This is a genomic window from Prosthecodimorpha hirschii (genome assembly GCF_001305515.1).
Taxonomy (GTDB): domain Bacteria; phylum Pseudomonadota; class Alphaproteobacteria; order Rhizobiales; family Ancalomicrobiaceae; genus Prosthecodimorpha; species Prosthecodimorpha hirschii.
In genome coordinates this window covers 5,861,496-5,910,175 of record NZ_LJYW01000001.1, presented here as the reverse complement: position 1 = coordinate 5,910,175, position 48,680 = coordinate 5,861,496, and the positions used below count along the sequence as shown (strand labels likewise).

At 70.7% G+C, this 48,680-nt stretch carries 45 protein-coding genes and 1 tRNA gene; 20 read left to right on the top strand and 26 right to left on the bottom strand.

All coding sequences use genetic code 11. The features are described 5' to 3' along the window. The first annotated feature begins 182 nt into the window (after positions 1 to 182). From ABB55_RS25950 to trpC, 7 genes are all read left to right on the top strand, one after another. Positions 183 to 1,730 carry an ABC transporter ATP-binding protein gene (locus tag ABB55_RS25950; protein ID WP_054361419.1) on the top strand — a complete coding sequence of 516 codons (1,548 nt, stop codon included), beginning with the start codon at positions 183 to 185 and terminating at the stop codon, positions 1,728 to 1,730. Next, positions 1,727 to 2,791 (top strand): ABC transporter permease, encoded by a 1,065-nt coding sequence (locus ABB55_RS25945; RefSeq protein ID WP_054361418.1) that lies wholly within the window; start codon positions 1,727 to 1,729, stop codon positions 2,789 to 2,791. The genes ABB55_RS25950 and ABB55_RS25945 overlap by 4 nt, the downstream gene beginning before the upstream one ends. A gap of 6 nt (positions 2,792 to 2,797) precedes the next feature. Further along, on the top strand, positions 2,798 to 3,739 hold the full coding sequence (locus ABB55_RS25940; RefSeq protein ID WP_054361417.1) for an ABC transporter permease: 942 nt from the start codon (positions 2,798 to 2,800) through the stop codon (positions 3,737 to 3,739). 115 nt (positions 3,740 to 3,854) lie between these two features. Next, positions 3,855 to 5,147, top strand: a complete 1,293-nt coding sequence (locus tag ABB55_RS25935; protein ID WP_054361416.1) for an amidohydrolase family protein — start codon at positions 3,855 to 3,857, stop codon at positions 5,145 to 5,147. A 79-nt stretch (positions 5,148 to 5,226) separates the two neighbouring features. Further along, positions 5,227 to 5,835, top strand: coding sequence for an anthranilate synthase component II (locus tag ABB55_RS25930; protein ID WP_054361415.1), 609 nt, complete (start codon positions 5,227 to 5,229; stop codon positions 5,833 to 5,835). A gap of 90 nt (positions 5,836 to 5,925) precedes the next feature. Then, positions 5,926 to 6,939 (top strand): anthranilate phosphoribosyltransferase, encoded by a 1,014-nt coding sequence (gene trpD / locus ABB55_RS25925; RefSeq protein ID WP_054361414.1) that lies wholly within the window; start codon positions 5,926 to 5,928, stop codon positions 6,937 to 6,939. Between the two features lie 7 nt (positions 6,940 to 6,946). Then, positions 6,947 to 7,738: an indole-3-glycerol phosphate synthase TrpC gene (gene trpC / locus ABB55_RS25920; protein WP_054361413.1), complete on the top strand. Its 792-nt coding sequence runs from the start codon at positions 6,947 to 6,949 to the stop codon at positions 7,736 to 7,738. Positions 7,739 to 7,915: 177 nt separating this feature from the next. Here the strand turns inward: trpC and ABB55_RS25915 are convergent, their stop codons facing one another. From ABB55_RS25915 to mdoH, 6 genes are all read right to left on the bottom strand, one after another. Further along, a complete protein-coding gene (locus ABB55_RS25915) occupies positions 7,916 to 8,248 on the bottom strand; it encodes a hypothetical protein (protein WP_054361412.1) in 333 nt (110 codons plus the stop codon). A 219-nt stretch (positions 8,249 to 8,467) separates the two neighbouring features. Further along, positions 8,468 to 8,713, bottom strand: a complete 246-nt coding sequence (locus ABB55_RS25910; RefSeq protein WP_054361411.1) for a hypothetical protein — start codon at positions 8,711 to 8,713, stop codon at positions 8,468 to 8,470. A 73-nt stretch (positions 8,714 to 8,786) separates the two neighbouring features. Beyond that, entirely contained in the window at positions 8,787 to 9,077 is a 291-nt protein-coding gene (gene nadS / locus ABB55_RS25905; protein WP_054361410.1) for a NadS family protein, read from the bottom strand. A gap of 86 nt (positions 9,078 to 9,163) precedes the next feature. Continuing rightward, positions 9,164 to 10,165: a hypothetical protein gene (locus ABB55_RS25900; RefSeq protein WP_152982193.1), complete on the bottom strand. Its 1,002-nt coding sequence runs from the start codon at positions 10,163 to 10,165 to the stop codon at positions 9,164 to 9,166. A gap of 8 nt (positions 10,166 to 10,173) precedes the next feature. Continuing rightward, complete coding sequence (locus tag ABB55_RS25895) at positions 10,174 to 10,977, bottom strand: FkbM family methyltransferase (protein ID WP_054361408.1); 804 nt, start codon at positions 10,975 to 10,977, stop codon at positions 10,174 to 10,176. Beyond that, the gene (gene mdoH / locus ABB55_RS25890; protein ID WP_083463958.1) at positions 10,977 to 12,776 is read right to left on the bottom strand and encodes a glucans biosynthesis glucosyltransferase MdoH; all 1,800 of its coding nucleotides are present in this window, start codon (positions 12,774 to 12,776) and stop codon (positions 10,977 to 10,979) included. Before mdoH ends, ABB55_RS25895 begins: the two co-directional genes overlap by 1 nt. Positions 12,777 to 12,977: 201 nt before the next feature. Between mdoH and ABB55_RS25885 the strand changes: the two genes are divergently transcribed. The 5 genes from ABB55_RS25885 (at position 12,978) to ABB55_RS25865 (ending at position 17,202) form a co-directional block, all read left to right on the top strand. Continuing rightward, positions 12,978 to 14,000 (top strand): zinc-dependent alcohol dehydrogenase, encoded by a 1,023-nt coding sequence (locus ABB55_RS25885; RefSeq protein WP_054361407.1) that lies wholly within the window; start codon positions 12,978 to 12,980, stop codon positions 13,998 to 14,000. Between the two features lie 45 nt (positions 14,001 to 14,045). Next, positions 14,046 to 14,450: a 6-pyruvoyl trahydropterin synthase family protein gene (locus tag ABB55_RS25880; RefSeq protein WP_054361406.1), complete on the top strand. Its 405-nt coding sequence runs from the start codon at positions 14,046 to 14,048 to the stop codon at positions 14,448 to 14,450. Further along, complete coding sequence (locus ABB55_RS25875; RefSeq protein ID WP_054361405.1) at positions 14,443 to 15,492, top strand: glycosyltransferase family 4 protein; 1,050 nt, start codon at positions 14,443 to 14,445, stop codon at positions 15,490 to 15,492. Before ABB55_RS25880 ends, ABB55_RS25875 begins: the two co-directional genes overlap by 8 nt. Next, entirely contained in the window at positions 15,489 to 16,307 is an 819-nt protein-coding gene (locus ABB55_RS25870; RefSeq protein ID WP_054361404.1) for a hypothetical protein, read from the top strand. Before ABB55_RS25875 ends, ABB55_RS25870 begins: the two co-directional genes overlap by 4 nt. 268 nt (positions 16,308 to 16,575) lie before the next feature. After that, on the top strand, positions 16,576 to 17,202 hold the full coding sequence (locus ABB55_RS25865) for a MarC family protein (RefSeq protein ID WP_054362302.1): 627 nt from the start codon (positions 16,576 to 16,578) through the stop codon (positions 17,200 to 17,202). Between the two features lie 22 nt (positions 17,203 to 17,224). On the opposite strand, the gene ABB55_RS25860 is transcribed toward ABB55_RS25865, so the two are convergent. The 4 genes from ABB55_RS25860 to ABB55_RS25845 form a co-directional block, all read right to left on the bottom strand. Next, the gene (locus tag ABB55_RS25860) at positions 17,225 to 17,755 is read right to left on the bottom strand and encodes a GNAT family N-acetyltransferase (RefSeq protein ID WP_054361403.1); all 531 of its coding nucleotides are present in this window, start codon (positions 17,753 to 17,755) and stop codon (positions 17,225 to 17,227) included. Next, positions 17,743 to 18,084 carry a type II toxin-antitoxin system TacA family antitoxin gene (locus ABB55_RS25855; protein ID WP_054361402.1) on the bottom strand — a complete coding sequence of 114 codons (342 nt, stop codon included), beginning with the start codon at positions 18,082 to 18,084 and terminating at the stop codon, positions 17,743 to 17,745. Before ABB55_RS25855 ends, ABB55_RS25860 begins: the two co-directional genes overlap by 13 nt. Before the next feature lie 125 nt (positions 18,085 to 18,209). Continuing rightward, positions 18,210 to 18,294 (bottom strand) — tRNA-Leu (locus ABB55_RS25850). Between the two features lie 124 nt (positions 18,295 to 18,418). Beyond that, the gene (locus ABB55_RS25845; protein ID WP_054361401.1) at positions 18,419 to 19,201 is read right to left on the bottom strand and encodes a 2-keto-4-pentenoate hydratase; all 783 of its coding nucleotides are present in this window, start codon (positions 19,199 to 19,201) and stop codon (positions 18,419 to 18,421) included. Positions 19,202 to 19,445: 244 nt separating this feature from the next. Here ABB55_RS25845 and moaC point away from each other — a divergent pair, with 244 nt between their 5' ends. From moaC to lexA, 3 genes are all read left to right on the top strand, one after another. After that, on the top strand, positions 19,446 to 19,925 hold the full coding sequence (gene moaC / locus ABB55_RS25840; protein WP_083463955.1) for a cyclic pyranopterin monophosphate synthase MoaC: 480 nt from the start codon (positions 19,446 to 19,448) through the stop codon (positions 19,923 to 19,925). Positions 19,926 to 19,965: 40 nt separating this feature from the next. Then, on the top strand, positions 19,966 to 21,177 hold the full coding sequence (locus tag ABB55_RS25835) for a molybdopterin molybdotransferase MoeA (protein WP_054361400.1): 1,212 nt from the start codon (positions 19,966 to 19,968) through the stop codon (positions 21,175 to 21,177). 364 nt (positions 21,178 to 21,541) lie between these two features. Beyond that, complete coding sequence (lexA, locus tag ABB55_RS25830) at positions 21,542 to 22,249, top strand: transcriptional repressor LexA (protein WP_054361399.1); 708 nt, start codon at positions 21,542 to 21,544, stop codon at positions 22,247 to 22,249. A 266-nt stretch (positions 22,250 to 22,515) separates the two neighbouring features. Here the strand turns inward: lexA and ABB55_RS25825 are convergent, their stop codons facing one another. After that, positions 22,516 to 24,798 (bottom strand): ComEC/Rec2 family competence protein, encoded by a 2,283-nt coding sequence (locus ABB55_RS25825; protein WP_054361398.1) that lies wholly within the window; start codon positions 24,796 to 24,798, stop codon positions 22,516 to 22,518. A gap of 640 nt (positions 24,799 to 25,438) precedes the next feature. On the opposite strand from ABB55_RS25825, the gene gltX reads away from it, so the two are divergent. Continuing rightward, positions 25,439 to 26,863: a glutamate--tRNA ligase gene (gene gltX / locus ABB55_RS25820; protein ID WP_054361397.1), complete on the top strand. Its 1,425-nt coding sequence runs from the start codon at positions 25,439 to 25,441 to the stop codon at positions 26,861 to 26,863. Positions 26,864 to 27,072: 209 nt separating this feature from the next. Here the strand turns inward: gltX and ABB55_RS25815 are convergent, their stop codons facing one another. Both ABB55_RS25815 and ABB55_RS25810 read right to left on the bottom strand, forming a co-directional pair. Then, positions 27,073 to 28,437, bottom strand: a complete 1,365-nt coding sequence (locus ABB55_RS25815; protein ID WP_083463954.1) for an FAD-dependent oxidoreductase — start codon at positions 28,435 to 28,437, stop codon at positions 27,073 to 27,075. Positions 28,438 to 28,448: 11 nt separating this feature from the next. Further along, positions 28,449 to 28,754, bottom strand: a complete 306-nt coding sequence (locus ABB55_RS25810; RefSeq protein WP_152982192.1) for a c-type cytochrome — start codon at positions 28,752 to 28,754, stop codon at positions 28,449 to 28,451. A 565-nt stretch (positions 28,755 to 29,319) separates the two neighbouring features. On the opposite strand from ABB55_RS25810, the gene gltA reads away from it, so the two are divergent. Then, positions 29,320 to 30,612 (top strand): citrate synthase, encoded by a 1,293-nt coding sequence (gene gltA / locus ABB55_RS25805; RefSeq protein WP_054361394.1) that lies wholly within the window; start codon positions 29,320 to 29,322, stop codon positions 30,610 to 30,612. A 320-nt stretch (positions 30,613 to 30,932) separates the two neighbouring features. Here the strand turns inward: gltA and lpxB are convergent, their stop codons facing one another. The 5 genes from lpxB to lpxD are packed head-to-tail and all read right to left on the bottom strand — an operon-like array spanning position 30,933 to position 35,486. After that, positions 30,933 to 32,129 carry a lipid-A-disaccharide synthase gene (lpxB, locus tag ABB55_RS25800; protein WP_054361393.1) on the bottom strand — a complete coding sequence of 399 codons (1,197 nt, stop codon included), beginning with the start codon at positions 32,127 to 32,129 and terminating at the stop codon, positions 30,933 to 30,935. Beyond that, positions 32,126 to 33,115 (bottom strand): LpxI family protein, encoded by a 990-nt coding sequence (locus ABB55_RS25795; RefSeq protein ID WP_054361392.1) that lies wholly within the window; start codon positions 33,113 to 33,115, stop codon positions 32,126 to 32,128. Before ABB55_RS25795 ends, lpxB begins: the two co-directional genes overlap by 4 nt. A gap of 6 nt (positions 33,116 to 33,121) precedes the next feature. Next, complete coding sequence (lpxA, locus tag ABB55_RS25790; protein WP_054361391.1) at positions 33,122 to 33,925, bottom strand: acyl-ACP--UDP-N-acetylglucosamine O-acyltransferase; 804 nt, start codon at positions 33,923 to 33,925, stop codon at positions 33,122 to 33,124. Between the two features lie 2 nt (positions 33,926 to 33,927). Continuing rightward, positions 33,928 to 34,392, bottom strand: a complete 465-nt coding sequence (fabZ, locus tag ABB55_RS25785; protein ID WP_054361390.1) for a 3-hydroxyacyl-ACP dehydratase FabZ — start codon at positions 34,390 to 34,392, stop codon at positions 33,928 to 33,930. A 5-nt stretch (positions 34,393 to 34,397) separates the two neighbouring features. Continuing rightward, on the bottom strand, positions 34,398 to 35,486 hold the full coding sequence (lpxD, locus tag ABB55_RS25780) for a UDP-3-O-(3-hydroxymyristoyl)glucosamine N-acyltransferase (protein ID WP_054361389.1): 1,089 nt from the start codon (positions 35,484 to 35,486) through the stop codon (positions 34,398 to 34,400). Between the two features lie 361 nt (positions 35,487 to 35,847). Between lpxD and ABB55_RS30025 the strand changes: the two genes are divergently transcribed. The 3 genes from ABB55_RS30025 to rimO all read left to right on the top strand — a co-directional run bounded on the left by ABB55_RS30025 (position 35,848) and on the right by rimO (position 38,416). Then, positions 35,848 to 36,060: a hypothetical protein gene (locus ABB55_RS30025; RefSeq protein WP_152982191.1), complete on the top strand. Its 213-nt coding sequence runs from the start codon at positions 35,848 to 35,850 to the stop codon at positions 36,058 to 36,060. Positions 36,061 to 36,174: 114 nt separating this feature from the next. Next, positions 36,175 to 36,912 carry a sirohydrochlorin chelatase gene (locus ABB55_RS25775; RefSeq protein ID WP_054361388.1) on the top strand — a complete coding sequence of 246 codons (738 nt, stop codon included), beginning with the start codon at positions 36,175 to 36,177 and terminating at the stop codon, positions 36,910 to 36,912. Between the two features lie 148 nt (positions 36,913 to 37,060). Next, positions 37,061 to 38,416 carry a 30S ribosomal protein S12 methylthiotransferase RimO gene (gene rimO / locus ABB55_RS25770; RefSeq protein WP_054361387.1) on the top strand — a complete coding sequence of 452 codons (1,356 nt, stop codon included), beginning with the start codon at positions 37,061 to 37,063 and terminating at the stop codon, positions 38,414 to 38,416. 663 nt (positions 38,417 to 39,079) lie between these two features. Here rimO and bamA read toward each other — a convergent pair. From bamA to tsf, 8 genes are all read right to left on the bottom strand, one after another. Further along, complete coding sequence (gene bamA, locus ABB55_RS25765; protein WP_054362300.1) at positions 39,080 to 41,581, bottom strand: outer membrane protein assembly factor BamA; 2,502 nt, start codon at positions 41,579 to 41,581, stop codon at positions 39,080 to 39,082. A 250-nt stretch (positions 41,582 to 41,831) separates the two neighbouring features. Continuing rightward, positions 41,832 to 42,983, bottom strand: coding sequence for an RIP metalloprotease RseP (gene rseP, locus ABB55_RS25760; RefSeq protein ID WP_054361386.1), 1,152 nt, complete (start codon positions 42,981 to 42,983; stop codon positions 41,832 to 41,834). Between the two features lie 66 nt (positions 42,984 to 43,049). Beyond that, positions 43,050 to 44,291: a 1-deoxy-D-xylulose-5-phosphate reductoisomerase gene (gene dxr / locus ABB55_RS25755; RefSeq protein WP_083463952.1), complete on the bottom strand. Its 1,242-nt coding sequence runs from the start codon at positions 44,289 to 44,291 to the stop codon at positions 43,050 to 43,052. Next, entirely contained in the window at positions 44,285 to 45,166 is an 882-nt protein-coding gene (locus tag ABB55_RS25750) for a phosphatidate cytidylyltransferase (protein WP_152982189.1), read from the bottom strand. Before ABB55_RS25750 ends, dxr begins: the two co-directional genes overlap by 7 nt. Then, a complete protein-coding gene (locus ABB55_RS25745) occupies positions 45,163 to 45,930 on the bottom strand; it encodes an isoprenyl transferase (RefSeq protein WP_054361385.1) in 768 nt (255 codons plus the stop codon). Before ABB55_RS25745 ends, ABB55_RS25750 begins: the two co-directional genes overlap by 4 nt. A 5-nt stretch (positions 45,931 to 45,935) precedes the next feature. Further along, entirely contained in the window at positions 45,936 to 46,496 is a 561-nt protein-coding gene (frr, locus tag ABB55_RS25740) for a ribosome recycling factor (protein WP_054361384.1), read from the bottom strand. Positions 46,497 to 46,631: 135 nt separating this feature from the next. Then, positions 46,632 to 47,348 carry a UMP kinase gene (gene pyrH / locus ABB55_RS25735; RefSeq protein ID WP_054361383.1) on the bottom strand — a complete coding sequence of 239 codons (717 nt, stop codon included), beginning with the start codon at positions 47,346 to 47,348 and terminating at the stop codon, positions 46,632 to 46,634. Between the two features lie 114 nt (positions 47,349 to 47,462). Then, complete coding sequence (gene tsf, locus ABB55_RS25730) at positions 47,463 to 48,398, bottom strand: translation elongation factor Ts (protein WP_054361382.1); 936 nt, start codon at positions 48,396 to 48,398, stop codon at positions 47,463 to 47,465. Positions 48,399 to 48,680 lie beyond the last annotated feature (282 nt).

Here is a 48,680-nt window from a genome sequence, read left to right as displayed (position 1 = left end):
CAAGGAAAAGGACATCCGCGCCGGCACCTACACGGTCAAGATCAACGACGCCGAGCCGAAGTCGAGCTGACGTCCGCCCGACGCCGAAGCGCCGGCCTTCCCGTGCCGGCCTCCCCGTCCCGAATCCCGGCGGTGCACCCGCGTGCGCCGCCGGTCATCGTGTTCCGGCGCGACGAGCCCCCATGACCGAAACCCGCCCGATCGTTCTGGAATTACGCACCATCACCAAGCGGTTCGGGCCGCTGGTCGCCAACGACGCGGTCGATCTCGTCATGCGCAAGGGCGAGATTCTCGCGCTCCTCGGCGAGAACGGGGCCGGCAAGACCACGCTGATGAACATCCTGTTCGGCCACTACCTGGCCGATGCCGGCGAGGTCCTGGTCGCCGACGCCCATGGCGGGCTGCAGCCGCTGCCGCCCGGCAGCCCGCATGCCGCGCTCGCCGCCGGCATCGGCATGGTGCACCAGCATTTCACGCTGGCCGAGAACCTGACCGTCCTCGACAACATCACGCTCGGCACCGAGCCCCTGTTCGCGCTGCATCGCTCGACAAGGGCGGCGCGCGCCAAGCTCGAAGACCTGATGGCCCGCTCGGGCCTGACCGTCGACCTGGACGCGACCGTGGCGCGGCTGGCGGTCGGCGAGCGACAGCGCATCGAGATCCTGAAGGCGCTCTACCGCGACGCGCGCATCCTGGTGCTCGACGAGCCGACCGCGGTGCTGACCCCGCAGGAAAGCGACGGCCTGTTCGCGACGCTGCGCGCGCTGGCGGCGCAGGGCCTGTCGGTGGTCTTCATCTCCCACAAGCTGAACGAGGTGGTCTCGGCCAGCGACCGCGTCGCGGTGCTGCGCGGCGGCCGCAAGGTCGCCGAGCGCGAGACCGCCGGCGCCGACCGCGCGACGCTGGCCGAACTGATGGTCGGCCGCCCGATCGCCGCCTCCCGGCGCGAGCCGCGCGAGCCCGGCCGCACCGTGCTGAAGCTCGACGCCGTCTCGGTCGCCGGCCACGACGTGCGGACCCGGCTGGCGTCGGTCTCGCTCGACCTGCGCGAGGGCGAGGTGGTCGGCGTCGCCGGCGTCTCCGGCAACGGCCAGACCGCGCTGGCAAGCCTCGTCTGCGGCCTGGTGGCGCCGAGCGCCGGCACGATGACGCTGCTCGACCAGGCATTGACCGAATTCGATCCCGGCGCCTTCGTGGCCGCCGGCATCGGCCGCATCCCGGAAGACCGGCACAGCGAGGGCGTGGTCGGCTCCATGTCGATCGCCGAGAATGTCGCCCTGGAGACGATCGGCACCGAGCGCTTCCAGACCGGCGGCTTCCTCAAGTTCGGCGCCATGCGGCAAGCCGCCGAGGAGGCGATCCGCGGCTACGAGATCAAGTGCCCCGGACCCGACGCGCCGATCAGGCTCCTGTCCGGCGGCAACATGCAGAAGGCGATCCTGGCGCGCGCGCTCGACGGGGCGCCGAAGCTGATCATCGCCAACCAGCCGACGCGCGGGCTCGATGTCGGCGCGGTGGCGGAAGTCCACCGCCGCCTGCTCGCCGCCCGCATGCGTGGCGCCGCGGTGCTGCTGATCTCCGAGGATCTCGACGAACTGTTCGAGCTGTCCGACCGGATCGCCGTGATGTTCCGCTCGCGCCTGACCGCCGCCCTGCCCTCGGCCGGGCTCGACCTGAAGACCCTCGGCCTGATGATGGCCGGACACGATCCGGCAGAGGTGGCGGCATGATCCGGCTCGAACCGCGCGGCGAAACGCCGCGCCTGCTCGCCCTGACGGCCCCCGTGGTCGCCGCCCTGGTCGCGCTGGCGCTCGCCGCCATCCCGATCATGGCCGCCGGAGCACCGCTCCTGAAGGCCTATCAGGTCATGTTCGAGGGCGCGCTCGGCTCGCGCTTCGCCCTGACCGAGGTCGTCTCGCGCGCCACGCCGCTGATCCTGACCGGGCTCGCCGCCGCGATCGCCTTCCGGGCGCGGCTCTACAATATCGGCGCGGAGGGCCAGCTCTATCTCGGCGCGGTCGCGGCGGTGGCGGTCGGCTCCGGCCGCTTCGACGGCCCGCCGGCGCTGATGATCGCCGCCGTGCTGATCGCCGGCGCGATCGCGGGCGCGCTTCTGATGCTCGGGCCGACACTGATGAAGGTGAAGCTCGGCGCCGACGAAGTGGTCACGACGCTGCTGCTCAACTTCATCGTGATCCTATTCGTGCAGATCATGATCGAGGGGCCGATGAAGGACCCGATGAGCCTCGGCTGGCCGCAATCCGAGCCGATCATCGATTCCGCCGCCCTGCCGAAGCTGATCGAGAAGACGCGCGTCCATGCCGGGCTGATCGTGGCGCTCGTCGCCGCGCTCGGCGTGCATGTCTTCCTGGCCCATACGGTGCCGGGCTTCCGCATCCGCGCGGTCGGCGCCAACCCGGCGGCCGCGCGCTTCGCCGGCATGAGCGTGACCGGCACCATGCTGCTGGTCGGCGCCCTGTCGGGCGCGCTGGCCGGCCTCGCCGGGGTCGGCGAGGTCGCGGGCCTGAAGGGCTACCTGACCAACAACCTGTCGCCCGGCTACGGCTATGCCGGCATCGTCGTCGCCATGCTGGCCGGGCTGTCGCCGCTCGGCGTGGTGCTGGCGGCCTTCTTCGTGGCGGCGGTCTTCGTCGGCGCCGATTCGATGAGCCGCGGCATCAACGTGTCGAGCTACATCGCCAACCTGATCGTGGCGCTCGCCCTGATCTCGGTGCTCGTGTCCGGCGTGGTGACGCGCTGGCGCATCCGTTTCGGCCGGCCGGGGGGCTGAGGCGCCATGGAAATCTTCGACATCCTCGTCACGGTCTCGTTCTGGGTCGCGGCCCTGCGCATCGCCACGCCGCTGATCTTCGGCGTCACCGGCGCGCTCCTGTGCGAGCGGGCCGGCGTGCTCAATCTCGGCATCGAAGGCATCATGACGGTCGGCGCGATGACCGGCTGGATCACGGTCCATCTCGGCGGCTCGCTCTGGGGCGGGGTCGTCGCCGCCATGGCGATGGGGGCCTTGTGCGGGCTCGTCCTCGCCGTACTGACCGTCAAGCTCGGCCTCAGCCAGCATGTCAGCGGGCTCGGCGTGACCATGCTGGCGACCAGCGCCAGCTACTTCACCTACCGGGTCGTGCTGCCCAACGCCAACACGCCGCCGCGCATCCAGCCCTTCGAGCCCTTGAACATTCCGGGCCTGTCGGACCTGCCCGTGATCGGCCCGATCCTGTTCCAGCAGACGGCGCTGACGCTGCTCGCCATTGCGCTGGTCGCGCTGACCGCGTGGTTCCTGAACCGGACGCCGCTCGGCCTGGCGCTGCGCGCCGTCGGCGAGAATCCGGCGGCCGTCGAGGCGCAGGGGCTCGACGTGCATCGGCTCAGGATGGGCGCGGTCGTCGCCGGTTCGGCCGTGATGGCGCTCGGCGGCGCCTTCCTGACCATGTCGGCCTTCAACGCCTTCTTCTTCGAGATGGTCGCCGGCCGCGGCTGGATCTGCATCGCCTTGACCGTGTTCGCCTCCTGGCGTCCCGGCAAGGCGCTGATCGGCGCCATCCTGTTCGGCGCCTTCGACGCCTTCCAGGTCCGCCTGCAGCAGGTGGTCGGCGGCGCCGTGCCCGGCCAGGTCTTCCTGATGATCCCCTATCTCCTGTCCATCGTCGCCCTGGTGGTCTGGTCGCGCAAGGCGAGCTACCCCAAGGCCCTGATGGTGCCCTACATCAAGGGCCAGCGGTGACCGCGCGCCGGCTGCCGCGCGCGCCCGCCGGCTTCGGCCGGGATCGCCCCGACGCCGGACCGTCCTGCCCCGCCCCCGCCCGCCGCCTCACGCCGACCCGCACCGGATCCGCCCCATGAGCCTCGATCTCCTCGTCCGCAACGCCACCCTGCCCGACGGCCGCACCGGCCAGGACATCGCCATCGCGGACGGCCGGATCGCCGCGATCGAGCCCGGCATCGCCGCCGAGGCCGGCCGGGTGATCGATGCCGGCGGCCATCTGGTCGCCCCGCCCTTCGTCGACTGCCACTTCCACATGGACGCGACCCTGTCGCTCGGCCTGCCGCGCATGAACGTCTCCGGCACGCTGCTCGAAGGCATCGCGCTGTGGGGCGAGCTGAAGCCGCTCCTGACCTTCGAGGCGGTGGTCGAGCGGGCGCTCCGCTATTGCGATCTCGCCGTCGCCCATGGGCTCTTGGCGGTGCGCACCCATGTCGACATCTGCGACGACCGGCTCCTCGCCGTCGAGGCGCTGCTGCACGTCAAGAAGACCGTCGCGCCCTATCTCGACCTGCAGCTCGTCGCCTTCCCGCAGGACGGCTATTTCCGCTCGCCGACCGCCGCCGCCAATCTGGACCGTGCGCTCGACCTCGGCGTCGACGTGGTCGGCGGCATCCCGCATTTCGAACGCACCATGGCGGACGGCGCCGCCTCGCTGAAGGCCTTGTGCGAGATCGCCGAGCGGCGCGGCCTGCTCGTCGACATCCACTGCGACGAGACCGACGACCCGCTCTCCCGCCATATCGAGGCGCTCGCCTACGAGACCCAGCGGCTCGGCCTCAACGGCCGCGTCGCCGGCTCGCATCTGACCTCGATGCATTCGATGGACAACTACTACGTCTCAAAACTCCTGCCGCTGATCGCCGAGGCCGGCGTCGCCGCGATCCCGAACCCGCTCATCAACATCACCCTGCAGGGCCGCCACGACACCTATCCGAAGCGCCGCGGCATGACCCGGGTGCCGGAGATGCGCGCGTTCGGCATCGAGATCGGCTTCGGCCAGGACTGCACCATGGACCCCTGGTACAGCCTCGGCGGCGCCGACATGCTCGATGTCGCCCATATGGGCCTGCATGTGGCGCAGATGACCGCACGCGAGGCGATGCGCTGGTGCTTCGACGCGGTGACCGTCCATCCGGCCAGGATCATGCATCTCGACGGCTACGGCCTCGCGCCGGGCTGCCACGGCGACCTGGTGGTCCTGCAGGCGAAGGACCCGATCGAGGCGATCCGGCTGCGCGCCAACCGGCTGTTCGTCGTCCGCCGCGGCCGGGTGATCGCCGAGACCCCGGCCCGCATCGCCAGCCTCGCCCTGCCCGGCCGCCCCGCCGCCGTCGACCCGGCCGCCTACGCGCCGAAGGCCGGGTGACGGGCGCCGAAGCGCTCAGGATGACAAACCGGACGGATGCCTCTAAACCTGTGCCTCCGCGAAACGGGGTCGCCGGCACATGTTCCTGGTCATCGACAATTACGACAGCTTCACCTGGAACCTGGTCCACTATCTCGGCGAACTCGGCGCGACGCTGAAGGTCGTGCGCAACGACAAGATCTCGGTCGACGAGGTGGCGGCGATGGACCCGGAGGGGGTGATCCTCTCGCCCGGCCCGTGCACGCCCAACGAGGCCGGCATCTGCCTCGACCTGATCACGGGCTTCGACGGGCGGATGCCGATCATGGGCGTCTGCCTCGGCCATCAGGCGATCGGCCAGGCCTATGGCGGCACGGTGATCCGCGCGCCGCACCTGATGCACGGCAAGACCTCGACCATCCGCCATGACGGCCGCGGCGTGTTCCGGGGCCTCAACGCCGATTTCACCGGCACCCGCTACCATTCCCTCGTGGTCGAGCGTTCCACCATGCCGGACGCGCTGGTGCCGGTCGCCCATTCCGACGACGGCCTGGTGATGGGCCTGATGCATCGCGAGCATCCGGTCCACGGCGTCCAGTTCCACCCGGAATCGATCGCCTCGGAGAACGGCCACCGCATCCTGAAGAATTTCCTCGACCTGGCGCGCGACTTCAACGACACCCACCGCGCCCGGCCGGCCGCCGCCTGAGACGGGCCCTATCCACCGTCGATCCGGTGCGCCGCCGATCCGTTCCAACGCCGATCCGGTCCAACGACCTTCCAACCAACCGAGCACCCCATGACCGACCTGAAAGCGCTGATCGGCAAGGCCGCCACGGGCGCCACGCTGAGCCGCGAGGAGGCCCGCACCGCCTTCGACGTGATGATGTCCGGCGAGGCAACCCCGGCCCAGATCGGCGGCTTCCTGATGGCGCTCCGGGTGCGCGGCGAGACCGTCGACGAGATCACCGGCGCGGTCGAGACCATGCGCGACAAGATGCTGCGCGTCGCCGCTCCGGCGGACGCGATCGACATCGTCGGCACCGGCGGCGACGGCTCGGGCAGCTACAATGTCTCGACCTGCTCGGCCTTCGTGGCCGCCGCCTGCGGGGTGCCGGTCGCCAAGCACGGCAACCGCGCGCTGTCGTCGAAATCGGGGGCGGCCGACGTGCTGACCGCGCTCGGCGTGAAGATCGACATCGGCCCCGACCGGATCGCCGAGTGCATCCGCGTCGCCGGCCTCGGCTTCATGTTCGCGCCCGCCCATCACTCGGCGATGAAGCATGTCGGCCCGGCGCGCGTCGAACTCGGCACGCGCACCATGTTCAACCTGCTCGGCCCGCTCTCCAACCCGGCCGGCGTGAAGCGGCAGATGACCGGCGTCTTCGCCCGCTCCTGGGTCGAGCCGATCGCCCGCGTGCTCGGCAATCTCGGCGCCGCGCGCGCCTGGGTGGTCAACGGCTCCGACGGGCTCGACGAGATCACCGTGACCGGACCGACCACCGTCGCCGAATGGCGCGACGGCCGGGTCGCGACCTTCGAGGTCTCGCCCGAGGATGTCGGGCTCGACCGCGCCGACCCGGCGGACCTGCGCGGCGGCGACGGCCCCGAGAATGCCGAGGCGCTGCGCGCCGTGCTCGACGGCCGCAAGGGCGCCTATCGCGACATCGTGCTGATGAATGCCGGCGCGGCCCTGGTGGTCGCCGGCAAGGCGGACGGGCTGAAGGACGGCGTCGCGCAGGCCGCCCGTGCCATCGACGAGGGCGGCGCCCGGGCTCGGCTCGACGCGCTGATCCATGTCTCGAACGGCTGATCCGACCATGACCGACATTCTGAAGCGCATCGAGACCTACAAGCGCGAGGAGATCGCCGCCGCCAAGGCCGCGGTGCCGGAGGCCGAGCTCAAGGCGCGCATCGCCGACCAGGAGCCGCCGCGCGGCTTCCTCGCCGCGCTCCGCGCCGAGCGGGCCGCGGGACGCTACGCGCTCATCGCCGAGATCAAGAAGGCGAGCCCGTCCAAGGGCCTGATCCGGCCGGACTTCGATCCGCCGGCGCTCGCCCGCGCCTATCGCGACGGCGGCGCCGCCTGCCTCAGCGTGCTGACCGACACCCCCTCGTTCCAGGGCCGGCCCGACTATCTCGCCGCCGCCCGCGACGCTTCCGGCCTGCCGGCGCTGCGCAAGGACTTCCTGTTCGAGCCCTACCAGGTCACCGAGGCGCGCGCCTGGGGCGCCGACTGCATCCTGATCATCATGGCCTCGCTCGACGACGATGCGGCGGCCGCGCTCGAGGACGCAGCCTTCGCGCTCGGCATGGACGTGCTGATCGAGGTCCATGACGAGGCCGAGCTCGAACGGGCGCTCAAGCTGAAGAGCCCGATGGTCGGCATCAACAACCGCAACCTGAAGACCTTCGAGACGTCGCTGACGACCTCCGAGCGGCTGGCGCCGCTGGTCCCGTCCGACCGGCTGGTGGTCGGCGAAAGCGGCCTCTTCACGCCCGCCGATCTGGCCCGCCTCGACCGGGTCGGCATCGGCACCTTCCTGATCGGCGAAAGCCTGATGCGCCAGGACGATGTCGCCGCGGCGACGCGGAGCCTGCTGGCGCGCTGACGCGAGCGGCCGGTCGCGCGCTGATCGAGCCGCCGGGGCAGTCCGACGGAGACCGTCCATCGCAGTCGAATGGCGGCAGTGCGCGGGTATCGGGCTGTCGAGGGGCGATCACCCGCGGGCTTTTGGTGGCCGGCGGACCGCCCTCCTCTGCCTGAGACAAAGCCCGGCGGCCGCCGGTCAGCTGACCGGCGTGCAGCGTTCCCAGATTTCCGGATCGGCGCCGGGCTGGTCGGCCGGATAGGCATAGACCCAGTTCTCGCCGCGCAGGCGCAGGAACCGGCGCGTGCCGCCATGTTCCTCCTTCTCCGGTACCAGATACTGGAAGGCGTGGCGGCTATAGTCGCCGGTCATGTCGGCGCCGCCGGGCGTGATGATCCGGGTGCCGTCGATCTCCATGCGCCGGCCATCCTTGCGGCACCATTTGCCGTCGATGGCATCGGCCTGCGCCAGACCGGCGCCAAGCACCAGCGCCGCTGCCGCGCCCGAGAGAATGAGCCCGATCCGCCGCATCCCGCATCCCCCATGACCTTGGGGTAAGACGCTATCGCGGCCCGGGCCGGCCCGGAAGACACGAAGCCGCGATCAGCCGGTCGGCGTCATGGGCAACGGGCCTCATGGGCAAAGGACCTCGCGGGCAAAGGGCCCGCGCGCAAAGGGCCGCGAGGCCGCCCGCATCGGGCCGCCGACGCCGCGCGAAGGCCCGTGTCGCCGATCCGAGTGCCGTCCGCGTCAGGTCTTCTTCAGATTGCAGGTCTTCGCGCCGCCATAGAGCTTGCCCTCCTGCCAGCAGCCGGTCGCCCGGCATTCCTGCAGCTTGGGCGTACAGTGGTCCTGGACGCAGTTGAGGTCGGTCGGCGCGCGCTGCTTGCAGCGGGCCGCGCACATGGACTGGAAGCCGGAACAGGACTGCGCCGAGGCGGCCGGCGCCGCCGGCAAGACCGCGAGGGCGAGAAGCGCAGCAAGGACGAGACGCATGGGTTCGGCTCCTTCGGGTGACGCAACGGAGCCTAGCCCGGCCACCCGGGGTTGGCAATCGCCGGGGCCACGCTCACGAGGCGCGGGCGGCCCGGCGCACGGCGTCGGGCTCGCTGGCGATCACGCGCAACAGGGTCCGCGCCGGCCCGTCCGGCTTGCGCCGACCCTGCTCCCAATCGCGCACCGTGGCGGAGGACAGCCCGAATTCGGCCGCGAAGGCCGCCTGGGACATCCGCAGGCGCAATCGGATGGCCTTCACGTCGATGTCCTCGACGGTGACGATCCTGGCCGGCTCGGCACGTCCTTCCGCTACCGCCAGCGCCTCGCGGGCCGCCTCGATCAGGGTCTCGCCGAATGTGCTCATTGCGACCTCCTCGATGGCAGTCCCGCACCCTCTTGATCCGATCCCGCCGGCGGGACCAGCGCCTCACCCCAAGACGCCGAAACCCGTCACCGCCCGGCCGTGAACCCCGTGAAGCCGACATCGGGGGCGGAGGTGTTGTGGGTCGAGGGCGTCGAGCGGCCGAAGACGATCTCGGCGGCCTTGCCGGACTTGAACTCGATCACCGATTGGACCTGCACCGGAGCCCCCGGGGCGGCGCGCCACTGGGCCTCGGCGGTGTCGGCATTGCCCGGGCGCACATACATCGAGCGCAAAGCCGTGAAGGGCAGCGTGCCGTCGGAGGGCGGGTCGAGCTTGACCGCGACCGCGGCGTGGCCGATGTCGAGATCGGCCAGCCGCACGGTGCCCTTGCCGCCCTTGGCGAAATCGAGCGTGAAGGTCAGCGTCTTCGGGTCGAACTCGATCGCCTTGTAGGCGACGAAGGGCCGGGTCGATTCCTCGACCGGGCCGACCAGGAAGGACGAGCCGTAGGCGACCTCGTGCATGCGGAACGGCGGCAGCGGCCGCAGGCGCCAGTAGCCGTCCTGCGGATACATGACCAGGACCTCGTAGGGCCCCGCGACGGTCTTCTTCCAGACCTGGACCAGGTGCAGGAAGTTCTGCGTCAGCTTGCCGACCTTGACCGGCACCACGGTCGGCCGCCAGAAGTCCGGATAGACGACGCCCTTCACCATGTACTGGTCGTCCTCGTAGAGGATCGCCGTCGGCGGAATATAGGGCTTCACCGGCGCCGGATCGGGACCCGGTCCGAAGGAGCAGTCGGTGAAGTCCGGCGCGGTCGAATCGCGCATCACCGTGTCGAGATAGACCGGGCTGCGCGCGATCACCGTGAAGCCGTCGACCTTCGCGCCGCCGAGCGTGTAGTAGATGTTGTCCTCCTCCGCGCACTTGGTCGCGTAGGACTTGTTCGCCACATCGACCGTGACCGTCTCGGCCTGCGCCGCGACCGGCCCGAGGACCGCCGGCAGGAGCCCGGCGGGCGCCAGAAGCGCGGCGGCGAGCACGGCACCGAAACCTCTACGGAAGCGCGTGGCGACAAAGCTTTGCATCAACATCCTCATCTCAGGTGCGAACCGGGCAGGATCGCATAGATATCGCCGGAATTGGCCTCGACCGGCAGGGCATCGAGCCAGGCGCGCAACGCCTCGAGCGGGATCCAGGCGTCGTGCACGAACCGCTGGCTCTCGCCGAGGCAGGCCTCGAAACCGTCGTAGCCGAGCGCGGCGAGCCGGTCGAGTGCCCGATGGGCGACCGGCCGCTGGATCGTGGTGAACTCGAACGAGACGGCCGGCACCGGCCGGGTCAGGCCGGCCAGCACCTCGGCCTCGAAACCCTCCACGTCGATCTTGACGAAGGCCGGCGCGCCATGGCGGGCGATCAGCCGATCGAGCGTGGTCAGCGGCACGGCGATCCGCTCCGACCAGACCTGCCCCTCCCAGCCGGGCGCCGTCGCGGCGGCGGCGATGAAATCGGAGGAGGCCGTCGAGATGGTCGGATTGGCGAGATTGACGTGCAGGTCGACGCTGCCTTCGGCCGCGCCGAGCGCGACCGGCTCGATCGCGACCTCCGCGTCGGCGCCGTAGAGCCGCGTCAGCGTGGCGACCAGGGCCGGCTGCGGCTCGGCCGCGACGACCCGGCAGCCGAGGCGGCGCAGCGAGGCGATGCGGTCGCCGACATGGGCGCCGATGTCGAAGGCGAGGTCGCCGGCGCGGACGAAGCGCGCATGCAGCCGGTCCATCGCCGCATCGCGCGCCGAATCGCCATAGTAGATGCCGAGCGACCGGCGCACGCCGGCCTCGGCGACACCGGCGCCGAGGCCCTCAGCTTCGAGGCCGGCCGCGCCCCTGCCGTCGCCCGCCATCACGGTTTCGCCTTCACGATCGCGAGCGCCGGCAGATGCAGGCCGTCGAGTTCGGCCGGGGTGACGACTTCCTCGGGAATGCGGCACCAGCCGGTCCGCACCATGAAGCGGCCGACGGCCGGGCTGGAGGTCAGAACCGTCAGCGGGATGGCCAGCAGCAACCCGAGGAACAGCGGGGTCGCGAACAGGAAGGCCCAGGGCGACAGCGACCACAGGCCCAACCCGGCGACTGCACCGAGCAGCGTGTGCGGCCAGAAGCGCGCCGCGGCCTCGCGCCACGGCACCGCATGGGCGTCGCGGACCTGCGCCGTCCAGCCGACCGTCCGGCCGCAGGCGACGGCCGCGAGCATCATCGTGTGGCTGAGCGCGGAGATCGGCGTCAGCAGGAGCGCGAACACCGTCTCGGTCAGGAGCCCGCCGAGAAAGGCCGCGGTGCCGCCGAAGCCGGCGCGGGCGGCCGGACGGGCGAGCACGTCGAGCGCGGTCATGATCTTGGGCGCGAACATGGTCGCGAACAGGAGCGCGACCAGGCCGAGCGCGGGGCCGGCCGCGAGCCAGGCCTCGCCCGGGGCCGCGCGATGGGCGGCGACGAGGGCGAGGAGCCACATCGCGATGAAGGCCGGCGAGGCCGCGAACATGACCACGGCGACGATCAGCTGGAACCGGCTGGTCGGCCGGATGCCCGGCAGGCCGACGAGCTTCAGATATTGCGTATTGCCGAGGCACCAGCGCATGTCGCGGCGGATGAACTCGATCAGCGTCGGCGGATTCTCCTCGTAGGAGCCGCCCTCCTCCGGCACCACGCGCACGTCGTAGCCGGCGCGGCGCATCAGCACCGCCTCGACCTGATCGTGGCTCATGATGTCGCCGCCGAGCGGGCCTTGGCCGGGCAGCGGCGGCAGGTGGCAGTGGCGGGTGAAGGGCGCCAGCCGGATCAGGGCGTTGTGACCCCAATAAGGACCGCAATCGGCATGCCACCAAGCGCTGCCGAGCGTGTAGGAGCGCATGCCGAGCCGCATGCCGAACTGGAACAGGCGCGCCAGCGGGCTCGCCGAGGGCAGCCCCACGGTCAGGCTCTGCAGGATGCCGAGCTTCGGGTCGGACTGGGCGATCCGCACCATGCGCAGGATGCGGTCGGCGGCCATGAAGCTGTCGGCATCGAGCACCAGCGCGAATTCGGTCTCGTGACCCCGGCGCTCGCAGAATTCGCGGATGTTGCCGGCCTTGAAGCCCGGATTGGTGGCACGGCGGCGATAGTCGAGCGCCTTGACGCGGCCGTCGAAGCGGGCGCGCAGGGCCGCGAAGGCGGCCTCTTCGGCGCCGGCGACATCGGCGCGGTTGGTGTCGGACAGGACATGCAGCGCGAAATGCGCGCCGGTGCCGGACCGGACCAGATCCTCCAGGATCAGGGCGATGTTGCGGAACACCCGCTCGGTATCCTCGTTGCGGATGCACATCAGGATCGCGGTGTCGGCGGTGATCGGCTGGTCGTCGGAGACGGTCGCGGCCGGCGGGCAGGTCAGCGCCAGGGGATCGCGCGCGAGACGCATGATCACGAAGCCGATCAGGGCGTTCCAGAAGTTCAGCAGCGACCAGGGCAGGTAGACGGCGACCAGCGCCAGGATCGCGATGTCGAGGGCGCCGTAGCCGCCGGGCGCGAAAGCCGCGACGGCAAGCGCCATCATGGCGAGCCAGGAGCCGAAGACGAGGAGCCCGAAGAGGATCCGGCGCGCTCCGGCCGGATTGGTGCTGCGGCTGGCGTCGGCATCGAACTGGCCGGCGTCGGTACTGAGGCTCATCGGTCGGATCGCCTGGATGGGGGCAGGTGACTGGTCCGGCCTGCCGCGGGCCCCTCGCCCCGCATCCGGCCGGTCTCCGGCGGGCCGGCGATCCGTTCCCACCGCCCTCGCGTAGACGGATCGGGAATGGACGAACCTTAGCGGAGACGGCAAGGTTACGCGAGTGGATGCCCGTCGGATGCGGCGGATCCGGGGAGAGAGATGCCGAAATCGCCGTGCGACGGTCACGAATCCGTCAGTTGCCCTCCGCAAGGCCGCGCCCTGTGGTTCGAGGAGATCGGCCGGGCGGCAATCCGGGCCGAGCCCCTCGCCGTGGCCGCGCCCGATACCGTGCAGGTGCGCATGCTCTATTCCGGCATCAGCCGCGGCACCGAGAGCCTGGTCTTTGCCGGCCGCGTGCCCCCCGGCGAGCATCAGCGCATGCGCGCGCCGTTCCAGGCCGGCGATTTCGGCTTCCCGGTCAAATATGGCTATGCGGCGGTCGGCACCGTCGAGGACGGCCCCGATGCCCTGATCGGCCGGACGGTCTTCTGCCTGCATCCGCACCAGGACCTGTTTCGCGTCCCCGCCGCGGCCGTCACCGTGGTGCCGGATGCCGTGCCGCCGGCGCGCGCCGTGCTGGCGGCCAATATGGAAACCGCCCTCAACGCGCTCTGGGACGGCGGCGCCGGCCCCGGCGACCGGATCGTGGTGGTCGGCGCGGGTGCGGTCGGCGCGCTGACGGCGGCGCTCGCAGGACGGCTGCCGGGCGCGGAGGTGACGCTGGTCGATATCGACCCCGCCCGCGCGGCCATCGCCGCCGCGCTCGGCGTCGGCTTCGCCCTGCCGGAGGCGGCACCGGGCGGCGCGGACATCGTCTTCCATGCCTCCGCCCGCTCCGCCGGCCTCGCCACCGCCCTGGCGCTCGCCGGTGACGAGGCGACCGTGGTCGAAATGAGCTGGTACGGCACCGCGGAGGTCTCGGTCTGCCTCGGCGGCGGCTTCCATGCCCAGAGGCTGAAGCTCGTGTCGAGCCAGGTCGGCCGCGTCGCACCCGGGCGGCGCAGCCGCTGGGACTATCGCCGCCGGCTGGCCAAGGCGCTCGATCTTCTCGCCGACGACCGGCTCGACGTCCTCCTCGGCGACCCGATACCCTTCGACGACCTGCCGGCGCGGCTGCCCGCCATCCTCACCGCCCCCGGTGCGGCGCCCTGCCCGCTGATCCAATACCCGGCCCGCCCGTAGACCCGCTCACCCGTCCCTGCCCTCGCGCCCGCCCCGGAGCCCGCCATGTTTGCCGTAGAAGTCCGCGATCACATCATGATCGCCCATTCGTTCCGGGGCGCCGTGTTCGGCCCGGCCCAGGCCCTGCACGGCGCGACCTTCGTGGTCGATCTCGCCTTCTTCCGCGCCGAGTTGGACGAGAACGGCATCGTGGTCGATATCGGCCTCGCCCACGACGCGCTGAAGGCGGTGCTCGGGCCCCTGACCTACCGCAATCTCGACGAGCTGCCCGAATTCGCCGGCCGCAACACCACCACCGAGGTGCTGGCCCGGCACATCTTCGACGCCATGGCGGCGGCGATCGCGCGCGGCGACCTCGGTGCCGACGCCCGGGCGATCGCGAAACTGCGCGTCACCCTGCACGAGAGCCATGTCGCCCGCGCCTGGTACGAGGCGCCGATCGGTGGCTGACGGCTTCACCTTCGCGGTGCCGGGCGATCCGGATCTGCCGACCGGCGGCTACGGCTATGGGCGCCGGCTGGCATCCGAATTGGCCGCGCTCGGCCTGCGCGTCACGCCGCTGCGCCTGCCGGAGGGCTTTCCGTTTCCCGCTGAGGCGGCCCGCGCCGAGGCCGGACGCCTGCTGGCGGCCGTGCCGGCGGGCGAGACCGTGCTGGTCGACGGGCTCGCGCTCGGCGTGCTGCCCGAGGCGGCCGAGGCGGTCGCCCGGCGCGGGCGTCTGGTCGCGCTGGTGCATCATCCGCTCGCCCACGAGACCGGTCACTCGGCCGAGACCGCCGCGCGGCTGGCGGCGAGCGAACGCGCCGCGCTGGCTCATGCCGATGCCGTCGTCGCCACCGGTCCCGGCACGGCCCGAAGCCTCGTCGCCGAATTCGGCGTCGCGCCCGGCCGGATCACGCTGGCCCCGCCCGGGACGGACCCGGTGCCCCCGACCGATCGTTCGGGCGATGGGCCGGTGCGCCTGCTCGCGGTCGGCTCGCTGATCCCGCGCAAGGGCCATGACGATCTGATCGCCGCGCTGGCGACGCTCGCCGCGCTCGATTGGCGGCTCGACATCGTCGGATCCGCGGCCTTCGATCCCGGCCATGCCGCCGACCTCGCGCGCATGATAGAAGTCGCCGGCCTCGCCGACCGCATCCGCCTGACCGGCGCGATTCCCGCCGAGGCAGTCGCGGCCGCCTACCGCACCGCCGATCTCTTCGTGCTCGCCTCCCGTTACGAGGGCTGGGGCATGGCCTATACGGAGGCGCTCGCCCATGGCCTGCCGGTGGTCGGCACCGATGAGGCGGTGATGGCCGAGGCGGTGCGCGCCGCCGCCGTGCTGGTCCCGGCCGGCGATCGCCCCGCCCTCGCCGGTGCCCTGCGCGACCTCCTCGCCGACCCCGCCGCCCGCCAGGCCGGTGCCGCCGCGGCGCAGGCGGCGGCCCGCCTCCTTCCCACTTGGCGCGGGACGGCGCTCGCCGTGGCGCGCGTGATCGGACAGCCCGCATGAACCAATTCGAGACCGATTGGCTGGACCTGCGCGAGCCCGCCGACCGCCGCGCCCGCAACGGCGTGATCGCCGCCCGGCTGGCGGGCCGCTTCAAGGAGGCCGACGGGCTGGTCGTGGTCGATCTCGGCTGCGGCACCGGCTCGACCGCGCGCGCCATCGCCGGCCTGCTGCCCGGACCGCAACGCTGGCGCCTGGTCGACCATGACGACGGCCATCTCGCCCGAGCCCGCGCCGCGCTCGCCGGCCTGACCGACCGCGACGGACGGGCGATCGCGCTGGAGACCTGCCAGGCCGACCTCTCTGCCGGCGTGCCGGCCGAGCTTCTCGACGGCTGCGGGCTGATCGCCACCTCGGCCTTCTTCGATCTCGTCTCGCGCGGCTTCCTGGAACGGCTCGCCGCCACGGCCGCCGCCCGCGGCCTGCCCCTCTATGCCGCCCTGACCGTCGACGGCCGCCTCGCCTGCGAGCCGCCGGACCCGCTCGACCGGGCCGTCTTCGACGCCTTCAACGCCCATATGGGCCGCGACAAGGGTTTCGGCCCGGCCTGCGGCCCGCGCGCGCCCGACACCGCCCTGCACGTGCTGCGCCAACGCGGCTTCCGCGTCGAGGCCGGCCGCTCCGACTGGACCGTCGGCGCCGACGAGCCGGAATTCGCCACCCGCCTGCTCGACGGCTGGACCGCGGCCGCCGCCGAGACCGGCCTCGTCGATCCGGCCGAACTCGCCCGCTGGTCGCGCCGCCGCCACGTCGAGATCGCCGCCGGCACCGCCCGCTTCGAGGTCGGCCACCTGGATATCCTGGCGCTGCCGGATTGAGCCGCTCCGGGCTTCGACGACCGGCCGCAGGTCCAGGTCGGGTCGGTTCAGATTGACGGTGCCGGATGTCAACCATCCGGCTCGATCGATGCTGTTTCCCGGTTCGGATTCACCCGCCGGATGGCAACCATCCGGCTCCATCGAAGCTGCCTCCCGGTTCGGATTCACGCGCCGGATGGCAACCATCCGGCTCGATCGAACCGGCGCGCCGTGCCAGACTGCCGCCACGGTGCCGCTGCGGGCGGGGCCCATCCGGCGAGGCGGCGCGATGCCCGACTATCTGCTCAATGCCTTCGTGACGCTGTTCGTCACCGTCGACCCGCCCGGGCTGGCGCCGATCTTCATGGCCCTGACCGCCCGGCTGCAGCCGGCCGACCGGCGCGCCGTGGCGATCCGGTCGACCATCATCGCGACCATCACGCTCCTGGTCTTCGCGGCCGTCGGCGGGCCGGTCCTGGCGCTGCTCGGCATCACCGTGCCGGCCTTCCGCATCGCCGGCGGCCTGCTCTTGTTCTACATCGCCTTCGAGATGGTCTTCGCCAAGCGCAGCGAGCGCAAGTCCGAGCAGGTGGCCCGGCCCCTGTCGGAGGACGAGATCCGCCATCTCGCCGTGTTCCCGATCGCCATCCCGCTGGTCGCCGGCCCGGGCGCCATCTCGGCGACCATCCTGGCCGCCTCGCAGGCCCCCGGCCCCATCGCGCTCGGGCTGTTTCTCGGCATCATCGTGGTGGTGGTCGGGTCCTGCCTCGCCGTCTTCATGGCCGCCGACCAGCTCAATCGCCTGCTCGGCGAGACCGGCCGCGTCGTGGTCGAACGCCTGCTCGGCCTGGTCCTCGCCGCCCTCGCCGTCCAGTTCGTCGCCGACGGCATCAAGGCGATTGCGCGGCTGCCGTGACGCGGCCCAAGGTCGAGGCGGGTCAGCCGAAGGCCGCCACAACGGTCTCGATCGGAAGGAACAAGGTCCGGCTGTCGGCCGGATACTCGATGAACTCCGCGCACCGCAGGTAGAAGAGCCGGGCGCCCTCGTCCTTGGCCTGGACCAGGACCGCACCGATGCCGATGCTCTGCGAGGCGTGCGCGATACGCCGCAGCGCATCGGCCAGCAGGTCCGCCCCGAGCCCACGGCCGGCATGATCGCGGCTGACGGCGAGCCGCCCGATCACCGAGACCGGTACGGAGTCGGGGGCATTGCGCCGCACCCGGCCCGGCGCCGCCGCCCGGTCGACCGCCCCGGCCGAAATGCAATAATAGGCGACGACCCGATTGTCGGCCGAGACGACATAGGTGCGGGAAAAGCGGCTTTCGTTCTTCAAGGCCCGCTGGCGCAGCCATTCGTTCAAGGCGGGTTCGCCGCAGTCGAAACCGGAGAGATCGTGCGCCGCGGTCAGCGGAACCGGCGCCGACAGGGCGCCGTGCGGGCGTCCGTCGCTGCCGGTCAGCTCCGCCATGCCGGCACGCGGTGCATCAGCGCGCGCAGTTTCGGTCCGGGTTCGGGCGCCCTGTCGAGCGCCTCCACGAAGGCATCGAAGCGGGCGGCGTCCAGAACGAACAGGCGCTGATCGAGCAGGACGTCGATCGCCTCGCGACGCGCACTGTCGATCATGAATTCCGTGCGCGTCTTGCCGAGGATGGCGGCGGCATCGTCGATCAGCCGACGGGTGTCCGCGCCGATGCGCAAATTGATGCTGCCCTTGGCATCGGCCCCAGCCGGGCGCGCCGCGACCGCCACATCCGCGGGCTCCATTTCGTCCGAGGGCGTGATCGGGGACTTGGCCATGCACGAAGAATGGGGCTGCGTATCCACAGTGTCAATACGACGTCGAGTCGATAGGACGATGACACCGGAGAGCGATCGTGCGCCGCCCCGTTCGCTGGCGATTGCCGTCGCTTCGACCGGCCGGATGGTGCGGGTGGAGGGACTCGAACCCCCATGCCTTGCGGCGACGGAACCTAAATCCGTTGTGTCTACCAGTTCCACCACACCCGCAGCGGGCGCACCATAGTGAGATCGGGCGGCGCTTGGAAGCCGGTTTCAGACGGTCTTCGCGCAGCGCCCGCCCCTGGCCTCGCCCCTGGTCTCACCCCTGACAACTCGTCCCCCGGCCGGTCCTTCAGACCAGCCGGCAGGCGACCGTGCCGAGGCTGCCGAAGTCCATCTCGACGCGGTCGCCGCGGGCGATCGGGATCGGCACCACGCAGGTTCCGGTAGTGACGATCTCGCCGGCCTTGAGCGGGATGCCCAGACCGGAAAGCTCGTTCGCCGCCCAGGCGAGCGCGACGCGCGGATCGCCGAGCACGTTGAAGCCGCCGCCCTCGTGCACCGGACCGCCGACGACCCGGCCCGACACCCGGTGGGCGGCGAGATCGAGGTCGCGCCACAGCGCGGGCGCCTCGGGGCCGAGCACGAATTCATGCGCGCAGGCATTGTCGGCGAGGAGTTGCGCCTCGCCGGCCTTGGTGAAATCGCGGAAGCGCGAATCGGGCAGCTCGATGGCGAGATGCAGCGCCGCGACCGCGTCGAGCACCTCGGCGACGCCATAGGGCTCCGCCCGCGGCGGCAGGTCGCGCGCCATGCGGAAGCAGAATTCCGGCTCGGCGACCGCCATCGCATTGGCGCCGAAGGGCACGTCCGCGCCGGCCGGATGGACCCGCTCGGCCAGGAGCCGCCCGATCAGCGGCCCGCCGACATTGATGTGCCGCTGCCCGGCCGCGCTGGTCGCCGCGATCTTCCAGCCGACCACCGGCCGCGCGCTCAGGGCGGCCAGAAGCGCCTGGATCCTGTAGCCTTCACGCCGATCCGCCGGCCGTTGCGCCTCCGGCAACGCCTCGAAGCGCTCGCCCGCCTGCCACGCCGCCCAGACGGTCTCCGCCGCCGCCGCCCCATCCCGCTCCATGCCGGTTCGCTCCCTCGTGCCGGTTGTTGGTGCGGGAGCCTATCCGCCCCGACGCGGCGCGCAATCCCCGCCCCGCGTGCCGACGGCGGAGGCCGGCCGGCAGCCGCGGGACCCGGCACCCGCAGGACCCGGGGGCTGCGGGACCCGGTGGCCAGGCCGGCCGCACGGCAACGCTCTTTCCCCCGCCCCGGCCGCGGACTAGTGTCCCCGAATCCCGACGCAGCCGCCCCGGAGGACCTCCGCCTTGACCGCCCGGCTCACCCATCTCGACGATAGCGGCGCGGCCCACATGGTCGATGTCGGCGACAAGAGCGTGACCCAGCGCACCGCCGTCGCCGAAGGCCACGTGACCATGCTGCCGGAGACCCTGGCGCTGATCCGCCAGGGCCTCGCCAAGAAGGGCGACGTGATCGCCACCGCCCGCATCGCCGGCATCATGGCGGCCAAGCGCACGCATGAGCTGATCCCGCTCTGCCATCCGCTGCTGCTGACCAAGGTGGCCGTGGAGATCGAGGCCGACGAGGCGCTGCCGGGCCTCCGGATCACCGCGACCGCGCGGGTCTCCGGGCAGACCGGGGTCGAGATGGAGGCGCTGACGGCGGTCTCGGTCGCCTGCCTGACAGTCTACGATATGGCCAAGGCGGTCGACCGCGGCATGGTGATCGGGGGCATCCGGCTTCTGGAAAAGTCGGGCGGCAAGTCGGGCACCTGGCAGGCCGCCTGACCGGGCAGCGCGACGCAGGCACGACGGGGAGAACGAAGGCATGGCCGGAGGATTGCTGTCGGTGGAGGCCGCCCGCGCGCGGCTGCTCGCCGGGGTCGACCCGCTCGGCGGCGAGACGGTCGCGCTCGCCGCGGCATCCGGCCGGGTTCTGGCCGCCGATCTCGCCGCCACCCGCACCCAGCCGCCCTTCGCCGCCTCGGCCATGGACGGCTATGCGCTGCGGGCCGACGACGCCGTCGCCGGGCGCCGGCTGGCCGTCATCGGCACCGCGCCGGCCGGGCGCGCCTTCGACGGCCCGGTCGGACCGGGCGCCTGCGTGCGCATCTTCACCGGCGCGCCGGTGCCGGAGGGTGCCGACACCATCCTGATCCAGGAGAATGCGCGGGTCGTCGCCGAAGGCGTGATCGAGGTCGTCGAACCGGTCGCGTCCGGCCGGCATATCCGTGCCGTCGGGCTCGACTTCCGCGCCGGCGACGTGCTGATCGGCGCGGGAACGCGGCTCGACTGGCGCGCCGTCTCGCTCGCCGCGGCCATGAACCATGCCACGTTGCCGGTGCGCCGCCGCCCGCGCGTCGCCGTGCTGGCGACCGGCGACGAACTGGTGCCGCCCGGGACCGAACCGGGACCCGACCAGATCGTCGCCTCCAACGCCTTCGGCGTGCTGGCCATGGTCGAGGCCGAGGGCGGCTTCGGCATCGATCTCGGCATCGCCGCCGACACCGAGGCGGCGATCGCCGAGAAGATCGGCGCGGCGCTGGCCGCGGAGGCCGACATCCTGGTCACGCTCGGCGGCGCATCGGTCGGCGATCTCGACCTCGTCCAGAAGACGCTCGGCGGCGCCGGCATGGATCTCGGCTTCTGGAAGATCGCCATGCGGCCGGGCAAGCCGCTGATGTTCGGCACGCTCGGGCCGATGCGCGTGCTCGGCCTGCCCGGCAACCCGGTCTCCGGCCTCGTCTGCGCGCTCCTGTTCCTCAAACCCCTGCTCAAGGCGCTGCTCGGCCTCGCCCCGGCGATCGAACCCGAGGAACCCGCCGTGCTGGCGGCGCCGCTGCCGGCCAACGACAGCCGGCAGGACTACCTGCGCGCGACCTTCGAGCCCGGCGGCGCCGTGCCGCCGCAGGTCCGGCCGGTCGACCTGCAGGATTCCTCGATGCTGAGCCGGCTCACCCGGGCCGACTGCCTGATCGTGCGCGCGCCCGGCGCCGCCCCGGCGGCGGCCGGCGAGCGCTGCCGAATCATCCGCTTCTGAAGCCATCGCCCGATACCGCGACCAGGCCCCCGTTCCGAACGACCGCGGCAGCGCCCGATGAGGGCGTATCCGGCGGTCTTCCATGCGGCCGCTCGCCCATGCGATCGTCCGGGCCGCTCAGGCAGCCTCATTTTCGCTTTTATGCGTGTCTCTTTCGTTCGTGTTCCGTTTTTACCAAAAAATTAACCCTTGTAGAACATCGAGGGAACGTGTAGCTTTGGTTCGTGATTTGTACCGGTTCATCAGAGTGTTCGGGCAGTCGTGACGGTCGATCGATCGTCTTCGCCGCCGCGATGCTGCCAAGGGGCCGGCGGTCGGATCCGAAGGGCACGAAACCTGGAAACGAAACCGAAGGCGGCCATCGATGCTGACGCGGAAGCAATTCGAGCTCCTCATGTTCATACACGAGCGGCTGAAGGAAGCCGGCGTCCCGCCCTCCTTCGACGAGATGAAGGACGCGCTCGACCTGCGCTCGAAATCGGGCATCCATCGCCTGATCACGGCCCTTGAGGAGCGCGGCTTCATCCGGCGTCTGCCCAACCGGGCGCGCGCGCTGGAGGTCGTCCGGCTGCCGGATTCGGTCGTGCCGGGCCTCGCCAGCGCCCGCAACGCCAAGGGTTTCGCCCCCTCGGTGATCGAGGGCAGCCTCGGCAAGATGAAGCCGGTCGGGCCGGCGGAGGAGAAGGCGCAGGTCATCTCGGTGCCGGTCATGGGCCGGATCGCCGCCGGCACGCCGATCGCCGCCATCCAGACCTACAGCCACGCGATCCCGGTGCCGCTCGACCTGATCTCGTCCGGCGACCATTTCGCGCTCGAAGTGCGCGGCGACTCGATGATCGAGGCCGGCATCCTCGACGGCGACACGGTGGTCATCAAGCGCTCGGAGAATGCCGATACCGGCGACATCGTGGTGGCGCTGGTCGACGAAGAGGAGGCGACGCTGAAGCGCCTGCGCAAGCGCGGCGCCTCGGTCGCGCTGGAGGCCGCCAACCCGGCCTACGAGACCCGCATCTTCGGGCCCGACCGGGTCAAGATCCAAGGCAAACTGGTCGGCCTGATCCGCCGCTATTGAGCGCCGCCGCCCGTCGAGCCCGGTGGTGCGCCGAGCCTGCGGTTCGGTGAGCCGGTGGTCCGTTGTGCCCGGTGGCCCAGACGGCCCTGGTGCCGGTCCTGCCGGTGTCCGGGGTGGCTGGAGGATCGGCTGCGCGGCGGTTTCGGTGGGCGTCTCGTCACCGGCTGGCGTAGCCCGAGATGGCGCCGTCGGAGTGGGCTTACCCCGAGATGGTGCCGTCGGGCTTGGCGTAGCCTGAACTGGTGCGGTCGGGGGGGGCGGTTCGATTACGGGGCGGCTGCGTGCCAGGGGCGCCGGCCGGCGGGGAGACTGGCGGTGATCGTCGCCTGCGGCGGGATCGGGCCGGCGGGCTCCAGATCGGGGGCGGTCTCATGGTCGTCGGGGTCGCCGGGATCGTTGGGCACGGCTTCGGGCGGCACGGATGCGGGGCGCGTCCGGCGCCCGTCCGGTGCGGGCGGCGTCGGCCAGTCGAGCGTCAGTGCGCCGGTGCGGGCCAGCATCCTGCGATCGATGACGACGGCGGTCGCCGCGCAGCCGGGCGGCGCGTCGAGCGTGGTCACCACGATGGCGGCAATCCGGCAATCCTCCTCGAAGGCGCGCGGATCGCGGACCAGGGACAGGATGCGCGGCGCGCGGCCGGAATGCTCGTCCCGGAAGGCGCAGCCGAGCGGGTCGCAGCGCCAGTCCCCGGCGAGGTCGCGGGCGGCGGTGGCGCTGCGCGGGTCGGCATCGGCGGCGAGCCAGGTCGCGGTGGTGAAGCGGTTCGCGCGCGCATCGAGGATCGCTAGGCGCCCGTCCGCCGCCCGGACCGCGATCGGCGCGCCGCCCTGGCCGACCAGGATGTCCGGCCGCACCGCGAAGGGGGCGACCGCCAGGGCCGCCGCCAAGGCGGCGAGGCCGAGACGGCGCAGCGGCGTCGTCCAAAGACAGAACCAGAGGATGCCGGCGATCGCCAGCGGCAGGCTCGCCGGATGGATGCGCCCGATCAGCCCCTGCCCGCCCGGCCAGGCCGAGACCATGCGGGCGACTGCCAGCATCGCCTCGATGCCCCAGCCCATCACGGTCAGCGGCACGATTTCGAGACCGAACGGCATGGCCAGCATGGCGAGGCAGGCGAAGGGCATGATCACGGTGCCGACGATCGGCAAGACGATCATGTTGGCGATCATGCCGTAGGGGGCCGCCCGGTGGAATTCGGCCGCGACGACCGGCGCGGTCGCCAGGCCGGCCACGAAGGAGGCCGCCGCCATGCCTTTGACATGGCCGAAGCCGCGCCGGGCCAGTTCGGCGACGACCCCGGACGCCTCGGCGGAGACCGGATCGGGCGGGCGGGCGCTGAGGCCGCGCCAGGCCGAGACCAGCGCCAGCACCGCCAGGAAGGACATCAGGAAGCTCGGCTCGACAACCGTATGCGGCTCGATCGCCATCAGGGCGAGCGCCGCGAAGGCGACGTTGCGCTGGCTGACCACCGGCCGGTCGGCCAGGATCGCCACCAGCCCGACGACGAACATCACCCAGGATCGTTCCGTCGCCACCCCGCCGCCGGACAGGAGCAGATAGAAGGTCACGGCCGCGAAGGCGGCGACCGCGGCCCATTTCTTGACCGGCCGGCGCAGCGCGATGACCGGCACCAGGGCGAGCCCGTAGCGCACGGCCGCGAAGACCCCGCCGCCGACGAGCGTCATGTGCAGACCGGAGATCGAGATGATGTGGGTCAGCCCGGAGGCGCGCAGCGCCTCGTTCGCCTCGGCCGGGATGGCGCGGGTCTCGCCGACCGTCAGCGCCGCGGCGATCGCCCCCGACGCCCCCGGCAGCGCGGCGCGGATGCGCATGGCGATGCGATGGCGCAGATCGGCGACCGCCGCCCGGGCGGCCAGCGGCCACGGCGCCGGCCCGGCCTCGGCGGCGCGGACCCGGCCGAGCACATAGCCGGCCGCCCCGCGCCCGTCGAAATAGGCCCGGCGGGCGAAATCGTAGCCGCCCGGCAGGACGGGGCCGTCGGGCGGCTTCAGCCGCGCCATGAAGGTGACGCCGGCGCCGATGACCGCAGCGGCATCGCGCCCGCGCTGCGCGGTCGCCGCGATCAGGGCCGGCGGCTCCGCGATCGGCCTGCCGCGGCTTTCCATCCGGACGACGCGCACGATCATGCGCGTGCCGCCGCTCGCCGTCGTCTCCGCCTCCGCGACCCAGCCGGTGACCACGACCGTCCGCTCGCGGTCGAGCCGCGGCGCCGCCACCCGCCAGGCCTCGAACTTGCCGGCAAGCATGCCGGCCGCCACGGCCGCCGCCAGGCTGAGCACCGCCGCCCGATGCCCGGCCCGGCGCCGGATCGTGGCCAGCGCAGCGAGGCCGGCGGCCGCGAGCGCCAGCGCGGCGAACCACGGCTCCTGCGGCAGGACCAGATAGAGGCCGGCGCCGCAGCCGAAGGCGACCACCATCCAGCAGAAGCCGGCGCCGCGGTCGAGATCGTGCTCGATCAGGGCCCCGACGGCGACCCGCAGCGCCGCCAGCCGCGGCAGGGCGTGCAGGCGCGCGAGGCCGGTGCGCACAAGGCTCCGCCGGTCGGCCGGCACCAGGGCCGGCCGAAGGTCCGTCGCGGCGGATGGCGTCCGCTCGTCCCGCACCCTCGCCCCCGTTCGATCCCGGGGCGCGCGTGCGCGCGCCCCGAACCATACAGTAGCGGTTGCCGGGGCCGGATCCCACCACCGGTTCGTCCCGAACCGCAAGGCCGCGGGTCGCGACACTCCCGTCCGACGCCCGTTCTGGTCGCCTGTTCTGGTCGCCTGCTTCGGACGCCTGTTCCCGTGCGCCTCTTTCCGTGTGCATGGCCCCGTCACGGGAACTCCGCCCGGCACGATACCCGCCGCCGTCCCGGGACCGGCCGCTCGCCCGATGCCGCGCCGTCTGGCCTGGGCCGGGTGGACCCAACCGCCGCGCCGCGTGTTGGCCGAAGGCCATGCCGGCGGAGGCCACGTTCCGGTCCCGATCTCGACGGCCTCCGGCCTGCCGCATCACCTCGGGGCGCCGCGCGCCTCCCGACTTCGGCCGCAGTTCGCCGCCAAGACCCGATCCGGCGGACCGGCCGGCCGGCGCCGCCGAAGCTCTGGCTTTTCTGTCGCGCCATGCTACAGGAACCGCCCTCGATCACGCCATCCTGGCGCGCTGCCGCGCCGGTCGGAGCCTCACGCCATGTCCGCCCCCGTCGTCACCCGCTTCGCCCCCTCGCCGACCGGTTTCCTGCATATCGGCGGCGCCCGCACGGCGCTGTTCAACTGGCTCTACGCCCGCCACACCGGCGGCAAGATGCTGCTGCGGATCGAGGATACCGACCGGGAGCGCTCCACCGAGGCCGCCATCGCGGCCATCCTGGACGGACTGAAATGGCTCGGCCTCGACTGGGAGGGCGAGCCGATCTTCCAGTTCGCGCGCATGGATCGCCATGCCGAGATCGCCCACGAACTGCTCGCGCGCGGCCATGCCTATCGCTGCTATGCCAGCCAGGCCGAATTGGAGGCGATGCGCGAGACCGCGATGAAGGAAGGCCGCCCGCCGCGCTATGACGGCCGCTGGCGCGACCGCGACCCCGCCGAGGCGCCCGAGGGCGTCCGCCCGGTGATCCGGCTGAAGGCGCCGCAGACCGGCGAGACCGTCATCGACGACCAGGTTCAGGGTCGCGTCGTGTTCCGCAACGACGTGCTCGACGACTTCATCCTGCTGCGCTCCGACGGCACGCCGACCTACATGCTGGCGGTGGTCGTCGACGACCACGACATGGGCGTCACCCACATCATCCGCGGCGACGACCATCTGACCAACGCCGCCCGCCAGACCCAGATCTATCAGGCGATGGGCTGGTCGGTGCCGGTGATGGCCCATGTGCCGCTGATTCACGGTCCGGACGGCGCCAAGCTCTCGAAGCGCCACGGCGCGCTCGGCGTCGACGCCTATCGGGCCCTCGGCTACCTGCCCGAGGCGCTGCGCAACTATCTGTGCCGGCTCGGCTGGAGCCATGGCGACGACGAGGTCTTCTCGACCGCCGAGGCGGTCGGCTGGTTCGAGCCGTCCGACATCAACCGGGCCGCGACGCGGTTCGATTTCGCCAAGCTCGAGCACCTGAACGGCATGTGGATCCGGCGCACCGCCGATGCCGACCTGCATGCCGAGGCGCTGGCGCTGATCCCCTATCTGCCGAACGGCGCCGAATTCGCGCCGCTCGCCGCGGAGCCGGCGCGCAGCCGGTTCCTGGAGGCCATGCCGGGCCTGAAGGAACGCGCCCGCACGCTGATCGAACTGCTCGACGGCGCGCGCTTCCTGATCGCCGAGCGTCCGCTGCCGCTCGACGAGAAGGCCGCGCAGTTGCTCGACGCGCCGGCCCGCGCCACGCTCGCCGGCCTGCTCGCCGCGCTGGAGCCGATCAACGACTGGTCCGCCGCCTCGACCGAGACCGCCGTCCGCGCCTATGCGGAAGCGACCGGACTGAAACTCGGCAAGGCGGCGCAGCCGCTGCGCGCCGCCCTGACCGGCCGGTCGACCTCGCCCGGCATCTTCGACGTGCTCGCCGTGCTCGGCCGCGAGGAGAGCCTCGCCCGCATTCGGGATCAGGCGGCCGCCTGACCGTCGATGCCGGCCTGCCGGACGGTGCCCCGCGCGGGCACTGTCCGCGGGCGGCAGGGTCGGCCTGGCAACCGGACCGCTTCGGCGAATAGAGCCCCCCGGCGGCCGCCGTCGCCCTTCGAACGCGCCCCGCCCGCCCCCGCCGGATCGAACCGGACAGGAACGGGCGGGATCGCCGCCTCTGGGGTCGGGGGGTCGGAGGTCCGGCCTCAGCCGAAGGTGTCGACCATCAGCGAGGCGAACCACTTCTTCATGGCATCGGCATTGTCGCCCGAGGCGCCCGTCGGGGTCTCGCTGGCGACGCCGACCGGGTTGCCGCTGACCATCTGCATGGACTTCGTACCGAGGCTCTGCCCGGTCGCCGGGTCGATGTCGGTCTGATAGCGGTAGACCGCCGTCAGCCAGGTCGCCGTGGTCGGGGTGATCGGCGTGAAGCAGGCCGAGTTGGTGACCGGCGCCGCATAGGGCGCCCGTCCGGACTCGAGCCGCAGGATCGCATCCGCGCAGATCTTGGCCTCCTGGTTGCCGATATGGCCGGCCTTGGGCTGCTTCGAATTGATCGCATCGCCGATCACGTGAATTCCCGGGAAGACCTTGGATTCATAGCTGATCTCGTCGACCAGGGCCCAGCGGCCGTTGGCCGAGAGCCCGGTCGGGCCGAGGGTGTCGATGGCGACGCGGCCGGCCTTCTGCGGCGGGATCAGGTTGACCACCTCGGCCGGCATGGTCACGGCGGCACCGCCGGCATCGAGGAGCGAGACCGTCTTCAGCTTGGGCGTGGCGGAATCCCAGGTCACGCCTTTCAACGTCACACCCGGATAGTATTCGATGATCGTCCGGTAGGTCTCCGAGAAGGCCTTGCCGAAATTGACCGGCTCCGCGATGATTTTGGCATTGGCGTCGAGCACGATCAGCTTCGATTTCGGCCGGTTGGCCTTGAGCCAGCCGGCGATCGCGCAGGCGCGCTCGTAGGGTCCGGGCGGGCAGCGATAGGGCGCCGCCGGGATGGTCATCACGACTCGGTTGCCGTTGGTCAGGGCGACCAGCTGCCGACGCAGTTCGGTCGTCTGCGGGCCGGCCTTCCAGGCATGCGGAACGGCCGCCAGGGCCTGATCGGCGGTCAGCCCGCGCGCCGCGATCGTCAGCGCCGAATAGTCGAAATCGATGCCGGGGGCGAGAATCAGGCGCGCATAGGGGTAGGTCCGCCCGTCCGCCAGCCTGACGACGCGGTTTGCCTTGTCGACCGCCGCCACCTGGCCCTGCACCACCGTCACGCCGAGGCCGGCCAGCTTGGTGTAGCGGTAGGTCAAGGCGGCCAAAGTCGTCTCGCCGGTCAGCACCTTGTTGGACAGGATGCAGGAGACATAGGCGGCGTTGGCGTCGATCAGGGTGACGCGGACGTCGAGACCCGACGCGGCGCCCCAGAGCTTCAGATACTTGGCGGCGGTGGTCCCGGCCATGCCGCCGCCGACCACGACCACGTTCACGATCGCGGCACCGAAGGCGGGCATCAGCCCGGTCAGCCCCATGGCCGAACCGGCTGCGAGAGAGGCGATAAACTGTCGGCGATCCATGCGAGCCCCCGTCACTTCGAAGCCAGATACTTGGCGATGAGATCGATTTCGGCCCGCGTATAGGCACGCGCATGGACCGCCATCAGGTCCTTCTCAGGCTCCTTGCCGGGCGTCATCCGCGCCATTTCCAGCATTTCGCCGGTGATCTCCGACGCGCTCTTTCCCGCCAGGCTGCTGAAGCCGGGTCGCGGCTGGCCGTTGGTCGCATGGCACTGCATGCAGTTGGACGCCAGCAACCGCCCGTCATTGGGGCCTGCGGTCTGCGCCGCAGCCGCCGAGGCGCTGATCGTCAAACCGGCGGCCAGGATGGTTCGCAAGAAGGACAAGGCCATCTCCTGTGTAAGCGACATGTAATTTAGGGTCTGCTTATATATTGTCATCAAACGGACAGGACACCGCAAGTGCGTAGTAATCAGTATTCACCATAGAAGCTCGACAATTATCGACGATTTGTTTGATTACCATTGCGTTAATCGACAATTTTAAATTTGCCATTCGCAGAATATTACAGAGATTCGCGCGCCTTTATTCTTCCGGCATCGACAGACCCGCCGGTGCCCCGCGCTGCGGCCATGCGCGTGCAGGCTCTTCGGCAACGCACAAATGGCGGCTGTCATCCGTCGATTTTTCGGCTAGCATCCTCCCGCACCGCATCATCCCTTCGGCGCGCTTGTCGCTCCCGCACAAATGGGCTACGGGGACCGGTGTCGGTTTCCGGCGTCCGGACGTGGCGGATGGTCGCAGCCCTTCGGGCGGGCGGACCGTTATCCCACCGGCACCGAAACCCTCGTCCTGCCACGCTTTCCCGGATTGCCGGCCTGGCCGTCATCCGGGTCCGGAGCGTCCCTCACCGAGCGATACCGACCTCACGGGGATTGCCGCATGACCGATAAGAACGCCAGCTTTGCGCTCGGCAATGAGACCTTGTCCTTCCCGATCAAGGACGGCTCGATCGGGCCGAGCGTGATCGACATTTCGAAGCTGTACGGCGCTTCGAAAATGTTCACCTACGACCCCGGCTTCACCTCGACCGCATCCTGCGAGTCGAAGATCACCTATATCGACGGCGACGAGGGCGTCCTCCTCTACCGCGGCTATCCCATCGAACAGCTCGCCGAGCACACCGACTTCCTCGAGACCTGCTACCTGCTGCTCTACGGCGAACTGCCGACGGCGGACGAGAAGGAAGACTTCGTCGGCCGCGTCACGCGCCACACCATGGTGCATGAGCAGATGAACCGCTTCTACAGCGGGTTCCGTCGCGATGCCCATCCGATGGCCGTCATGGTCGGCACGGTCGGCGCCCTGTCGGCCTTCTATCACGACTCGCTCGACATCACCGATCCGTTCCAGCGGATGGTCGCGTCGATCCGCATGATCGCCAAGATGCCGACCATTGCGGCGATGGCCTACAAGTATTCGATCGGGCAGCCGTTCATCTATCCGAAGAACGACCTCGATTACTCCTCGAACTTCCTGCGCATGTGCTTCGCCATTCCGTGCGAAGAGTATGTCGTCAACCCGATCCTGTCGCGCGCCCTGGATCGCATCTTCATCCTGCATGCCGACCACGAGCAGAACGCGTCGACCTCGACCGTCCGTCTGGCCGGTTCGTCGGGCGCCAATCCGTTCGCGTGCATCGCGGCCGGCATCGCCTGCCTGTGGGGTCCCGCCCATGGCGGCGCCAACGAGGCGGCGCTCGACATGCTGACCGAGATCGGCACGCCGGACCGCATTCCGCACTATGTCGCCCGCGCCAAGGACAAGAACGATCCGTTCCGTCTGATGGGCTTCGGTCACCGGGTCTACAAGAACTACGACCCGCGCGCCAAGATCATGCAGCAGACCTGCCACGACGTGCTGAAGATCGTCGGCAATCCGGACGATCCGCTGCTGCAGGTGGCGATCGAACTGGAGCGGATCGCGCTGCACGACGAGTATTTCATCGAGAAGAAGCTCTATCCGAACATCGACTTCTATTCGGGCATCACCCTGAAGGCGATGGGCTTCCCGACCTCGATGTTCACCGTGCTGTTCGCCGTCGCGCGCACCGTCGGCTGGATCGCGCAGTGGAAGGAAATGATCGAGGACCCGTCCCAGAAGATCGGCCGTCCGCGCCAGCTCTATACCGGCGCCGTGCGCCGCGATGTCACCGCGGTCGCCGATCGCGGCTGAGCCCGACGGCACAGGTTCGAAGGATCGAGGGCGTCCCGCGAGGGGCGCCCTTCGTCTTTGGGGCCGGTGCAATGCCGCGCGCCCTGCCCTTGCGCCGGCCGGCCGGTCGCCATCGAAGCCAGCACGGGATAGGTCCGAAGAGCGGCCGGGATCGGCGCCCCGCTCGCCGCTGGCGCCCGCCGGCGCCCGCAGGCGGCCGACAATCCGCGCGCGGGGGTCCGGACGCGCGATCCGATCTGACCGGGTCGGAGGATGCTCAGAAGGGCCTTGTTCGCGCCGGCCTTTCCGCCCGGAGCCGATCGCGCGCCCCGGTGCTTGCGCTACGGCAGGCGGAGGGTGCGGCGGGCGATCACGTCGAGCACCGCCGCCGCAGCGGCTTCCCCGGGGCGGCGGCCGTCCGGCAGGGCCATCCGGGCCTCCAGTTCGGCGAAGGCGGCGAGTTGGTCCCGCCGCTCGGGGCCGTCTGCGAAGAGCGGCACCAGGGCGTCCGCGAGGGCATCGGGCGTGCAGTCCCGATCGATGAATTCCGGCACGGCGCGGCGGCCGAGGATCAGATTGGGCAGCAGCGCGGAGCGGACCGGAACGATCGGCTTCAGCGCCGGCGGAATGTCGATGAAGCGCACGACGCGCCGGCCGAGCCAGTCGAGCCGGTAGGCGGCGACCGTCGGGATGGCGGCCGCGGCCAGTTCCAGCGTCACCGTGCCGGAGGCCGCCAGGGCGAGGCCGGCGTCCCGGAACGCGGCCGCCTTGTCGTCCGGGCCGACGAGGCGCGGCACCACTGGCCAATCCGCGGCCAGACGCTCGATCTCGCCGCGCAGATGCGGCACAGCCGGCAGGACCGCGTCGAATGCCAGGCCGCGCGCCTTCAGACGGCCGAGCGTCGCGCCGAAGACCGCCATCAGGCGGCCGATCTCGGAGCGCCGGCTGCCGGGCAGGACGAGCAGCATGGGCGGCCGTTCCGGCGCGAGCGACCGGGCCCCGCGCAACGCGGCGAGCCGCTCCAGCACCGGATGGCCGACATAGACGGTCGACGGCCCGCCCAGGATGCGGTGCACCTCCGGCTCGAACGGCAGGATGGCGAGCAGGCGGTCGGCGAAGCCGGCGAGCTTGCGGGCGCGCCCGGCCCGCCAGGCCCAGACCGTCGGCGAGACATAGACGACGATCGGCACGTCGGGCCGGGCCGCCCGCAGGCGATGGGCGACGCGATGGGTGAAATCGGGGCTGTCGATCAGCACGACGACATCGGGATCGGCCGCGATCGCCGCGTCGGCCGTGCGCCGGATGCGCTCGATCAGGGTCGGCAGCCGCGCCAGCACCGGACCGATGCCCATGACGGCGATGTCGGCCATCGGAAACAGGCTCGTCAGGCCCGCCGACGCCATGGCCGGCCCGCCGACGCCGGTGAAGGCGGCCGCGCCGCCGGTGGCATCGGCAAGGCCGCGCATCAGGCGCGCCCCGAGTTCGTCGCCGGAGGATTCGCCGGCGACCAGGAACACGCGCGGCGCCGAAGCGCTCATGACCGGGCGCCCTTGGCCTTCCCGCCCGTCGGCTTGCCGTCCTTCGCCGGCCCGCCTCGAGGCTGCCCGCCCTGAGGCTGCCCGCCCCGGGGCTGGCCGTCGCCGGACTGCCCGCCGAGCGCCGCGGACGACAGCGCGAAGCCCATCAGGAACAGGCCGAGGCGGTCGGCCAGTTCGATCATCAGATCCTCGTCGACGACCAGCGTCGACCCGGCCTCGACGGCGATGCCGGCAAGGCCTGCGGCGGCCGCATTGCGCACGGTCGCAGGCCCGACCGCCGGCAGATCCAAGCGGGTATCCTGGCCCGGCTTCAGGCATTTCACGAGAACGCCGTTCGAGCCGGTGAAGCCGGTCTGGCGGCGCTCGGCGGCGACCCGTTCCAGGAGATTGTCGGTGCCGCGCTGGTCCTCGCGCGCCATCACCTGCCCGTCCGAGGCGACGCAGGCCTGCCCCTTGTCGCGCCGGCCGAGTTCCTTGGCGGCCCGGTAGGCGACCAGCACATCGGCGAGGTCGCCGTCGGTCGGCCGATAGCGGCCGTAAAGGCCCGAGCGCGCGATCATCGACGGGATCACGTCGGCGGGCTGCACGATGGTGAAGCCGCGCGCCTCGACCATGCGGGCGACCTTGCGCAGCACGGTGTCGTCGCCGTCCTGCAGCATGCGCCAGTGGCGCAGCACCTCCCAGAGACCGACCAGGTCGACCTCGCGCCAGGTCGGCATGCGGCGGTCGGCGAGCATGCCGAGGATCAGCAGATCCTGGGCCTTGAAGGTGCGCATGATCGAGAACAGCTTGCCGAGCTGTCCGCGCTTGACCCAGGTATGGGGGAAATCCTCGATCTCGGGCGAGGCCTCGCCCTCGATGCCGACCACCAGCACCGGCCGGCCGGCCTCCATGACCTGCTCGGCGGCGATCAGCGGGAAGTCACCCCCGCCGGCGAGAATCACCAGGGGGCGCGGTCCGGCGGGTTCCGCGGCGCGCTTGGCCATGGCGGCTCACGCCTCCCGACCGGCCCGGGGCATGCACAAGGCCCGATCGCCGCCCGCGCGCACGAAATCGACCACCTCCATGACCAGGGGCTCGTCGGCAAACATCGCCGCGACGTCGCCGACGCGCTCCATCAGCGTGCCCTCGTCGGAGAACAGCATGCGGTAGGCCGCGCGCAGCTTGTGGATGCTCTCCCGCTCGAAGGCGCGCCGGCGCAGGCCGACCAGGTTGAGCCCGCCGAGCCGGGCGCGGTCGCCGAGCGCCGAGCCGTAGGGGATGAGGTCGTTCTCCAGCCCCGAAAGGCCGCCGAGAAAGGAATGCGGCCCGATCCGCACCCACTGATGCACGGCCGAAAGCCCGCCCAGGATGGCGTGATCGCCGACCGTGACATGGCCGGCGAGCGTGGCGTTGTTGACCAGGATGACGTTGTTGCCGACGCGGCAGTCATGGGCGACATGGGCGCCGACCATGATCAGGCAATCCTCGCCGATCGAGGTCAGCATGCCGCCGCCCTCGGTGCCCGGATTGATCGTCACCTGCTCGCGGATCACCGTGCGGGCGCCGACCGTGACCCGGCTCGGCTCGCCGCGATATTTCAGATCCTGCGGCGGATGGCCGATCGAGGCGAAGGGGTAGATCTTCACGCCCGGCCCGAGTTCCGTGCGTCCGGCCAGGCTGACATGGCTGACCAGTTCGACACCGTCGGCCAGCACCGCTTCCGGGCCGACGACGCAGAAGGGTCCGACCACGACACCGTCGCCGAGCCGCGCCCCGTCCTCGACGACCGAGGAGGGATGGATGCGTGCTGTCATGCTCAGTCCTTCACCAGCATCGCGCTGAGTTCGGCCTCGGCCACCAGCGTGTCGCCGACCTTGGCCTCGCCGCGGAACCACCACATGTTGGCGCGGCTCTTGAGCTTGGTCATATGGTAGCGCACCTGGTCGCCCGGAACGACCGGCTTGCGGAATTTCGCCCGGTCGATGGTCATGAAATAGACGACGCTGGGTGCGCCGCCCTTCATGGTCGCCGCCACGCACATGGCGCCGGCGGTCTGCGCCATGCCCTCGATCAGGAGCACGCCGGGAAAGATCGGCCGCCCGGGGAAATGGCCCATGAACTGCGGCTCGTTGATCGTGACGTTCTTGATCCCGACGCCGGACTGGTCGCCGTCCATGTCGACGATCCTGTCGACCATCAGGAACGGGTAGCGGTGCGGGAGCAGTTCCAGAAGCCGCTGCAGGTCGGCGGATTCGAGCGTGGTCACCGTGGTTTCGGTCATCGCGTCTATCCCTCTTGCTCTTGCCCTTCGGCGGCACCCGTCGGGGTGCGCCCGGGGCGTCGTTCGGCCAGCCGCTTGAGGCTGGCAATCTCGCGGGCCCATTGCGTCATCGGCCGGGCCGGCGTGCCGCCGATCCGGGCCCGGGGCGGAACGTCGCCGGTGACGCCGGACTGGGCGCCGATCTGGGCGCCGGCGCCGACGCGGACATGGCCGACCAGGCCGGCCTGCCCGGCCACCACGACGAAATCCTCCAGCGTGGTCGAGCCGGAGATGCCGACCTGGGACACGATCACACAATGGCGTCCGATCACCACGTTGTGGGCGATCTGCACCAGGTTGTCGATCTTGGTGCCCTCGCCGATGATCGTGTCGCGCGTGGCGCCGCGGTCGATCGTGGTGTTGGCGCCGATCTCGACATCGTCCTGCACGACCACCCGGCCGATCTGCGGCACCTTCTGGTGGCCGCGCGGCCCCATCGCGAAGCCGAAGCCGTCCTGGCCGAGCCGGGCGCCGCCATGGATGGTCACCCGGTTGCCGATCAGGCTGTGAATCAGCGTCGCGTTCGGGCCGATATGGCAGTTGCGGCCGATGCGGCAGTCATGGCCGATCACCGTGCCGGCGCCGATCGTCGTGCCGGTGCCGATCTCCGCCCGGGCGCCGATCACCGCGCCGGGCTCGACCGTGACGCCCGGTTCCAGCCGCGCCGAGGCATGGATATGCGCACCTTCCGAGATGTGCCCGGCATGACCGCCATAGGCACCCTCGAGACGGTAGGCGGCCGGATAGAGCCTGGCCAGCACGGTCGCGAAGGCCCGATAGGGCTCCGCCGTCTCGATCGCGGCCACATCGCGCGGCACGCGGCCGACGAAGCGCGGGTGGACCAGGCAGGCGGTCGCGTGAGTCGCGGCGAGCTGGCCGAGATATTTCTGATTGTCCAGGAAGGCGAGATCGCCGTCGCCGGCCGCATCCAGCGGCGCCACGCCCGAGACCGTCACATAGGCCTGGGCCGGATCGACCAGTCGTCCGCCGCACCAGGCCGCGATTTCCTCGAGAGCCACGGCGCGCGGGCGGGGAAAGAAGGCGGGATCGGGCATGAGGCGCTGGGTTCCGAAGGCGGGATGCGGAAGGATGATCCGGGACTGCGGCGAGGCAGGAACGGGCGGGCAGGCTTGGGCCGGACCGGAGGCCTGAGCCAAGCCCCCCGTCGCCCCCCGGCCCGATGGCCGCCTTGCGTGCCGCATCCCCTGCGGGACAGGCTCGGGCCCGCGAACCCCGGCCGGAAGACGGACTCTCCTACCGCATTTCAAATCCGGATGGAAACAGCCGCTGCCGAGAATCCTCAGCCGACGGTCTGCGGGGGCGCCGGGGGCCGCCGGACCGGAGGCCCGCGCGGGGACGACCGTCCCCCGCGCGCGGTCCGGAAGGACCATCCCGGCCGGACTCGCGGGCCGGCCGATGCCGTCGCAACCGCCCTGCCCGCCGCTCTCGTCCCGACCAAACGTGATCGGCAGCGCGCCGCAGCATGTGGGGCGCGGCCGGGAGGGGGACTATCCGGCCGAGGCCGTGCTCGATCTGGAGAGCACATGGGCGGTGACGAGACGGCTGCTGGTCGACGGCCTGCCGGACGACGGCCTGCTGGACGACGGCGTCGCCTGGGAGCACCGGTAGACGTGCGGGTCGCGGCTTTCCCGCCTTTCGTCCGCACCTGTACCCGCCGCGCCCTTGCCGGCCGGCCGGCCGGTGCCATATGGGGAGGACCCGACCAACCGGACCCGACCCGCCTTGAGCCTCGATCCGCCGATCACCGCCCTGCTTCTTGCCGCCCATGGCGACGGGGGCGACTGGAAGCGCAACGACAGCGTCCGGGCGGTCGCCGAACGGCTGGCGCGGCGGCTCGACCTGCCGGTCGACTGGGCGGTGCTGAAGGAGCCGGAGACCTTCGCGGCGGCGCGGACGCGGCTCGGGGCGGCGGCGGAGGGTACCGTCGCGGTCTATCCCTTCTTCATGGCCGACGGCTATTTCGTGCGCGAGCGGCTGCCGCAGCGGCTCGCGGCCTCCGGCTTCGCGACGGTCGAGCGGCTGACCCCGTTCGGCCTCGACCCGCGCCTGGTCGACCTGATCGAGCATCGCCTGCGCGCCGTGGCGGCGCTGCAGGGCGGCCGGGTGCCGGCGGATTTCCGCATCCTGATGGTCGCGCACGGCTCCGGGACCGGGCAGCCGGCCTCGCGCCAGCGCGCCGAGGCGGTGGCGGCCGAACTCGGCTGGCGCGGGCTCGGCTCGATCCATCTCGGCTTCATCGAGGAGGCACCCTTCGTCGGCGAGGCCTTCGCGGCGGTCGATCCGGAGATCGTGCTCGGCTTCTTCGCCTCCGAGGGCACCCACGCGCTCGACGACGTGGCGACGCTGGTCGCCGAACGGCCCGGCATCCTGCACCATGTCGCGGCGATCGGCACCGACCTGGAGGTCGCCGATCTGGTCGCGCGGGCGGTCGAGGATTGCATTTCGCGCAAAGCGGGCTAAGAACAACGCCAATGCGCGCGGCAGCGATGCCGCGCCGTCGGCGTTTGGGCCGAAGGCGGCCTCTCTCCGCCACGCCGCACGCCGCCCCTTTCGCGACCGCCGGACGCCGTATCGCGACGGCCAGGGCCCATCGCCAGGACGCTTCCCCATGACCGACTCCGCACCGATCGCCGGGATCACCGCCGATCCGGCCGCCGCCCCGAAAGTCTCGTTCGTCAGCCTGGGCTGCCCCAAGGCGCTGGTCGACAGCGAGCGCATCATCACCCAGTTGCGCGCCGAGGGCTACGAGCTGTCGCGCAGCCATGCGGGCGCCGACGTGGTAGTCGTCAACACCTGCGGCTTCCTGGACAGTGCCAAGGCGGAGAGCCTCGACGCGATCGGCAAGGCGCTGGCGGAGAACGGCAAGGTCATCGTGACCGGTTGCATGGGCGCCGAGCCGGCGCAGATCCGCGACGCCTTTCCGGACGTGCTCGCGATCACCGGCCCGCAGGCCTATGAGAGCGTGGTCGGCGCCGTGCATGCCGTCGTGCCGCCGGCCCACGACCCGTTCGTCGACCTGATCCCGCCGCAGGGCGTCAAGCTGACCCCGCGCCACTACGCCTATCTCAAGATTTCAGAGGGTTGCAACAATCGCTGCAGCTTCTGCATCATCCCCAAGCTGCGCGGCGATCTGGTCTCGCGGCCGGCCGCCGAGGTGCTGCGCGAGGCCGAGAAGCTGGTCAAGGCGGGGGTCAAGGAGATCCTGGTGATCAGCCAGGACACGTCGGCCTACGGGCTCGACCTGAAATATGCCGAGAGCCCCTGGAAGGACCGTTCGGTCAGGGCGAAGTTCTTCGATCTGGCGCGCGAACTCGGCGATCTCGGCGCCTGGGTCCGCATGCACTATGTCTACCCCTACCCGCATGTCGACGAGGTCGTCGCCCTGATGGCCGAGGGCAAGATCCTGCCCTATCTCGACATCCCGTTCCAGCACGCGGCCCCGAAGGTGCTGAAGGCGATGCGCCGGCCGGGCAACCAGGAGAAGACGCTCGACCGGATCGCCGCCTGGCGCGCCATAGCGCCCGATCTCGCGATCCGCTCGACCTTCATCGTCGGCTTTCCGGGCGAAACGGAAGAGGATTTCCGCTTCCTGCTCGACTGGCTGAGCGAGGCGAAGCTCGATCGCGTCGGCTGCTTCAAATACGAGCCGGTCGCCGGCGCCCCGGCCAATGCGCTCGGCGATCACGTGCCGCGCGAGGTGCAGGAGGAGCGCTGGCACCGCTTCATGAAGCACCAGCAGGCGATTTCCGACCGCCTGCAGCGCGCCCGCGTCGGCCGCCGCGTGCCCGTCATCATCGACGAGGCCGGCCCGACCGTCGCCAAGGGCCGCACCAAGTGGGACGCGCCCGAGATCGACGGCACCACCTATGTGGCCAGCTGCCGCCCCCTGCGCGCCGGCGAGATCGTCACCGTCAAGATCGAGCGCGCCGACGCCTACGACCTGCATGGAACCGCCGTCGGCTGACATGCGCCGTCGACTGACTTGCGCCTTCGGCCATCGGGCACCTCGTAGAAGCGCCTTGCGGGCCACCACTCACGCCGCGCCGCCCCGATGGCGCGGCGCCCCCGGTAGACCTTTCCGGGATCCGGGACCCGCCGGCCCGCCATTCTGACGGCGGGGCGCAGAGCCGGACGGCGGTCGCAGCCGTCATCGCCAACAGACCGAAGTGGCCAGGCCCCGCCTCCGATCCGGACGCGGGGCTTTTTCATGCCAGCGCCCCGACATCCAGGCCGTTTCGCGCCCCCGTCGCGAACCGAGGTGCGGACACCGCCGCGGGGCATCCCACACACGAAAAAGGCCGCCCTCGCAAGGCCCCGCCTCCGATCCGGACGCGGGGCCTTTTTCATGCCCGCACACCGACATCCGGGCCGTTTCGCGCCCCCCCGCCGCGAACCGAGGTGCGGACAGCGCCACCGGGGCATTCCCCGCACATGAAAAAGGCCGCCCTCGCCAGGCCCCGCCTCCGATCCGGACGCGGGGCCTTTTCATGCCCGCACCCCGACATCCGGGCCGTTTCCCGCCCCCGTCGAGAACCGAGGTGCGGACAGCGCCGCCGGGGCATCCCGCACACGAAAAAGGCCGCCCGGTTGGGCGGCCTTGATCGAAGCGGTCCGGCCGAAGCCTGGATCAGAACTGGGTGCCGCCGCTGAAGCGGAAGACCTGGACCTGATCGGCCTTGCCCTTGGTGAGGGCCCAGCCGAAGTCGGCGCGCAGCGGACCGAAGGGCGAGCGCCACACCACGCCGAAGCCGGCGGAGGAGCGGATCGCGGCATCGTCCACATAGGTGAACTTGCCGATCTGGGTGCCGTTCTGGTTGTTGTTCTTGTAGATCGCGGTGCCCTGCTTCGGCAGGCCACTGGAGTCGACGTTGAACAGGCTGCCCGCGTCGGCGAAGACCGACCAGTAGAGGCCGAACTCTTCCGGGGTGAACGGGAACGGCGTGGTGGCTTCCGCCGTCGCCGACCAGTAGGTCCGGCCACCGAGGGCTTCGTTGATGCGGTAGGCGTCGTTCTTCTTGTTCGGGTCGTTGATCTTCGTGATGTCGCGCGGGCCGTAGCCGGAAGTCGCGAAGCCGCGGATCGTCTCGCCGCCCTGGAAGAAGTTGTTGATCAGGCCGACATTGTCGCCGATGCCCTGGATGTGGCCGGCGCGGAAGCGCAGCATGCCGACCGTGCCCCAGTCCGAATAGAGCTCGCGATAGTAGCGGGCATCGAGCGTGCTGCGCAGGAAGGAGACATCGCCGCCGAGGCCGGCGAAGTCCGTCTGCAGCTTCACGTAGAAGCCGTCACGCGGGAACTGGATGTTGTCGACCGAATTGTAGACGATGTTGAACGACGGCATCGACGTGACGGTGTAGCGCTCGCAGCTGCCGCCACCCGGGCACGGATTGAAGATGCTCGCGCCCTTGTGTCCCTGGGACAGATACTGCTTGTACGCGATCGAGGCTTCGCCGTTGGTGTAGCGGCCGTCGATCTGCGACTTCGCCAGCATGATGTTCTGGGAGTAGAGCGAGTAGCTCGGTCCGATCGTCAGGTTCTCGGTGATCGGGAAGCCCAGGCGAACCGTCGCACCCTTGGTGTCTTCCGAATAGGAGCGGAAGTAGGTCGGCTCGTAATGGGTCGTGTAGAGATCGAAGCCGGCCGAGATACGGCGACCGAGGAAGTAGGGCTCGGTGAAGGAGAACGAGTAGCCGTGCTGGGACTCGCCGAACTGGACCGAGGCGCGGATGAACTGGCCGCGGCCGAGGAAGTTGCGCTCCTGCAGCGACACGTCGCCGATGAAGCCTTCCGCCGACGAGTAGCCGGCACCGAAGCCGAACTCGCCGGTCGACTGCTCGTCGACATCCACGTTCAGCACGATCCGGTCCGGGGCGCTGCCCTGCTCGGTGGTCACGCGCACCGACTTGAAGAAGTTCAGCCGGTTCAAGCGGCGTTCGGCGCGGGTGACGAAGGCCTTGTTGTAGGCATCGCCCTCGGCAATGTCGAACTCGCGCCGGATGACGTAGTCGCGCGTCCGGTTGTTGCCGCGGACATTGATCCGCTCGACATAGGTGCGCGGACCTTCATCGACATAGTAGGTGATCGCGATGGTCTTGGTCGCGGCATCGCGAACCGCACGCGGACGAACCTGCGCGAAGGCGTAGCCGTTCTTGGAGGCCTCGACGACGATCTCCTCCATCGACTTCTCGATGTCTTCGGCGCTGTAGACCGAACCCGGCGAGGAGCGGATCACCTTCATCAGGCGGTCCGGCGTCAGTTCCGGCAGGGTCGTCTGCACGTCGATGGCACCGAAGCGGTAGAGCTCGCCCTCGTCGACCGCGAAGGTCACGAAGAACACGTTCCGCTCGCGATCGAGATCGGCGCTGGCCGACACGATGCGGAAATCGGCATAGCCGTTCTTGGTGTAGAACTTGCGCAGCGCTTCCTGGTCCTGGCCCAGGCGGTCCGGATCGTAGGAGTCGGTGGTCCGGATGAAGCCGAGCAGGCCGGTCTCGCGGGTCTTGACCACGTCGCGCAGGCGGCCGTCGGAGAAGGACTTGTTGCCCGAGAAGGAGATGCGGGACACGGCGGTCTTGTCGCCCTCGTCGAACTCGAACACGAGATTGACGCGGTTGTCCGGCAGCTCGATGATCTTCGGCTCGACATTGGCCCGGAAGCGGCCGTTGCGGCGGTAGGCCTCGAGCAGACGCTGCACGTCGCTCTGGACCTTCGACCGCGACAGGAAGCCGCGCGCCTTGGAGTCGATGACCGAACCGAGCTGCTCGTCGGTCAGACGCTTGTTGCCCTCGAAGGAGATCCGGTTGATCAGCGGACTTTCGGCCACCGTGATGACCAGCTGGCCACCCTGCTGCTGGATCTGAACATCGGAGAAGAGGCCGGACGCGTAGAGCGCCTTCAGGCTGTCGTCGACTTCACGCGGCGTGAACGGCTTGCCGGGCCGGATCGAGATGTAGGACCGGACCGACTCGGCCTCGACCCGCTGGTTGCCGCGAACGACCACCGTGGAGACCACCTCCGCTCGCGCCACGCTGACGCCGAGAACCTCAAAACCTGGCCCCGCAACCGGGACGAAGGTCAGGAAGGCTGCCGCGAAGGCCGTCTTGCGTACGACTGTCGAGAAAGCTCGCATCGAATCGAAGCCCTGTCTTTTCATGTCCGTCGGCACGCGAAGCGAACCGCCTGTCGATGGATTCCCACCGTCGTTGTCTTGTGTTGTACAGGCTTTTGGAGCCTGCGCAAGCCGAGGAGACCCCCTCGGTCGGACTATCCAACCCTACCGTTGCCCATCAGCCACGCCCCGGAACGCCCGATGCAAACGCCTCTATTCATTGAGAATAGCGGATTTGCGCGGATTCCGGCTGCCCGGCGCCCGAGCCGGCTCACCCGGCCGCCCGCGAAGCGAAGTGAACCACATCGTTCCAGTTGGCGACGATCATCAACATGAGCACGATCGCGAGGCCGAACCGGAAGGTATACTCCTGCACTCTTTCGGAGAGCGGTCGGCCGCGAATCGCCTCAAGCGTGTAAAAAACCAGATGTCCGCCGTCGAGGACGGGAATCGGCATCAGGTTCAAAAGGCCGATCGAGGTCGAGATGTAGCCGAGCCACATGATCAGGGCGACGAATCCCGCCTTGGCGGTCTCGCCGGAGGCCTGGGCGATGCGCCCGATGCCGCTGATCTGATCGACATGCTCGCGGCCGGTGAACAGCCGCCCGAAGAAGGCGAGCGTCTGCTCGATGATCAGGTTGTTCTGGGCGATGCCGGCCCTGACGGCACCGAGCGGCGAGAAGGTCTCGTGGCGCTGATGTTCGGGCAGGTCGCTCTTGCGCACGCCGAGCATGGCGCGCCGCTGGATGCCGAGGCTGGTCTGCTGGGCGACCTGCTCGGGCACCGCCGCGATGTCGATCAGGCGGCCGTCGCGCTCGATGCGGATGTCGAGCCGATCGCCGGCCGCCCCGGACACCGCCCGGATCAGGTCGTTGAAGCTCTCCATGGCGACGCCGTTGATCGCGTCGATGCGGTCGCCGGCCTTGATGCCGGCCTTCTCGGCGACGCCGCCCTCGATGACGGCGGCCACGTAGGGCAGCGTCACCTGACGGCCTTCCAGGCCGAAGACGACCGAGAAGATCGCGATCGCCAGGATGAAGTTCGCCAGCGGGCCGGCGACCACGATCGCGGCCCGCTTCCACACCGGCTGGCCGTGGAAATTGCGCGCGCGCTGGTCCGCGCTGAGGCCGTCGAGCGCGCCGGCGGCCGGCTTGGAGGCGGCATTCTCGTCGCCCTCGAACTTCACGTAGCCGCCGAGCGGAATGGCGGCGATCCGCCAGCGCGTGCCGTGGCGGTCGTTCCAGCCGAAGAGTTCGCGGCCGAAGCCGATCGAGAAGGTCTCGATCGCGACGCCGCACCAGCGCGCGACCTGGAAGTGACCCAGCTCGTGGATGAACACCACCACGGTCAGCACAAACAGGAACGGCACGCCGTAGCTGATCGCCGTCCAGAGCGTGCCGCCGATCACCGATAGAAGTTCCATGTCGCCCTCTCGACCGGCCCGCCGCGGCGGGCCGGGATGATCCTGGCCAATATCCGTGAACTTTCCCTATCCGGTCTTTGCGGCAAGATGGGGAAGAATTTCGTCGGCGAGCCGCCGCGCCTGGGCGTCGACCATCGCGACCGCATCGAGGTCGGCGGGCTCGGCGAAGAGCCCGGCGGCCGAGGCCCGATCGAGGGTCGCCTCGACGAGGCGGGCGATGTCGAGGAAGCCGATCCGGCGGTCGAGAAAGGCGGCGACCGCGATCTCGTCGGCGGCGTTCAGGACCGCCGAGGCGCCGCCGCCGGCGGCGAGCGCCCGGTAGGCGAGCCCGAGGGCCGGGAAGCGGACGAGATCGGGCTTCTCGAAGGTCAGCGTGCCGATCTCGCCGAGATCGAGCCGGCGGGTCGGTGCCCGGCCGCGATCCGGCCAGTTCAGGCAATGGGCGATCGGCGTGCGCATGTCGGGCGCGGCGAGGCCGGCGACCAGCGAACCGTCGCCATAGGCGACCATGCCGTGGACCAGCTGCTGGGGATGGACGAGCACGTCGATCCGGTCGCCCGGAATGCCGAACAGATGATGCGCCTCAATGACTTCGAGGCCTTTGTTCAACAGGGTCGCGCTGTCGATGGTGATGCGCGATCCCATGGCGTAGTTGGGGTGTTTCAACGCCTGCTCGGGTGTCGCCCGGGCCATCTCGGCGACTGTGGCGGTCCGGAACGGGCCGCCGGAGGCGGTCAGCACGATCCGCTCGACCGCGGCCGCGTTGCCGGCCTCGAAGCCCTGGAAGATGGCGTTGTGCTCGCTGTCGAGCGGCAGGACGCGCGCCTTGTGGCGCGCCGCCGCCGCCATGAACAGCCGGCCGGCGGCGACCAGGCATTCCTTGGTGGCGAGCGCGATCGGCAGGCCGGCATGGACCGCGGCGAGCGTCGGCCCGAGCCCGGCCGCCCCCACGATGGCGGCGACGACCAGGTCAGCCGGCGCGGCGGCGGCTTCCAGCACCGCGTTCGGGCCGGCGGCGGCCTCGATGCCGGTGCCGGCCAGCGCATCCTTCAGCGCCCCATGCAGCGACGGATCGGCGAGCACGGCCCGCGCCGGCCGGAAGCTGCGCGCGGCCGCGACCAGCCCGGCCAGATCGCGCCCGGCGACCATGCTTTCGATGCGGAAGCGCTCCGGCTCGCGGCCGACCAGATCGAGGGTGGACCGGCCGATCGAGCCGGTCGCGCCGAGCAGCGTGATCCGGCGCGGGCCGGCGGCGGCCGGCATGGCGAAGGGCGGTTCGGCGTCGGGCGAGAAGTCGAAACTCACCATGCCAGCAGGCCCTGGGCGAGCAGCCCCCGCGCCAGAGGCGCTTCCGGCGCCCGCCAGAGCCCGATCGCGGCGGCGACCACCGCGGCGAAGATCAGCCCGTCGAGCCGGTCCATGACGCCGCCATGGCCGGGAATGATGCTGCCCGAATCCTTCACGCCGAACCGGCGCTTGACCGCCGATTCGAACAGGTCGCCGGCCTGGCTGGCGACCGACAGGACGGCGGCCACGCCGACGAGCGGCAGGAGCCGCGGCACGTCGCCGACCGCCGCCACCGCCGAGCCGGCAGCGACCGCCGCCGCCAGGCCGCCGAGCGCGCCCGACCAGGTCTTGTTGGGCGAGACGGCCGGCCACAGCTTCGGGCCGCCGAGGGCGCGCCCCGTGAAATAGGCGGCGATATCGGTCGACCAGACGATCGCGAACAGGAACAGCACCGCCGTCAGGCCGAGCGGATGGTCGCTGCGCAGGCTGACCAGCGCCAGACCGGGCAGCAGCGCATAGCCGGGACCGACGGCGAGCCAGGACCGCTTGCTGCCGGCTTCCAGCCGGTAGGCCGCAACGGCGACCAGGAGCCAGGCGAGCGTCGCGGTGACGATGGCGCGATTCGGCTGGGCATGGGCGTCGAGCACGATCGCGACGACGATCAGCACGGCGCCGATGGTGGTGATCCGCGACGCCTTGTTGCGGGTGACGATCGCGGTCCATTCCAGGAAGATCAGGGCCGAGGCGAGCGCCGTCAGGGCGCCGAAGGCGGCGCCGCCCCAGATCGTCGCGCCGAGCGCGACCGGCACCATGACCAGGGCCGAGAGGATGCGCAGGCGGAGTTCGCGCCGCCGAAGGCCGTCGGGCGCCGGCATCTTGCCGTCGGATGCGCTCATCGATGCAGTGCCCCGGCCTCGACACCGCCGAAGCGCCGTTCCCGTCCCCCGAACTCGGCGAGCGCCCGGTCGAATTCCGTTTCGTCGAAATCCGGCCAGCAGACCGGCGAGAAGACGAATTCGGCATAGGCCGCCTGCCAGAGCAGGAAGTTCGAGACGCGCTGCTCGCCGCTGGTGCGGATGACCAGATCGGGATCCGGCATGCCGACCGTATCCAGCACGGCTTCGAACTGCTTGGAGTCGATGTCGGCGGGTGCCAGCCGACCGGCGGCGACCTCCTCGGCGAGGCGGCGGGCGGCGCGCAGGATTTCCTGGCGCGCCCCGTAGTTGAAGGCGATGGTCAGCGTCAGCCCGGTATTGCCGGCCGTCAGATTCTGGGCTTCCTCGAGCAGGGCGCGGATGTCGCCGCCGAGCCCGTTGCGGTCGCCGACGACCCGGACGCGGACATTGTTGCCGTGCAGCTCGGCCAGATCGCGGCGGATGAAGAAGCGCAGCAGGCCCATGAGGTACGACACCTCGTCGGCCGGGCGGCGCCAGTTCTCGGTCGAGAACGAGAACAGCGTCAGGTATTCGAGCCCGAGATCGCCGGCATGGCGGACGATCCGGCGGACCATCTCGACCCCCTTGCGGTGGCCCTCGGTGCGGGTCAGCCCGCGCGCCGTCGCCCACCGGCCGTTCCCGTCCATGATGATGGCGACGTGGCGCGGAAGCGCGGCGGCCCGCCGGAGCGGGACCTTGTCGAGAGTGGCCTCCGGCGTCGCCATCGATCTCAGACCTTCATGATGTCCTGCTCCTTGGCGGACAGGAGCTTGTCGATCTCCGCGATGGATTCGTCGGTCTGCTTCTGGACGCGGTCGGACAGGCGCGCTTCCTCGTCCTCCGGCATGCCGTCCTTGGTCGCCTTCTTGAGGGTATCGAGCCCGTCGCGACGGATGTGGCGCACGGCGACGCGGGCCTGCTCGGCATATTTGTGCGCGACCTTGACCAGTTCCTTGCGGCGGTCGGCGGTCAGTTCCGGGATCGGGATGCGCATGGTGGCGCCTTCGACGATCGGGTTGAGGCCAAGATTGGCCTCGCGGATCGCCTTGTCGACCGCCGACACCATGCCGCGGTCCCAGACCGAGACGACCAGCATGCGCGGCTCGGGGACGGACACGGAGGCGACCTGGTTCAGCGTCATGCGCGAGCCGTAGGCCTCGACGGTGATCGGCTCCAGGAGATGGGTCGAGGCGCGCCCGGTGCGCAGGCCGGCCAGCTCGTCCTTGAACACGTGGACCGCCTGGCCCATGCGGCGCTTCAGGTCGTCGAAGTCGAATTTGTGTGCTGCCATGGATTTCCTCGATCTTCCTGTCGGGCTCCCCCGCGTGCCTGCGGGGGATCCGGCGTCGGCCCGTTCTCGGCGGCGCCCCCTCTCGGCGACGGCCCTTCCAACGACGGGCGTCGTCGATGGCTGAGGGAGGCCGGACTACCCTGCCACGACCGTGGCGCGGCCTCGGCCGGCCAGAACCTCGATCAGCGCGCCGGCTTCCTGGAGCGAGAACACGATTATCGGAATCGCGTTGTCGCGGGCAAGAGCGAATGCCGAGGTATCGAGCACCTTCAGGTCGCGGGAGATCGCCTCCTCGAAGGTCAGCCGGTCGTAGCGTTCTGCGTTCGGATCCTTCTTCGGGTCGGCGGTGTAGATGCCGTCGACATTGGTCGCCTTCAGGATGGCGTCGCAACGCATCTCGGCGGCGCGCAGCGCTGCCGTCGTGTCGGTGGTGAAGAAGGGCGAGCCGGTGCCGCCGGCGAACAGCACGACGCGGTCGCTGGCGAGATGCTCGAGCCCGCCGCGCTGGGTGAAGGTATCGCAGACCGTCGGGATCGGCAGGCCGGACAGGACCGAGGCCTTGAGGCCGCGCGCCGCCAGCGCCTCGCGCATGGCCAGCGCGTTCATCACCGTGGCCATCATGCCCATATGGTCGCCGGTGACGCGGTCGGTGCCCTGCTTCTGCAGCCAGGCGCCGCGAAACAGGTTGCCGCCGCCGATCACGACGCCGATTTCGGCGCCGAGCCTCACGGCGGAGACCAGGTCGTCGGCGATCCGGCCGACCACGTCGGGATCGATGCCCATCGCCTGCTGACCGGCCAGCGCCTCACCGGATAGCTTCACCAGAACGCGTTTCCAGCGAAGTCCGGTCATGGGGCACTCCTCAAACAGGCGTCGGCGGGCAGCGTCGGCGGGCGGTCGACGGCTCGGATACAGGAAAGGCGCCGGGGTGTCACGCCCGGCGCCTTTGGAATTCTGGGGGCAGGATTACTTCGTGCCGGCCGCAGCGGCGACTTCGGCGGCGAAGTCGGACTCGGCCTTCTCGATGCCCTCGCCGATCTGGAAGCGGACGAAGCCCTTCACCGAGACGGGCGCGCCGGCATCCTTCTCGGCGGCCTTGACGGCGGCCTCGACGGTCAGATCCGGGTTGACGACGAAGTGCTGCTTCAGGAGCGTCACTTCCTCGTAGAACTTGCGGATGCGGCCCTCGACCATCTTCTCGACGACCGCGGCCGGCTTGCCGGACTGGGCGGCCTGCTCGGCGAAGATGGCGCGCTCGCGCTCGACCAGCGCCGGGTCGACCTGTTCGGTGACGACCGCGACCGGGGTCGGGTCGTGGGCGGCGACATGCATGGCGATCTGACGGCCGAGCGCGGCGAGCACGGCCTTGTCGCCGGTCGACTCGAGCGCCACCAGCACGCCGATCTTGCCGAGGCCGTCGGCGACCGTGCTGTGGATGTAGTGCGCGACCACGCCGTCGGCGACCTCAAGATAGGCGGTCCGGCGCAGCTGCATGTTCTCGCCGATGGTCGCCACGGCGTCGGTCAGCCGTTCGGTGACCGACTTCTCGGTGCCCGGCACGGTCAGGCCGCCGAGGGTCTCGACCGAGCCCTTGGCGTCGAGGCCGAGGGCCGCGATGGTGGCGACGAGGCCCTGGAACTGCTCGTTGCGGGCGACGAAGTCGGTCTCGGAATTGACCTCGACCACGGCCGCGGCATTGCCGGCGGCGGCGACGCCGATCAGGCCTTCGGCGGCGGTGCGCCCGGACTTCTTGGCGGCCTTGGACAGACCCTTCTTGCGCAGCCAGTCGACCGCGGCCTCCATGTCGCCGGCGGTCTCGATCAGCGCGGTCTTGCAATCCATCATGCCCGCGCCGGTCTGGTCGCGGAGCGCCTTCACCTGGGAAGCCGAAATCGTGGTCATGGTCGTCTCTCGGATGTCGCCGTCGACCGCACGGGGGCGCGGCACACACGGCGGCGTTTGGAATGCGGTGGCGTGGCACTGTCTGGTCGGATGCAGTCGGGCGGATGCGGTCGGGCGGAAGCGAATGCCGGCGTTCGGGCGGATGCCGTCAGGCGCAAGCCGTTGCGCCCGGAAGCCTTCCGGTCACGTGGCGAAGCGCCCGCTGGCGTCCCGCGCCGTCTCGCCGACCCACCGGTATCCGTAACGAGCCGGGCCGGAGCGGGTGTTGCACCCTCCCCGGCC

Excerpts from the sequence above, each read along its gene's own strand:
- dxr (WP_083463952.1), bottom strand. The coding sequence starts at position 44,291 with ATGGTGAGTTTCGACTTCTCGCCCGACGCCGAACCGCCCTTCGCCATG.
- tsf (WP_054361382.1), bottom strand. The coding sequence starts at position 48,398 with ATGACCACGATTTCGGCTTCCCAGGTGAAGGCGCTCCGCGACCAGACC.
- ABB55_RS25870 (WP_054361404.1), top strand. The coding sequence starts at position 15,489 with ATGAACCAATTCGAGACCGATTGGCTGGACCTGCGCGAGCCCGCCGAC.
- gltA (WP_054361394.1), top strand. The coding sequence starts at position 29,320 with ATGACCGATAAGAACGCCAGCTTTGCGCTCGGCAATGAGACCTTGTCC.
- trpD (WP_054361414.1), top strand. The coding sequence starts at position 5,926 with ATGACCGACCTGAAAGCGCTGATCGGCAAGGCCGCCACGGGCGCCACG.
- ABB55_RS25910 (WP_054361411.1), bottom strand. The coding sequence starts at position 8,713 with ATGCGTCTCGTCCTTGCTGCGCTTCTCGCCCTCGCGGTCTTGCCGGCG.
- ABB55_RS25860 (WP_054361403.1), bottom strand. The coding sequence starts at position 17,755 with ATGGCGGAGCTGACCGGCAGCGACGGACGCCCGCACGGCGCCCTGTCG.
- lexA (WP_054361399.1), top strand. The coding sequence starts at position 21,542 with ATGCTGACGCGGAAGCAATTCGAGCTCCTCATGTTCATACACGAGCGG.
- ABB55_RS25880 (WP_054361406.1), top strand. The coding sequence starts at position 14,046 with ATGTTTGCCGTAGAAGTCCGCGATCACATCATGATCGCCCATTCGTTC.
- ABB55_RS25745 (WP_054361385.1), bottom strand. The coding sequence starts at position 45,930 with ATGGCGACGCCGGAGGCCACTCTCGACAAGGTCCCGCTCCGGCGGGCC.
- trpC (WP_054361413.1), top strand. The coding sequence starts at position 6,947 with ATGACCGACATTCTGAAGCGCATCGAGACCTACAAGCGCGAGGAGATC.
- gltX (WP_054361397.1), top strand. The coding sequence starts at position 25,439 with ATGTCCGCCCCCGTCGTCACCCGCTTCGCCCCCTCGCCGACCGGTTTC.
- ABB55_RS25935 (WP_054361416.1), top strand. The coding sequence starts at position 3,855 with ATGAGCCTCGATCTCCTCGTCCGCAACGCCACCCTGCCCGACGGCCGC.
- ABB55_RS25945 (WP_054361418.1), top strand. The coding sequence starts at position 1,727 with ATGATCCGGCTCGAACCGCGCGGCGAAACGCCGCGCCTGCTCGCCCTG.
- ABB55_RS25815 (WP_083463954.1), bottom strand. The coding sequence starts at position 28,437 with ATGGATCGCCGACAGTTTATCGCCTCTCTCGCAGCCGGTTCGGCCATG.
- ABB55_RS25855 (WP_054361402.1), bottom strand. The coding sequence starts at position 18,084 with ATGGCCAAGTCCCCGATCACGCCCTCGGACGAAATGGAGCCCGCGGAT.
- lpxA (WP_054361391.1), bottom strand. The coding sequence starts at position 33,925 with ATGACAGCACGCATCCATCCCTCCTCGGTCGTCGAGGACGGGGCGCGG.
- ABB55_RS25950 (WP_054361419.1), top strand. The coding sequence starts at position 183 with ATGACCGAAACCCGCCCGATCGTTCTGGAATTACGCACCATCACCAAG.
- ABB55_RS25845 (WP_054361401.1), bottom strand. The coding sequence starts at position 19,201 with ATGGAGCGGGATGGGGCGGCGGCGGCGGAGACCGTCTGGGCGGCGTGG.
- ABB55_RS25900 (WP_152982193.1), bottom strand. The coding sequence starts at position 10,165 with ATGCAAAGCTTTGTCGCCACGCGCTTCCGTAGAGGTTTCGGTGCCGTG.
- ABB55_RS25750 (WP_152982189.1), bottom strand. The coding sequence starts at position 45,166 with ATGAGCGCATCCGACGGCAAGATGCCGGCGCCCGACGGCCTTCGGCGG.
- ABB55_RS25865 (WP_054362302.1), top strand. The coding sequence starts at position 16,576 with ATGCCCGACTATCTGCTCAATGCCTTCGTGACGCTGTTCGTCACCGTC.
- mdoH (WP_083463958.1), bottom strand. The coding sequence starts at position 12,776 with ATGAGCCTCAGTACCGACGCCGGCCAGTTCGATGCCGACGCCAGCCGC.
- lpxD (WP_054361389.1), bottom strand. The coding sequence starts at position 35,486 with ATGCCCGATCCCGCCTTCTTTCCCCGCCCGCGCGCCGTGGCTCTCGAG.
- pyrH (WP_054361383.1), bottom strand. The coding sequence starts at position 47,348 with ATGACCGGACTTCGCTGGAAACGCGTTCTGGTGAAGCTATCCGGTGAG.
- ABB55_RS25795 (WP_054361392.1), bottom strand. The coding sequence starts at position 33,115 with ATGGCCAAGCGCGCCGCGGAACCCGCCGGACCGCGCCCCCTGGTGATT.
- ABB55_RS25835 (WP_054361400.1), top strand. The coding sequence starts at position 19,966 with ATGGCCGGAGGATTGCTGTCGGTGGAGGCCGCCCGCGCGCGGCTGCTC.
- ABB55_RS25915 (WP_054361412.1), bottom strand. The coding sequence starts at position 8,248 with ATGCGGCGGATCGGGCTCATTCTCTCGGGCGCGGCAGCGGCGCTGGTG.
- ABB55_RS25885 (WP_054361407.1), top strand. The coding sequence starts at position 12,978 with ATGCCGAAATCGCCGTGCGACGGTCACGAATCCGTCAGTTGCCCTCCG.
- ABB55_RS25940 (WP_054361417.1), top strand. The coding sequence starts at position 2,798 with ATGGAAATCTTCGACATCCTCGTCACGGTCTCGTTCTGGGTCGCGGCC.
- nadS (WP_054361410.1), bottom strand. The coding sequence starts at position 9,077 with ATGAGCACATTCGGCGAGACCCTGATCGAGGCGGCCCGCGAGGCGCTG.
- fabZ (WP_054361390.1), bottom strand. The coding sequence starts at position 34,392 with ATGACCGAAACCACGGTGACCACGCTCGAATCCGCCGACCTGCAGCGG.
- ABB55_RS30025 (WP_152982191.1), top strand. The coding sequence starts at position 35,848 with ATGCCGTCGCAACCGCCCTGCCCGCCGCTCTCGTCCCGACCAAACGTG.
- ABB55_RS25895 (WP_054361408.1), bottom strand. The coding sequence starts at position 10,977 with ATGGCGGGCGACGGCAGGGGCGCGGCCGGCCTCGAAGCTGAGGGCCTC.
- rimO (WP_054361387.1), top strand. The coding sequence starts at position 37,061 with ATGACCGACTCCGCACCGATCGCCGGGATCACCGCCGATCCGGCCGCC.
- rseP (WP_054361386.1), bottom strand. The coding sequence starts at position 42,983 with ATGGAACTTCTATCGGTGATCGGCGGCACGCTCTGGACGGCGATCAGC.
- frr (WP_054361384.1), bottom strand. The coding sequence starts at position 46,496 with ATGGCAGCACACAAATTCGACTTCGACGACCTGAAGCGCCGCATGGGC.
- ABB55_RS25930 (WP_054361415.1), top strand. The coding sequence starts at position 5,227 with ATGTTCCTGGTCATCGACAATTACGACAGCTTCACCTGGAACCTGGTC.
- bamA (WP_054362300.1), bottom strand. The coding sequence starts at position 41,581 with ATGCGAGCTTTCTCGACAGTCGTACGCAAGACGGCCTTCGCGGCAGCC.
- lpxB (WP_054361393.1), bottom strand. The coding sequence starts at position 32,129 with ATGAGCGCTTCGGCGCCGCGCGTGTTCCTGGTCGCCGGCGAATCCTCC.